The organism is Polaribacter pacificus (assembly GCF_038024035.1).
Lineage (GTDB): Bacteria > Bacteroidota > Bacteroidia > Flavobacteriales > Flavobacteriaceae > Polaribacter > Polaribacter pacificus.
Genome location: NZ_CP150664.1, coordinates 346,028 through 403,698, shown reverse-complemented (window position 1 = coordinate 403,698; position 57,671 = coordinate 346,028). Strand labels below are relative to the sequence as shown.

52 protein-coding genes and 2 tRNA genes (2 of these 54 running past the window's edge) are annotated in these 57,671 nt (G+C 34.3%); 31 read left to right on the top strand and 23 right to left on the bottom strand.

The genetic code is table 11. The features are described 5' to 3' along the window. The 14 genes from WHC90_RS01760 to WHC90_RS01695 form a co-directional block, all read left to right on the top strand. On the top strand, positions 1–4 hold the end of the coding sequence (locus WHC90_RS01760; RefSeq protein WP_188598719.1) for an HD domain-containing protein. It extends 1,241 nt beyond the left edge of the window; only the last 4 of its 1,245 coding nucleotides appear in the window; its start codon lies off the left edge, out of view; it ends in the stop codon at positions 2–4. Between the two features lie 24 nt (positions 5–28). Then, positions 29–1,060: a UDP-3-O-(3-hydroxymyristoyl)glucosamine N-acyltransferase gene (gene lpxD, locus WHC90_RS01755; protein WP_188598720.1), complete on the top strand. Its 1,032-nt coding sequence runs from the start codon at positions 29–31 to the stop codon at positions 1,058–1,060. A 1-nt stretch (position 1,061) separates the two neighbouring features. Further along, complete coding sequence (locus tag WHC90_RS01750) at positions 1,062–2,453, top strand: bifunctional UDP-3-O-[3-hydroxymyristoyl] N-acetylglucosamine deacetylase/3-hydroxyacyl-ACP dehydratase (protein ID WP_188598721.1); 1,392 nt, start codon at positions 1,062–1,064, stop codon at positions 2,451–2,453. 3 nt (positions 2,454–2,456) lie between these two features. Then, the gene (gene lpxA, locus WHC90_RS01745) at positions 2,457–3,239 is read left to right on the top strand and encodes an acyl-ACP--UDP-N-acetylglucosamine O-acyltransferase (protein ID WP_188598722.1); all 783 of its coding nucleotides are present in this window, start codon (positions 2,457–2,459) and stop codon (positions 3,237–3,239) included. 43 nt (positions 3,240–3,282) lie between these two features. Then, the gene (gene efp, locus WHC90_RS01740; RefSeq protein WP_188598723.1) at positions 3,283–3,849 is read left to right on the top strand and encodes an elongation factor P; all 567 of its coding nucleotides are present in this window, start codon (positions 3,283–3,285) and stop codon (positions 3,847–3,849) included. A 2-nt stretch (positions 3,850–3,851) separates the two neighbouring features. Then, a complete protein-coding gene (locus WHC90_RS01735) occupies positions 3,852–4,772 on the top strand; it encodes a UDP-3-O-(3-hydroxymyristoyl)glucosamine N-acyltransferase (protein ID WP_188598724.1) in 921 nt (306 codons plus the stop codon). 101 nt (positions 4,773–4,873) lie between these two features. Beyond that, entirely contained in the window at positions 4,874–5,749 is an 876-nt protein-coding gene (gene sucD, locus WHC90_RS01730; RefSeq protein ID WP_188598725.1) for a succinate--CoA ligase subunit alpha, read from the top strand. Positions 5,750–5,906: 157 nt separating this feature from the next. Further along, positions 5,907–6,653 (top strand): 3-oxoacyl-[acyl-carrier-protein] reductase, encoded by a 747-nt coding sequence (gene fabG, locus WHC90_RS01725; RefSeq protein WP_188598726.1) that lies wholly within the window; start codon positions 5,907–5,909, stop codon positions 6,651–6,653. A 121-nt stretch (positions 6,654–6,774) separates the two neighbouring features. Beyond that, positions 6,775–8,760 (top strand): M1 family metallopeptidase, encoded by a 1,986-nt coding sequence (locus tag WHC90_RS01720; RefSeq protein ID WP_188598727.1) that lies wholly within the window; start codon positions 6,775–6,777, stop codon positions 8,758–8,760. Between the two features lie 129 nt (positions 8,761–8,889). Then, positions 8,890–10,923 carry a VWA domain-containing protein gene (locus WHC90_RS01715; RefSeq protein ID WP_188598728.1) on the top strand — a complete coding sequence of 678 codons (2,034 nt, stop codon included), beginning with the start codon at positions 8,890–8,892 and terminating at the stop codon, positions 10,921–10,923. 76 nt (positions 10,924–10,999) lie between these two features. Continuing rightward, positions 11,000–11,389, top strand: coding sequence for an acyl-CoA thioesterase (locus WHC90_RS01710; RefSeq protein ID WP_188598729.1), 390 nt, complete (start codon positions 11,000–11,002; stop codon positions 11,387–11,389). Between the two features lie 94 nt (positions 11,390–11,483). Beyond that, a complete protein-coding gene (locus WHC90_RS01705) occupies positions 11,484–13,640 on the top strand; it encodes a TonB-dependent receptor (protein ID WP_188598730.1) in 2,157 nt (718 codons plus the stop codon). A gap of 16 nt (positions 13,641–13,656) precedes the next feature. After that, entirely contained in the window at positions 13,657–14,550 is an 894-nt protein-coding gene (locus WHC90_RS01700; RefSeq protein ID WP_188598731.1) for a cation diffusion facilitator family transporter, read from the top strand. Positions 14,551–14,596: 46 nt separating this feature from the next. Continuing rightward, positions 14,597–15,427: a prohibitin family protein gene (locus WHC90_RS01695; RefSeq protein WP_188598732.1), complete on the top strand. Its 831-nt coding sequence runs from the start codon at positions 14,597–14,599 to the stop codon at positions 15,425–15,427. A 415-nt stretch (positions 15,428–15,842) separates the two neighbouring features. Here the strand turns inward: WHC90_RS01695 and WHC90_RS01690 are convergent, their stop codons facing one another. The 3 genes from WHC90_RS01690 to WHC90_RS01680 form a co-directional block, all read right to left on the bottom strand. Continuing rightward, positions 15,843–16,604 carry a carboxypeptidase-like regulatory domain-containing protein gene (locus tag WHC90_RS01690; protein WP_340820047.1) on the bottom strand — a complete coding sequence of 254 codons (762 nt, stop codon included), beginning with the start codon at positions 16,602–16,604 and terminating at the stop codon, positions 15,843–15,845. A 109-nt stretch (positions 16,605–16,713) separates the two neighbouring features. After that, a tRNA-Leu gene (locus tag WHC90_RS01685) sits at positions 16,714–16,797 on the bottom strand. Positions 16,798–16,986: 189 nt separating this feature from the next. Beyond that, positions 16,987–17,059, bottom strand: a tRNA-Lys gene (locus tag WHC90_RS01680). Positions 17,060–17,163: 104 nt separating this feature from the next. Between WHC90_RS01680 and WHC90_RS01675 the strand changes: the two genes are divergently transcribed. Continuing rightward, on the top strand, positions 17,164–17,676 hold the full coding sequence (locus tag WHC90_RS01675) for a shikimate kinase (RefSeq protein ID WP_188598734.1): 513 nt from the start codon (positions 17,164–17,166) through the stop codon (positions 17,674–17,676). Here WHC90_RS01675 and WHC90_RS01670 read toward each other — a convergent pair. Next, positions 17,671–18,174, bottom strand: a complete 504-nt coding sequence (locus WHC90_RS01670; protein ID WP_188598735.1) for a phosphoribosyltransferase family protein — start codon at positions 18,172–18,174, stop codon at positions 17,671–17,673. The two genes, WHC90_RS01675 and WHC90_RS01670, sit on opposite strands and share 6 nt — an antisense overlap. Before the next feature lie 35 nt (positions 18,175–18,209). Then, positions 18,210–18,590 carry an RNA-binding S4 domain-containing protein gene (locus WHC90_RS01665; RefSeq protein WP_188598736.1) on the bottom strand — a complete coding sequence of 127 codons (381 nt, stop codon included), beginning with the start codon at positions 18,588–18,590 and terminating at the stop codon, positions 18,210–18,212. Positions 18,591–18,670: 80 nt separating this feature from the next. Here WHC90_RS01665 and WHC90_RS01660 point away from each other — a divergent pair, with 80 nt between their 5' ends. Continuing rightward, positions 18,671–19,537 carry an FKBP-type peptidyl-prolyl cis-trans isomerase gene (locus WHC90_RS01660; protein ID WP_188598737.1) on the top strand — a complete coding sequence of 289 codons (867 nt, stop codon included), beginning with the start codon at positions 18,671–18,673 and terminating at the stop codon, positions 19,535–19,537. A 65-nt stretch (positions 19,538–19,602) separates the two neighbouring features. Here WHC90_RS01660 and WHC90_RS01655 read toward each other — a convergent pair whose 3' ends face one another. From WHC90_RS01655 to smpB, 5 genes are read right to left on the bottom strand one after another with little or no spacing between them, the layout of a single operon-like run. Next, complete coding sequence (locus tag WHC90_RS01655) at positions 19,603–20,205, bottom strand: outer membrane beta-barrel protein (protein WP_188598738.1); 603 nt, start codon at positions 20,203–20,205, stop codon at positions 19,603–19,605. Between the two features lie 26 nt (positions 20,206–20,231). After that, positions 20,232–21,194, bottom strand: coding sequence for a transketolase family protein (locus WHC90_RS01650; RefSeq protein ID WP_188598739.1), 963 nt, complete (start codon positions 21,192–21,194; stop codon positions 20,232–20,234). A gap of 54 nt (positions 21,195–21,248) precedes the next feature. Then, the gene (locus WHC90_RS01645; protein WP_188598740.1) at positions 21,249–21,830 is read right to left on the bottom strand and encodes a Maf-like protein; all 582 of its coding nucleotides are present in this window, start codon (positions 21,828–21,830) and stop codon (positions 21,249–21,251) included. Between the two features lie 6 nt (positions 21,831–21,836). Then, complete coding sequence (locus tag WHC90_RS01640) at positions 21,837–22,766, bottom strand: geranylgeranylglycerol-phosphate geranylgeranyltransferase (protein ID WP_188598741.1); 930 nt, start codon at positions 22,764–22,766, stop codon at positions 21,837–21,839. Then, complete coding sequence (smpB, locus tag WHC90_RS01635; protein ID WP_188598742.1) at positions 22,766–23,221, bottom strand: SsrA-binding protein SmpB; 456 nt, start codon at positions 23,219–23,221, stop codon at positions 22,766–22,768. Before smpB ends, WHC90_RS01640 begins: the two co-directional genes overlap by 1 nt. A gap of 125 nt (positions 23,222–23,346) precedes the next feature. Here smpB and WHC90_RS01630 point away from each other — a divergent pair, with 125 nt between their 5' ends. Then, the gene (locus WHC90_RS01630; protein ID WP_188598743.1) at positions 23,347–24,087 is read left to right on the top strand and encodes a DUF6503 family protein; all 741 of its coding nucleotides are present in this window, start codon (positions 23,347–23,349) and stop codon (positions 24,085–24,087) included. On the opposite strand, the gene WHC90_RS01625 is transcribed toward WHC90_RS01630, so the two are convergent. After that, positions 24,077–24,577 carry a SixA phosphatase family protein gene (locus WHC90_RS01625; protein ID WP_188598744.1) on the bottom strand — a complete coding sequence of 167 codons (501 nt, stop codon included), beginning with the start codon at positions 24,575–24,577 and terminating at the stop codon, positions 24,077–24,079. The two genes, WHC90_RS01630 and WHC90_RS01625, sit on opposite strands and share 11 nt — an antisense overlap. 86 nt (positions 24,578–24,663) lie before the next feature. Continuing rightward, positions 24,664–27,270 carry an ATP-dependent chaperone ClpB gene (gene clpB / locus WHC90_RS01620; RefSeq protein ID WP_188598745.1) on the bottom strand — a complete coding sequence of 869 codons (2,607 nt, stop codon included), beginning with the start codon at positions 27,268–27,270 and terminating at the stop codon, positions 24,664–24,666. 158 nt (positions 27,271–27,428) lie between these two features. On the opposite strand from clpB, the gene ytxJ reads away from it, so the two are divergent. Further along, the gene (gene ytxJ, locus WHC90_RS01615; protein ID WP_188598746.1) at positions 27,429–27,824 is read left to right on the top strand and encodes a bacillithiol system redox-active protein YtxJ; all 396 of its coding nucleotides are present in this window, start codon (positions 27,429–27,431) and stop codon (positions 27,822–27,824) included. Between the two features lie 39 nt (positions 27,825–27,863). Continuing rightward, positions 27,864–28,772 carry a hypothetical protein gene (locus WHC90_RS01610; RefSeq protein ID WP_188598747.1) on the top strand — a complete coding sequence of 303 codons (909 nt, stop codon included), beginning with the start codon at positions 27,864–27,866 and terminating at the stop codon, positions 28,770–28,772. A gap of 246 nt (positions 28,773–29,018) precedes the next feature. On the opposite strand, the gene fahA is transcribed toward WHC90_RS01610, so the two are convergent. Beyond that, positions 29,019–30,308, bottom strand: coding sequence for a fumarylacetoacetase (gene fahA, locus WHC90_RS01605; RefSeq protein ID WP_188598748.1), 1,290 nt, complete (start codon positions 30,306–30,308; stop codon positions 29,019–29,021). Between the two features lie 106 nt (positions 30,309–30,414). On the opposite strand from fahA, the gene glyA reads away from it, so the two are divergent. Next, positions 30,415–31,689: a serine hydroxymethyltransferase gene (gene glyA / locus WHC90_RS01600; protein WP_188598749.1), complete on the top strand. Its 1,275-nt coding sequence runs from the start codon at positions 30,415–30,417 to the stop codon at positions 31,687–31,689. Between the two features lie 65 nt (positions 31,690–31,754). Here glyA and WHC90_RS01595 read toward each other — a convergent pair whose 3' ends face one another. The 3 genes from WHC90_RS01595 to WHC90_RS01585 are packed head-to-tail and all read right to left on the bottom strand — an operon-like array spanning position 31,755 to position 34,184. Beyond that, the gene (locus tag WHC90_RS01595; RefSeq protein ID WP_188598750.1) at positions 31,755–32,915 is read right to left on the bottom strand and encodes an iron-containing alcohol dehydrogenase; all 1,161 of its coding nucleotides are present in this window, start codon (positions 32,913–32,915) and stop codon (positions 31,755–31,757) included. A 26-nt stretch (positions 32,916–32,941) separates the two neighbouring features. Then, positions 32,942–33,574, bottom strand: a complete 633-nt coding sequence (locus WHC90_RS01590) for an NAD(P)H-dependent oxidoreductase (RefSeq protein WP_188598751.1) — start codon at positions 33,572–33,574, stop codon at positions 32,942–32,944. Positions 33,575–33,602: 28 nt separating this feature from the next. After that, positions 33,603–34,184: a TetR/AcrR family transcriptional regulator gene (locus WHC90_RS01585; RefSeq protein WP_188598752.1), complete on the bottom strand. Its 582-nt coding sequence runs from the start codon at positions 34,182–34,184 to the stop codon at positions 33,603–33,605. Positions 34,185–34,427: 243 nt separating this feature from the next. On the opposite strand from WHC90_RS01585, the gene WHC90_RS01580 reads away from it, so the two are divergent. The 5 genes from WHC90_RS01580 to WHC90_RS01560 all read left to right on the top strand — a co-directional run bounded on the left by WHC90_RS01580 (position 34,428) and on the right by WHC90_RS01560 (position 39,471). Further along, entirely contained in the window at positions 34,428–35,726 is a 1,299-nt protein-coding gene (locus WHC90_RS01580; protein WP_188598753.1) for a phosphoribosylamine--glycine ligase, read from the top strand. Between the two features lies 1 nt (position 35,727). Then, on the top strand, positions 35,728–36,177 hold the full coding sequence (locus tag WHC90_RS01575) for a GNAT family N-acetyltransferase (protein WP_188598754.1): 450 nt from the start codon (positions 35,728–35,730) through the stop codon (positions 36,175–36,177). 121 nt (positions 36,178–36,298) lie between these two features. Beyond that, complete coding sequence (locus WHC90_RS01570) at positions 36,299–36,988, top strand: hypothetical protein (protein ID WP_188598755.1); 690 nt, start codon at positions 36,299–36,301, stop codon at positions 36,986–36,988. A 22-nt stretch (positions 36,989–37,010) separates the two neighbouring features. Next, the gene (locus WHC90_RS01565) at positions 37,011–38,057 is read left to right on the top strand and encodes a c-type cytochrome (RefSeq protein ID WP_229664925.1); all 1,047 of its coding nucleotides are present in this window, start codon (positions 37,011–37,013) and stop codon (positions 38,055–38,057) included. A 97-nt stretch (positions 38,058–38,154) separates the two neighbouring features. Beyond that, positions 38,155–39,471, top strand: coding sequence for a DEAD/DEAH box helicase (locus WHC90_RS01560; RefSeq protein WP_188598756.1), 1,317 nt, complete (start codon positions 38,155–38,157; stop codon positions 39,469–39,471). 673 nt (positions 39,472–40,144) lie between these two features. On the opposite strand, the gene WHC90_RS01555 is transcribed toward WHC90_RS01560, so the two are convergent. From WHC90_RS01555 to WHC90_RS01525, 7 genes are all read right to left on the bottom strand, one after another. After that, positions 40,145–41,743, bottom strand: coding sequence for a hypothetical protein (locus tag WHC90_RS01555; RefSeq protein ID WP_188598757.1), 1,599 nt, complete (start codon positions 41,741–41,743; stop codon positions 40,145–40,147). Beyond that, complete coding sequence (locus WHC90_RS01550) at positions 41,730–43,637, bottom strand: P-loop NTPase fold protein (RefSeq protein WP_188598758.1); 1,908 nt, start codon at positions 43,635–43,637, stop codon at positions 41,730–41,732. The genes WHC90_RS01555 and WHC90_RS01550 overlap by 14 nt, the downstream gene beginning before the upstream one ends. Before the next feature lie 2,151 nt (positions 43,638–45,788). Next, positions 45,789–47,351, bottom strand: coding sequence for an SDR family NAD(P)-dependent oxidoreductase (locus WHC90_RS01545; protein ID WP_188599267.1), 1,563 nt, complete (start codon positions 47,349–47,351; stop codon positions 45,789–45,791). 119 nt (positions 47,352–47,470) lie between these two features. Beyond that, a complete protein-coding gene (locus WHC90_RS01540; RefSeq protein ID WP_188598759.1) occupies positions 47,471–48,094 on the bottom strand; it encodes a MarC family protein in 624 nt (207 codons plus the stop codon). A 306-nt stretch (positions 48,095–48,400) separates the two neighbouring features. Further along, positions 48,401–49,726, bottom strand: coding sequence for a DEAD/DEAH box helicase (locus tag WHC90_RS01535; protein ID WP_188598760.1), 1,326 nt, complete (start codon positions 49,724–49,726; stop codon positions 48,401–48,403). 95 nt (positions 49,727–49,821) lie between these two features. Beyond that, entirely contained in the window at positions 49,822–52,320 is a 2,499-nt protein-coding gene (locus tag WHC90_RS01530; protein WP_188599268.1) for an ABC transporter permease, read from the bottom strand. Positions 52,321–52,364: 44 nt separating this feature from the next. Continuing rightward, the gene (locus WHC90_RS01525) at positions 52,365–53,054 is read right to left on the bottom strand and encodes an ABC transporter ATP-binding protein (protein ID WP_188598761.1); all 690 of its coding nucleotides are present in this window, start codon (positions 53,052–53,054) and stop codon (positions 52,365–52,367) included. A gap of 30 nt (positions 53,055–53,084) precedes the next feature. On the opposite strand from WHC90_RS01525, the gene WHC90_RS01520 reads away from it, so the two are divergent. The 6 genes from WHC90_RS01520 to WHC90_RS01495 form a co-directional block, all read left to right on the top strand. Beyond that, on the top strand, positions 53,085–53,819 hold the full coding sequence (locus WHC90_RS01520) for an arylesterase (protein WP_188598762.1): 735 nt from the start codon (positions 53,085–53,087) through the stop codon (positions 53,817–53,819). Positions 53,820–53,937: 118 nt separating this feature from the next. After that, on the top strand, positions 53,938–54,552 hold the full coding sequence (locus WHC90_RS01515) for a TetR/AcrR family transcriptional regulator (protein WP_188598763.1): 615 nt from the start codon (positions 53,938–53,940) through the stop codon (positions 54,550–54,552). A gap of 1 nt (position 54,553) precedes the next feature. Beyond that, positions 54,554–55,804: a TolC family protein gene (locus WHC90_RS01510; RefSeq protein ID WP_188598764.1), complete on the top strand. Its 1,251-nt coding sequence runs from the start codon at positions 54,554–54,556 to the stop codon at positions 55,802–55,804. 10 nt (positions 55,805–55,814) lie between these two features. Continuing rightward, positions 55,815–56,714, top strand: coding sequence for an HlyD family secretion protein (locus WHC90_RS01505; protein WP_188598765.1), 900 nt, complete (start codon positions 55,815–55,817; stop codon positions 56,712–56,714). Between the two features lie 7 nt (positions 56,715–56,721). Continuing rightward, on the top strand, positions 56,722–57,624 hold the full coding sequence (locus WHC90_RS01500; RefSeq protein ID WP_188598766.1) for an ABC transporter ATP-binding protein: 903 nt from the start codon (positions 56,722–56,724) through the stop codon (positions 57,622–57,624). A gap of 37 nt (positions 57,625–57,661) precedes the next feature. Next, positions 57,662–57,671: the start of an ABC transporter ATP-binding protein gene (locus WHC90_RS01495; RefSeq protein WP_188598767.1), read on the top strand. It continues 719 nt past the right edge of the window; only the first 10 of its 729 coding nucleotides appear in the window; it begins with the start codon at positions 57,662–57,664; its stop codon lies beyond the right edge, outside the window.

The window sequence follows — 57,671 nt, the reverse complement described above, 5'->3', positions numbered from 1 at the left end:
ATAAGTTTTTTTTATACTTTTGCAGTTAATGAAATTTACAGCACAACAAATAGCGGATCTTATAGAAGGTGATATCGTTGGGAATCCTGACGAAGAAGTTTCAACCCTCTCAAAAATTGAAGAAGGTATCAAAGGAAGTCTAACTTTTTTATCCAATCCCAAATACAATTCATTTTTATACACCACAAATGCCTCTATTACTATCGTAAATAGATCTTTTGTGCCTGAGAAAGAAATCACAACCACATTAATACAAGTAGAAGATGCCTACAATGCATTTTCCAAATTGTTGGGTTTTTACAATGAAGTAAAGAATACTAAAACAGGAAGAGAAGAACCTTATTATTTTTCTAAAACTGCACAGATAGGCTCAGATGAGTATATCGGTGCTTTTTCGCATGTTGGTGAAAATGTTATCATTGGAAATCATGTAAAGATACATCCCAATGTAACTATTGGAGATAATGTTGTTATTGGTGATTATTGTACCTTGTACCCAGGTGTTAAAATTTACTCTGAAACCCAAATAGGCAATTACTGTGTGTTCCATGCAGGAGTGATTATAGGTTCAGATGGTTTTGGTTTTGCACCAAACAACTCTGGTTCTTTTGATAAAATTCCTCAAATAGGGAATGTGATCATTGAAGATCATGTAGATGTTGGAGCAGGTACTACTATAGATAGAGCTACCATGGGATCAACCATCATTAGAAAAGGAGTTAAACTAGACAATCAAATACAGATTGCACATAATGTAGAGATAGGAAACAATACTGTGATTGCTGCGCAAACAGGTGTTGCAGGCTCAACAAAGATTGGAAGCAATTGTATGATAGGAGGTCAAGTAGGTGTGGTAGGTCATATCACCATCGGAAATAATGTAAAGGTTCAAGCGCAGTCTGGAATTACAAAAAGTGTTCCTGATAATGAAGTGATTCAAGGAACTCCAGCCTTTAGCTATAATGATTTTAATAAATCATATATATACTTTAGAAAATTGCCGCAGTTGGTAACTAAAGTCAATAATTTAGAGAAAGAGTTAAAAACTCAAAAAAAATAATATGAGTACGAAACAAAAAACAATTCTTAGCGAGGTAAGTCTATCCGGTGTTGGTCTTCATACAGGAAATACGGTTAATATGACATTTAAACCTGCTCCCGAGAACTATGGTTATGCCTTTATTAGAGTAGATTTAGAAGGTCATCCAGTAATTGCAGCAAGTGCAGAGTACGTTGTCAATACGCAAAGAGGAACTAATTTAGAGAAAAATGGTGTTCAAATTCAAACTTCTGAGCATGTATTAGCTGCTGCAGTTGGTTTGGGAATTGACAACTTAATTATAGAAATAGATGCATCAGAGCCTCCAATTATGGATGGTTCATCGAAGTTTTTTGTAGAAGCATTAGAGAGTGCGGGTTTACAAGAACAATCCGCAGAAGTAGAAGAGTATGTGGTTAAAGAGATTATTTCTTATCGAGATGAAAGCACAGGAAGTGAGATTATTTTGATGCCTTCTGATAAGTATGAAGTTACCACTATGGTAGATTTTGGTACAAAAATATTAGGAACTCAAAATGCAACCTTACATCATATTTCTGATTTTAAAGAAGAAATAGCTGCTGCAAGAACATTTAGCTTCTTACACGAAATAGAGATGCTACTTGAAAATGATTTGATTAAGGGTGGTGATTTAAACAATGCCATTGTTTATGTAGATAAGGAATTGTCAGAGGCAACGATGAGTAAACTTAAGAGCGCCTTTAAGAAAGATAATATTGCAGTAAAACCGAATGGTATTTTAGATAATTTAACCTTACATTGGGCCAATGAAGCAGCCAGACACAAATTATTAGATGTGATAGGTGATTTGGCATTGGCAGGAATTCGCATCCGTGGAAAGGTCATCGCTAACAAACCTGGACATCTTGTAAATACACAATTTGCTAAAAAATTGGCGAAGATCATCAAAATGGAAAAACGAAACAATGTACCTCAGTATGATTTAAACCAGCCACCATTGATGGACATCCATCAAATTATGAACATCTTACCACACAGGCCTCCATTTTTATTAGTGGATCGGATTCTAGAGCTTTCAGATAACCATGTGGTAGGTATGAAGAACGTAACAATGAATGAGAACTTCTTTGTTGGACATTTTCCAGGAGCTCCAGTAATGCCAGGTGTATTACAAGTAGAAGCGATGGCACAATGTGGAGGAATCCTTGTTCTTAGTACCGTTCCAGATCCAGAAAATTACTTGACCTATTTTATGAAAATGGACAATGTAAAATTTAAACAAAAAGTATTACCTGGAGATACATTAATTTTTAAATGTGAATTAATTTCACCGATGCGAAGAGGGATTTGTCATATGCAGGCTTATGGCTATGCAAATGGGAAATTAGTCGTAGAGGCAGAATTAATGGCTCAAATAGCAAAAAAACAATAGCTTATGAATCAACCCTTAGCCTATGTACATCCTCAAGCTAAAGTAGCTAGAAATGTAGTAATAGAGCCTTTTGCAACCATCAACAACGATGTGGAAATTGGTTCAGGAACATGGATAGGATCTAATGTAACCATTATGGAAGGAGCTAGAATCGGAAAAAACTGCCGCATATTTCCTGGGGCTGTAATTTCTGCTATTCCTCAGGATTTAAAATTCGAAGGAGAAGATTCACTTACAATTATTGGTGATAATACAACCATTAGAGAATGTGTAACCATTAACAGAGGAACCAATGATAGAGGTAAAACTGTTATAGGCGAAAATTGTTTGATTATGGCTGCATCTCATATTGCTCATGACTGTATCGTTGGAGATAATGCAATCATCGTTAATGGTGTTTTGTTGGGAGGTCATGTTGTAGTTGGTAAATACGCTATTATTGGTGGGTTAGCCGCAGTACATCAATTTATTCATGTTGGAGATCACGCTATGATTTCTGGAGGTTCTTTAGTTCGTAAGGACGTACCGCCATTTACCAAAGCAGGAAAAGAGCCCTTATCTTATGTAGGGATTAATTCTATTGGACTTCGTAGAAGAGGGTTTTCTTCTGAAAAAATCAAAGAGATTCAAGATATCTACAGAATTTTATACCAAAAGAATTACAACAACACTCAAGCCCTAGAAATTATAGAAGCCGAAATGGAAGCGACACCAGAACGTGATGAAATTACACTTTTCATTAGAAATTCGAAGCGTGGAATTATGAAAGGCTATTTAGGAAGCTAAATAAAATAAAACGTAAATTAGTAATTAAGAAAATAAAGCATACATGGCAACAACATCAGATATAAGAAACGGATTGTGTATTAGATACAATAATGACATTTACAAAGTTGTAGAGTTTTTACACGTTAAACCAGGTAAAGGACCTGCTTTTGTTCGTACAAAATTAAAGAGTGTAACCAACGGAAAAGTTATAGACAACACCTTTCCTGCAGGTAGAAAACTAGATGATGTTCGTGTAGAAACTCATAAATTTCAATACTTATACAGAGAAGGAGATGTGTATCACTTTATGAATGAACAAGATTACACACAAATTCAACTTCAAAAGAGTGCCTTAGATGTGCCAGAATTAATGAAAGAAGGAGAAATTGTTACCATCATTATTAACTCTGAAGATGGAATGCCTTTATCTGTAGACATGCCTGCAAGTGTTATTTTAGAAGTAACCCACACTGAGCCTGGATTAAAAGGAAATACAGCAACCAATGCAACCAAACCTGCGACGGTAGAAACTGGTGCAGAAGTTAATGTTCCTCTTTTTATCAATGAAGGTGATAAAATTAAAATTGAGACTTCAAAAGGAGCATACCAAGAACGTATCAAAGAGTAATTTTGAAATTTTCTCAACCACAAACACTACAACAAATTGCTACTTTATTAAAGGTAGAATTTGTTGGTTCTGCTGATTATGCAGTTACCGGTATAAATGAAATTCACGTTGTTGAAAAAGGTGATATTGTTTTTGTAGATCATCCAAAATATTATGACCAGGCATTAAACTCTGCTGCAACCACTATTTTAATTAATAAGAAGGTAGCCTGTCCAGAAGGAAAGTCATTGTTAATATCTGATGATCCTTTTAGAGATTTTAATACCATAACGAAGCATTTCAATCCTTTTATCGCTGCTAAAGCTAGTATTGCCGATTCAGCTACAATAGGAGAAAACACTGTTATTCAGCCTAATGTATTTATTGGTAATAATGTAAGAATTGGGAAAAACTGCCGTATTCACGCCAATGTGAGTATTTATGATAATTGTCGCATAGGTGATGATGTAACTATTCATGCAAATACCGTCATCGGTTCTGATGCTTTTTATTACAAAAACAGACCTAGTGGTTATGATCAACTAATTTCTGGAGGTAGTGTTTTAATAGAAGATGAAGTGCACTTAGGTGCTAGTTGTACTATTGACAGAGGAGTTTCTGGTAATACACATATTAAAAAGGGAACAAAAATTGACAACCAGGTACATATTGGGCATGACACCGTAATTGGTAAAAAATGTTTAATCGCTGCTCAAACCGGTATTGCTGGTTGTAATATCATTGAAGATGAAGTAACAATTTGGGGACAGGTAGGAATGACAAGTGGAATTTCTATAGAAAAAGGCACCATAGTGATGGCGCAATCTGGTGTTACTAAAAGTCTTAGCAAGGGTATTTACTACGGAACCCCTGCTATACAACACAAACAAAAATTACGAGAAGTAATCTATCTTAAAAATATCGTTGGCAATCAAAAAAAGTGAAACGAAATTGGTTGGATACCATTGTAAAAAAAGTTATTTTTGTGCAGTAAAAAATATTCAGTTCAATAGAACGTATAATCTAGAGTAAAACAAAAAATCAAATGAGCGTTTTAGTAAATAAAGATTCAAAAGTTATAGTACAAGGTTTTACAGGAAGTGAAGGTACCTTTCACGCTGGTCAAATGATTGATTATGGCACCAATGTAGTTGGTGGTGTGACACCGGGAAAAGGTGGTCAAGAGCATTTAGGAAAGCCTGTATTTAATACAGTTGCCGATGCTGTTTCTAAAGCAGGAGCAGATACTTCAATTATTTTTGTACCACCAGCTTTTGCTGCTGATGCAATTATGGAAGCTGCTGATGCAGGAATCAAAGTAATTATTTGTATCACAGAAGGAATTCCTACTGCTGATATGGTAAAAGTAAAAGCTTATATTGATGCTAAGGATTGTATTTTAGTTGGTCCAAACTGTCCAGGTGTTATTACTCCAGACGAGGCAAAAGTTGGTATTATGCCAGGTTTTATCTTTAAGAAAGGGCGTGTTGGAATCGTTTCTAAATCAGGAACTCTTACTTATGAAGCTGCTGATCAAGTTGTAAAACAAGGTTACGGAATCACTACTGCAATTGGTATTGGTGGAGATCCAATTATTGGAACTACAACAAAAGAAGCTGTTGAACTATTAATGAATGATGATGAAACTGAAGCAATCGTTATGATTGGTGAAATTGGTGGTCAATTAGAAGCTGATGCTGCAAAGTGGATCAAAGCTGATGGAAACAGAAAGCCAGTTGTTGGGTTTATCGCTGGTCAGACTGCGCCTGCAGGACGTACAATGGGTCATGCTGGAGCAATTGTTGGTGGAGCTGATGATACTGCACAAGCTAAAATGGCTATTTTAAGAGCAAATGGAATTCACGTAGTAGATTCTCCAGCTAAAATTGGAGAAATGATCGCTACTGTCTTAAAAAAATAAATACAAATCGTTTTAGTTTAAAACGAAACACAAATAAAATTCCCGACTTCGTTGAATTCATCCTCAGCTTTTCGGGAATTTCTTTTTATTGGGAAATTCCCATCAATAAAAGATTAGTATATTTGAAAAACTCATAAAGAAATCAAACAACTTACTTATGAAATTATTAGATAATAAAACGGCACTTATTACAGGAGCCTCTAGAGGGATTGGTCGAGGAATTGCTCTGATGTTTGCCAAACAAGGTGCTCATGTTGCTTTTACCTATAGCTCATCTGTTGATGCTGCAAACGAACTAGAAAAAGAATTACAAGCATTTGGTGTAAAAGCGAAGGGCTACCAATCAAACGCTGCAAATTTTGATGCGGCTCAAGAATTAGCAGCAGAAGTACTAAAAGAATTTGGTGCTATTGATGTTTTAATAAACAATGCTGGAATCACAAAAGACAATTTGCTAATGCGAATTTCTGAAGATGATTTTGATAAGGTGATAGAAGTTAATTTAAAATCTGTATTTAACTTAACCAAAGCTGTAATCAGACCTATGATGAAACAACGTTCAGGATCTATAATTAATATGAGTTCTGTTGTTGGATTAAAAGGAAATGCTGGTCAAGCCAATTACGCAGCTTCAAAAGCTGGAATTATCGGGTTTTCTAAATCAGTAGCTTTAGAATTAGGTTCTCGTAATATTCGAAGCAATGTGATTGCTCCTGGTTTTATAGAAACAGAAATGACTGCCAAGCTCGATGAAAAAGTTGTAGAAGGATGGCGTAATGAAATTCCTTTAAAAAGAGGAGGGACTCCAGAAGATATCGCTAATGCCTGTGTGTTTTTAGCATCAGACATGAGTGGGTATATTACCGGTCAAACCCTTTCTGTTGATGGAGGAATGAACACCTAATAAACACGACATAAACTATATATTAAGCCTATACCTTTTTGGTATGGGCTTTTTTAACATCTAAGGTTTTGTAAATATGCTGCTTAGTATGTATCTTCGGGCATAAACTTAAGCAACAACCATGAAAATACTACTAAAAGGACTGTCCCTTGTTTTCTTATTACAAGGGTATTTAGGTGCTGCACAGCAAAAAAGCCTAACATCAACAAAGCGAACAATTCGCCATGAAATTCCATTGACTAACTCGATTCAAAAAGCTATAAAGGCTGGAACTAGAGATTTTACGGGTACACCTGGAAAAAACTATTGGCAATTAGAGGCTGATTACGATATTAACGTAAGCCTAAACCCAAGGACACAAGTTCTTTCTGGTACAGAAACAATTTTAATGCACAACAATAGTACTGATGATTTAAACAGTATTGTATTAAGGTTGGATCACAATATTTTTAGAGCGGATGTCCCAAGAGGGAGTTCAGTTCCTGCAGAAACTACAGAAGGAATGGTAATCACTCGATTAGTTGTAGATGGTGTAGAGGTTGATTTACACGCAAGACCAGCTGGTTTTAGAAGAGGACAAAAAAGTACTCCAAAAATTTCTGTGAGTGGCTTGCAACAAACAGTAGCGGTAATCAATCTTGCGACTCCAATTAAAGCAAAATCAAAAGCAACCGTAGAAATTTCTTGGAATACAAAATTACCTGGAGGAGAAAACGGAAGAGGACATAGAATGACCCAACGATGGGGTAGTCGTGTGTTTCAACCAACTCAATGGTTTCCTAGACTTGCAAAATATGATGATTTAAGAGGTTGGCAAAGAGATGTTTATTTAGGTCCTGCAGAATTTTTTAACAATTTCGGAACCTTTGATGTAAAGATCAATGTACCAGATGGTTGGATAGTGAGTTCAACAGGAGTTTTACAAAATGCCAACGAAATCTTAACCCAAGAAACCAACAATCGATTGGCTAAGGTTTTAAAATCAAATGAGGAATTAACCATTATTGGTCAAGGTGAAAAAGGCCTAAAGCCAGCAAAGGACAATCAAATAATTTGGCATTATAAAGCTGATAAAGTAAATGATTTTGCTTGGGCAGCATCTAATGAATTTGTATGGAAAGCCACTAGAGCTGTGATTCCTAGCAAAGGACCGATCCCGATTCATATGGTGTTTTTACCAGAAAGAGCAAATAGATTTACAAGAGCAGGAGCAGTAACGCGTCATGCCTTAGAGTTCTACTCAAATTTATGGACACCTTATGCTTTTCCACAGTTAACACTTCAGGATGGTCCTAGTGCCGGAATGGAATACCCTATGGTAATCAACTCTAATCAAGGTGCTGCAGATCATGAAACTGCACATCAATGGTGGCCAATGGTCGTAGGAACAAACGAAACCAGATACGGTTGGATGGATGAAGGATTTAATACCTATATGAATATCTTATCAAATGCTGATGCAACAGGAAGACCAGCCAAACTAGATGGTTGGGGACAAAACTATGGTAGAATTAGCGGAAACGAAGAAGAACCTACCATGATGTGGATGTCTAATTACGGAGGAAACTTATATGGATTTCAGACCTATAACAAAGCACCAATGATGCTTTCTATGTTGGGAAGTATCGTAGGAGATGATGCAGTACAAGCTGCTATGAAGAAATATGCAGCGGCCTGGTCATTTAAACACCCGTCTCCTTGGGATTTTGTGTACTTTATGAGTAGTGAATTACGCATGGATCTAGGATGGTTCTGGTATTATTGGTTGTGGACTACAGAGTCTGTTGATGGTTCAATTAATAAGGTTAGTAAGTCTGGATCTACTACCACAGTAGATGTTTATCAGGCTGGAGCAATGCCATCTCCTGTAGTATTAAAGGTTGAATTTGAAGAAGGAAGATCAGCTATTAAAAAAATGAAAAACGCTAAGATGCTAGATGCTAACACTGCAATTGTTACTTGGCCGGTTTCAGTTTGGTTTAATGGAAACCGAACGTTTAAAGCCAAATTGCAATTTGGATCTAGAAAGATTAAAAAAATAACTTTTGATCCTTTTGGTAGATTCCCAGATTCTGATGTAACTGACAATGTATGGCCTAAAAAATAACAACAACTAATACATAGAAAAAGCCTATCTGTTTTAGAAAACACGATAGGCTTTTTTATGTTGATTAATATTTTTTAGCGATTGATTATCAATATATTTTTAGTTAATTTTACGTTTAAAGATATCCACTTGCAAACAACAACAATTTTATTAATCTTATTTGCAGTTCTTATCAGCCTAGGTGCTTCATGGTTTTTGTATTTTTATAAGAACCCTAAAGTCAAAAGAACTCATTTGCTGTTGTTCTCCTTACGCTTTCTTGCATTTTTTTTACTTATACTCTTATGGATTAATCCAAGTATTGAAAACGACCGTATAACAAGCAAAAAACCAAGTTTAACTATTTTGGCTGACAACAGCCTCTCTATAAAGTTTTTAAAGCAAGATAGGGGCCTGTTAAATGCATTAGAAAAACTAAGACAAAATCAAAGTCTGTCAGATAAATTTGAGCTTATGTGGTATCGTTTTGGTAATGAGCTAGCAGTAATGCCTACCGACAGTTTGTCTTTTAAAGATACTCAGACCAATATTTACAAAGCGCTTGAAAGTGTTGATAAACTAACAAAGAACAGTAGTGATCCCGTGCTGTTATTAACGGATGGTAATCAAACTTTGGGTACCTCTTATAATTACAGCGGTACAAAAAACAATATATACCCCATCATATTAGGAGATACAGTACCTAAGACTGATATCAGTATTAAGCAAATTAATGCAAACCCTTATAGTTATTTAAGCAATACCTTTCCTGTTGAAATTCGTTTTCTGTATCAAGGTGAAACTGCTGTAAATACGACGTTTTACTTAAAAGTAGGCAATCGAATGCTTTTTAAAAAAAATCTAAGTTTTAGTAAGACATCAACAAGTCAAACTATAACAACATACTTAGATGCAGATAAAATAGGAGTGCATTATTATACTGCTAGTATAGCCCCAATTAAAAATGAAGAAAATCTAAAGAACAATCTTAAAACCTTTGCGGTAGAAGTCTTTAATGAGCAGACAAACATAGCTATTATCAGTGAAACTCAACACCCAGATATTGGCGCATTAAAGCGAGCCATTGAAACAAACAAGCAACGGAAGGTGACCTTATTAAATCTAGAAAATAACCACTTAAAAAACTCTGACTTTCAATTAGTTATACTCTATCAGCCAAACCAAAACTTTCAATCTGTTTTTACAGAAATTCAGCAGCAAGAACTCAATTACTGGGTAGTAACTGGCTTACAAACTGATTGGGATTTTTTAAATGAAGCACAAAAAAATTATCAAAAGAAGAGCATCAACAGTATTGAAGAATACGGAGCGTATTACAACAAATCTTTTACTGCTTTTGCACAAGAGGATATTGGATTTACTAATTTCCCTCCCTTGCAAGATCAATTTGGAGGAATCAAAATAAATAACAAACAAGACGCTATTTTATACCAATCCATTACAGGTTTTGATACTGAAACACCTTTGCTAACAACTTTTGAAGAAGCCAATCAAAAAAGTGCTGTTTTATTAGGAGAAGGGCTCTGGAAATGGAGAGCAACTAGTTTTAGGGTAGCCAATTCTTTTCAAGATTTTGATGCTTTTATTGGAAATACCGTACAATATTTGGCCTCTAGCCAACAAAGAGAACGACTCTCTATTAAAGTAGAGAACACCTATCCTGCAAACAGCCCTATTAAAATAAGCGCATTTTATGTTGACAAAAACTACAAATTTGACCCTAGAGCAAAATTACAGTTAAAGTTAGTAAATACTACCAATAACAATCAGATAAACAGTTCATTTTATTTGGAGGACAACTCTTTTGAACTAATTGTAAACAACTTAGCACCAGGCGACTACCAATATACTGTACAGGTTGAAAACCAGACACTTAAAAAGTCTGGTTCTTTTAAAATTACAGATTTCCAAATAGAAGAACAGTTTACCATGGCCAACATTGAAGGATTAAAAAGCTTAGCCAAGCGCACAGAAGGGCAGTGGTACAGCTCAAACAACATCTTAGAAGCCATTAATGCTATTGTAAAAGATAATAGGTATCAAACAGTGCAGAAAAGCACTAAGGTGCAAGAAGAGCTTATTCATTGGCCCATACTTCTTGTAATGATTATTCTTTTATTTTCTGCAGAATGGTTTATTAGAAAATACTATGGTCATATTTAATTTTACAATTGAGATTGATTGCTTCAATTAATAAATTGACCGAAATTTACAGTACTCAATACAAAACACAAAGAACATGAAGTATCATACAAGAAAATGGATTAAACCTGAAGATTTAAACCCAAATGGAACCTTATTTGGAGGACGGTTATTACAATGGATTGATGAGGAAATTGCTTTGTATGCAATCATTCAATTAGAGATTCCAAGAACAGTAACCAAATTTATGTCAGAAATAGATTTTGTGAGTTCTGCAAAACAGGGTGATATTATAGAAATAGGGATTGAAGTCTTGGCTTTTGGAAATACATCTATTACGTTAAAATGCACTGTTCGAAATAAATTAACACACAAAACCATTATTGAAATAGACAAAGTTGTTATGGTAGCCCTTGATGATAACGGTCAACCTAAAAAGCATGGAAAGACTGCTATAGAATACGTAAAAGATCGATTAAAAGATTAAAGGTTAATTGCTGTATTTTTTTTATACTTTTTTGCATCTTTTTAATAGGTTAAGCGTCTTCTATTAAATTATCAATTGACAAACAGCAAACACAATGGTTAAAAACGTTATTACAATCCTTTTTATTGGATTACTCTCACACACTGCATTTTCACAAAATTCACTTAAAGTAACCGTAGTTTCTGCAGAAGACAAAGAAGTGTTAATGGGTGCATCGGTCTATTTAAAAGGAACTCAGCTAGGAAATACTACAAATTATGATGGGATTGCAACTTTAGCATCTATCCCTAACGGTAAACAAACCTTAGTTGTTTCATTTGTGGGTTTTGAGACACAACAGATAAAACTAAACTTCCCGATAAAGGACAATAACATAAGCATTGCATTACACGAACATGAAGGTACTTTAGAAACCGTAGTAATATCATCAACCAGAAGTAAAAGAAGTATTGCTCAAATACCTACAAGAATTGAAGTAATTGGAGCTGAGGAACTGGGAGAAAAAGCAGCTATGAATTCTGCCAACATAGCCATGTTATTAAGAGAGAGTACAGGGATACAGATGCAACAGACTTCTGCAAACTCTGCCAATCAAAGTATTCGAATTCAAGGGTTGGATGGACGTTTTACTCAGCTATTAAAAGATGGATTCCCTTTATTTGGAGGGTTTTCTAGTGGTTTAAGTATTATGCAAATTCCACCTTTAGATTTACAACAGGTAGAGATTATTAAAGGAAGTTCTTCTACCTTATATGGAGGAGGAGCCATCGCAGGATTGGTGAATTTAATTTCTAAGAAACCTGGTTTTGAAAGTGAAACTACTTTTATGCTAGATTTAACATCGCGTAAAGGAGCTACTGTAAATGCGTACTATAGCAAACGAAATGATCGTTTTGGAATGTCTTTGTTTGGTTCGACCAACTTACAGCAAGCAAGTGATGTTAATAATGATACGTTTTCTGACCTGCCTAAAGTAAGAAGCATCAGCTTTAACCCATCATTCTATTATTACCCTTCAGAAGCTAAAACTTTAAGAGTTACGTTTAATATTTCTGATGAGCGTAGAGTAGGAGGTGATATTCGATATGTTAACCAGAACACAACGCCACAACAAGGTTTTTTTGAAGAAAACAAATCAAGTAGGTACGCAATGAAGAGCTCATATGATAATGAAATTTCTGAAAGCAGCTCTTTTCACATAAAAAATAGTCTTAGCTATTTTAATAGAGACTTACTTTTACCTACCTACCAGTTTTTAGGATCTCAATTTGCTAGTTTTACCGAAGCTACTTATAATAGGTACTCAGAAAAATCTGATTGGGTTTTTGGAGCCAATATCATTACAGAAGACTTTACAGAAACACCTACAACTGCTTTAGATAGAAGCTATCAGCAATTTACCAGCGGTGCTTTTGCACAAAACAATTTGACCGTTTCAGAAAACATGAGTTTAGAAACTGGTTTGCGTATTGATTACAATAATAATTACGGTACTTTTTTATTACCAAGAGTCTCTTTATTTTACAAGTTTACTAATGCATTGACTTCTAGAATTGGTGGAGGACTAGGATATAAAATCCCAACGATCTTTACAGAAGATTCAGAACTGCGTGCTTATCAACAAGTATTACCTATAAACCCTACTAATTTTAAAGCAGAAACTTCTGCTGGGCTTAATTTAGACCTTAACTATAAAACCACAATTCTTGAGGATGCAGTCTCTGTGTCATTTAATCAATTGTTCTTTTACACGCAGTTAAACAATAGCTTAGTGTTAACACAACAAGGACAAGATTATAAATTTTTAAATGCAACAAACCCTCTAGATAGCTATGGTTTTGAAACCAATTTAAAATTTAAATACAAAGACTTTATCTTATTTACCAATTATGCATTTAACAATGTAAAGGTTTTACAACAACAGAAAGCTTTAACTCCTAAGCACAATTTTGGAGGTGTACTTATGTATGAAGTTCACGATAAATGGCGAATTGGTTATGAGGCTTACTACAAGAGTTCTCAATTTAGAACAGACCTAACTGAAACACCGAGTTATTGGACTATGGGCTTTATGGCGATGAGAACCTTTGGTAAAATAAGTGTCTATGCAAATTTTGAAAACTTTACAGATAACAAACAATCAAATTATCAATCTATGATTACAGGATCAGCTAACAACCCAGTATTCTCAGATATTTGGGCTCCTACTGATGGCTTTGTTTTTAATGGGGGGATTTTAATAAAACTATAAATCGAAAGGGTGAACCATGGGACATCATCATCACCATCATCATGAAGAAGGAGCTACTAAAAACATTAAAACAGCGTTTTTTTTAAATCTTTCTTTTACTCTGATAGAAATTATTGGCGGGATTTACACCAATAGTTTGGCTATTGTTTCTGATGCTGTACATGATCTAGGTGATAGTATTAGTTTAGGGATGTCTTGGTATTTTCAAAAAATATCAACTAAAAAAGCAAACTCAAAATACTCGTATGGTTACAAGCGTTTTTCGCTTTTAGGCGCGATAATTAATAGTATTATATTAATTATCGGAACGGTGTTTATTATTAAAGAAGCCATACCGAGAATTATAAATCCTCAAGCAGCTGATGCCCATGGGATGATGTGGCTTGCTATTTTAGGCGTGTTGGTTAACGGAGCAGCCGTTTTAAAATTAAAAAAAGGCAGCTCTATAAATGAGAGGGTTGTAAGCCTGCATTTATTAGAAGATGTTTTGGGCTGGATTGCTGTTTTGATTGCAAGCATTATCATGCAATTTTGGAATGTTCCTATATTAGACCCAATACTCTCATTGGCAATTGCCTGTTATGTGCTTTTTAATGTGTTTAAAAACCTTAAAGAATCTATTAGCATCATTCTTCAAAGGGTACCTGATCAACTATCTGTAAAGGCAATTGAAAAAAAAGTCATTGCTATGAAAGGGATAAAAAGTGTTCACGACTGCCATCTATGGACCATGGACGGAGAATATCATGTATTAAGTATGCATTTGGTGCTTAATGACCCATATCAAAAAGAAACTACAGCACTTAAAAACCAGGTTAGACACTTGTTAAAGCAAGAGTTTCACATTGAGCATTGTACTTTAGAGCTAGATCAAAACCCAGAAGATTGTGCTTATAAAGATTGCAATTAACGGGCTTTAGTTGTAAATTTGATAAATTCAAAAAAAACTAAATTTTATGGCACAGAATCAAGTAGATTTAAAGTTTCCTAAAGGGGGACTTATTTTTATCATTATAGCGGTAGTACTCATCATTTTTATTTCAAAATCAACAGTGACTATTGGTCCTGGAGAGGGTGGTGTCTTATTTGAGCGATTTGGAGACGGTATTAACACCGATGAAACGTACAATGAAGGATTTCATATTGTTGCTCCTTGGAACGAAATGATCGTGCTTAAAGTGCGTCAACAGTCTATCTCTGATGAAATGAATGTATTGTCTGTAAACGGACTGGAAGTAAAAGTAAATGGAACCATCTGGTATGAACCAGAATTAGAGAACCTAGGAAGCTTAATCAAAACGAAAGGAGCAGATTTTGTAAGAGAATTGTTAAACCCTGCTGTAAACGCTGCCGCAAGATCTGTTGTGGGTAGATATACACCAGAACAATTGTACTCTAGTAAAAGAGATGTTATTGAACAGGAAATCTTAGAAGAACTGACTAATATTTTATCAGATCAGTATTTAACAGTTAAACGAGTATTGGTTGAAGATGTTAAATTACCAACAACTATTAGAACTGCCATTGAGACCAAACTAAAACAAGAGCAAGAATCTCTTGAGTATGAGTTTCGTTTAGCAAAAGCAAAAAAAGAAGCTGAGCGTCAAAAAATTGATGCAGAAGGGAAAGCAGTAGCAAATAAGATTTTAAGTGCTTCTTTAACGGATAAAATTTTACAAGAAAAAGGAATTGACGCAACTTTAGAGCTTGCGAAGTCTCCAAACAGCAAAGTTGTTGTCATTGGGTCAGGAAAAGACGGATTGCCAATTATCTTAGGAAATCAATAGAAACCTAGTAAAAAAACAATAAAATTCAACTCTTTTTACTGTATTATTATCAGTAAAAGCATTCTATTAAAAAATTAAAAATCAGTCTTTTAAGGCTGATTTTTAATTTTCATAAAATTCTGTTAATACCTGTAAAAAATTGTAACAAACTTGAAACATATGCGTCTTATAAGTATATAACAAGAACACAAAAAATAAAATATAATAAAATGATTACAATTGATAACAACATCAAAGAAGAGAAAAAAAATAAACTGAACAACCAAGTATTTTCTAAAAGAGTTTCTTGGAATAGTAAGAGAAGGCATGACTATAAATACGTTACATCCGTATTTTAGATCATTAGTTAGTTTTTAATAGTTGATAAAAAGGCTGTAAACAATATTGTTTACAGCCTTTTTTGATTTAAACTAACTTAGTTCTTTTTATCTGGAATTGAATTCCTTTCGATTTTTCCTTTTTTAAGTGCCTTGTAATTTTCATAGCAGTCCAAAATGGCTTCAATCATTTGCAAATCACTAGCCTTGGCAATAAAGTATTCCGAATAATTACAATCGGCAAGTAGTTTACTTAATTCTTGTTTATCCATATCTAGATACTCCATCATGATCTCTCTATCAAACTTACCATTGAGCATCTTTCTTAAATCGTCTTCTTTTTTAAGTTTTTGAAGTTTCTTTAACTGCTTGGGTTTTTTTCCAAACATACTGTATAAAAAATCAATGGGCTGGAAAAGGGCTTTAAGAGGCGTATTTAAGTTTTGCCCACCGGCTTTCCCTAATTCATAAGCTTGAGGAAGACCATTAATATGAATTCTGGTATTTCGGTCTTTAGGTACTTGCTTGATATCAACCTCCAATACACCAATCAATTTTGTAGATTGAATAACCACCTCTTTAATTTCATTTGCTTTTTCATACAGGGCGATGACCAATTCATTTCCTTTTAATAAATCGTTGGTTATTTTAAGTTTGATTGATTGAAATCCAAGGTAAGAAACCATAATGGTATCATTTACTTGTGTAGGGATTTCAAAAAAACCACGATCATTTGTAATGGTACCAACAACCGAATTTAAATTGATAACATGTGCAGCACTTAAAGGTTTTTGATCTTCAGCACCTACTATCTGACCTTTTAGTTGAACAATTTTCAAACTCTCTTGAGCGAAACTCACAAAAGAAAAAGTTAGAAACAAGAAAAAAAGTATATGTTTTTGCATCTTACAATAATAATGATAAAAGAAAAGAAAGCGGTTAATTTTTAAACAAATTAACAAAATTTTGTGCGTGTAACAGGAGTCGAACCTGCACGTTCTAATGAACACAAACCCCTCAAGCTTGCGCGTCTACCAATTCCGCCACACACGCAGGTGTAGTAATAAAAAAAGTTAAGCAAAATTAACGCTTAACTTTTTTTTAAAGATTGTTTTTCTATAGGATAGAAAAAAATTGTGACCGGGCTGGGGCTTACTTCGTCTGCGCTCAGCATAAACTTTTCGCTCTAAAGCTACTAAGTTTTATAATTTGTCAATTCTCTATACTTATAGAAAAGTATTGTGACCGGGCTGGGGCTCGAACCCAGGACCCTCTCCTTAAAAGGGAGATGCTCTACCAACTGAGCTACCAGGTCATGCTTTGTTTGAAAGCGAGTGCAAATATACTACCTATTCTTTAAACTATAAAAGTTTTTACTTATAAATTTTTTAGATATTTGCACAACTTAAACAAGACGAGATGAAAATAGTATTATTGGGCTATATGGCAAGTGGAAAATCTTCTATAGGAAAGCGATTATCAGAAGTTTTGGATCTTAATTTTATTGATTTGGATACCTATATAGAATCTTGTGATAAGATGAGCATCAAAGATATTTTTAAAAACAAAGGAGAAATCTATTTTAGAAGACAAGAGTCAATATATCTTCAAGAGGTTCTAGCGCAAGCTACTGATTGTGTTCTTTCTTTAGGAGGAGGGACCCCTTGTTACGGAAACAATACACAGTTGTTAAATAGCACTGGCTATCATACAGTATATTTAAGAGCAGGAATCGCTACACTGGTTGACAGACTAACTAAAGAAAAACAATTAAGACCTCTAGTTGCTCAATTGTCTTCTGATCAGCTTACAGAATATGTTGCAAAACATTTGTTTGAAAGAGCCGCCTTTTATGAGCAAGCCAAGCAAATTATTTCTATAGATAATAAAAGTGTAGAAGAAATTTGTAAAGAAATTAAACTAGCATTATAATAAATATGCAACAGATTTATTTTTAGAAAACTCTACAATAACCTGTTCTTGTAGGGTAGTAGATAATGAAAGTCCTTTGAAATCAGCTTTAACGGGATACTTTTTATGGTTTCTATTTACCAATACAGCTGTTTTAAAACGCTTTAATGGAACCTCTAAAAAATGCTTAACCCCGTAAATTAACGTAGCTCCAGAATTAAGTACATCATCAACTAAGACTAAAGATTTATGTATATAATCTTCACTTGGTATGGAAGTGCTAATCGGTTTTAATGGCTTTTTCTTATCAATAAAAACTTCACACATGATAATACGAAGTGGAGAGATACTTGCTAAAGATTCTGCAATTGACTGAGCTAGTATGAAGCCATTTTTTGAAATTCCTGCTAACACAATCTCTTTTTCATTGCTATTGCTCTCATAAATTTGATAGGCAATTCGATGAATCTTATGTTGAATCTGAGTATTGTCTAAAATGATGTTTTTCTGCTTATTCATTTGCTGCATTGCTTAGGGTTTCAAAGATATTAAAATTAATTATCATCCGTTGGAGATTCGTAATAATCATCAATGTCTCTTCGATCTTTTTTTGTAGGCCTTCCTGTTCCTTTTTTTCGGTAGTGATCTTTGGCAAATTTTAATAAACTTGTTTTTTCGAGTTCTTCCTTTGGAGTTAGATCTTTTTTATATAAATCGGCTAATTTTGCTGAGACTCTGTTTGGAGGAATGTCTAAAACTTGGATTTTATAGTTAATTTGATTTTTTCGAACCCGTATTAACTCATTTCCATACACTTCTTTTGAAGCTTTAACATTTTTGTCATCCATCTTAATATGCCCTTTTTTACAGGCTTCAGTGGCGATGCTTCTCGTTTTATACATACGAACACACCACAAATATTTATCTATTCTCATACAAAAAGTTAAAATTTGATGTTTCTCTTTTTACAAAGGTATGAAAATCGTAAATTGCGCCCTTAAATTTGATACTTAAGATGATAAAAATTAAAAATATTGTACTTGTAGCTCTTGCTGCTATATTTATTTATGCATGTAGTAGTTCTGATCCTGTTGAAGAGTTTGACGCCGAAGCGCAAGCATTAATTGATAATGATTCATTGGTAAAATATTTAAAAAACAATTACTATGATCTTACTTTAGATTCAATTAAACCATTAGCCGCAGGTAAGACTGCTCTTTTAGACGATCCAAAGTTAAAAAGCAAAACGGTTACAGAAAGTGACATTAATTATACTTTGTATTATTATGTTTTAGATGAAGGTACCCCAGATCCAGTTAAAGGGTTTCCAACAAAGATGGACTCTGTTTTAGTAACCTACCAAGGGGCTTTCATATCTAAAACCACTCAGTTAACAATTTTTGAAACTCAAAATAATGCAACCTGGTTAACATTAGATGCTGTTGTTAGAGGATGGTCTAATGGTCTTATTCATTTTAAAGGCGGAAAGAACATTACGAGTAATGGTCCTATAACTTATGAAAATGGGGGTAAAGGTTATTTAATCATGCCTTCTGGATTAGGTTATGGTAACATAGCAAGTGCTGATATTCCTGCAAACATGCCTTTGATTTTTAAAATTAATCTATTTGACCTTGTAGAAAATACCGATCACGATCAAGATGGGCTTGCTTCTTATTTAGAGATAGAAAACGCAAGCATAGAGTCTAATCCATTACTTGTTGATACAGATGGTGATTTTCTAGCTAATTATCAAGACAATGATGATGATGGTGATGGTAAATTAACCAAGGATGAAGATGCTAATAAGGATGGTGACCCAAGAAACGATGACACTGATGGTGATGGAGTTCCTGATTACTTAGATCCAGATACCAAATAAAAAATAAGCACATAAAAAAAAGCTCCAGAGATTCTGGAGCTTTTTTTATGCAAAATAAATTGGTTTTACAACTTATAAGAAAGACCAAATATAATTTGACTGGTTCTGTTATCAACAGTAATTTTTGTGCTGTTATCAACAAATTCAGATTCTGATTTTGACAATCCTCGTTCCCAACGAACATCAACACCTAAAGGTCCAAACTCAACACCTAAACCCATTTGAATCCCAACAGAGAACTTGTTAAAATCATCTGTGCTTAAGTTTCCAAACTCAAACTCATCACCAATAATGTACTGAAAAGATGGGCCTATAAATGCATTTCCAAAACCTAGAAATTTTTTCCCGATCAATACTGGTACATCTAATTTTTTAAATTCATAATCTACAGCAGTTGTACCACTAGTGTACTCGCTTTTTACTTGGGTATACACAAGTTCAGGACGAATGTACAAACCTAGAATAGGTACCTTTCCTCTAAACCAAAGACCTGCATGGAATCCAGATTTAGATTCCGCTCCGTTGATTAAATCTGTTCCTGTGGTAGAAAAAGTGGCATCTCCATTGTTGTTGTAGTTAATACCTCCCTTTAATCCAAAATCAATCTGAGCATTTGCAGTTGTACTAACAGCAAAGGCAACAAGTACTAATAAAATTACTTTTTTCATATGTATTAATTATAGTTATTATTTGATTATTTTTTTCTTTTAATTACTTTTTGAGCAGCAGCAACTATTGCTTTGTCATTAAGTTTGTATTTTTCCATTAACTGAGCAGGGGTTCCTGACTCTCCAAAACTATCGTTCACGGCTACAAACTCTTGTGGTACTGGATTGTTTTCTCCCAAACATCTTGCTACGCTTTCTCCTAGTCCACCAAATTTATTATGCTCTTCTGCAGTAACCATACAGCCTGTTTTTGCCACTGATTTTAAAATAGCTTCTTCATCTAGAGGCTTAATGGTGTGTATGTTGATTACTTCTGCATGGATTCCTAATTCTTCTAATTGTTCTGACGCTTGAAGTGCCTCCCAAACCATATGACCTGTAGCAACAATAGTTACATCAGCACCTTCAGTAAGCTGAATTGCTTTACCAATTACAAAAGGTTCGTCTTTATAGTCTGGCATAAAGATTGGCACAGATGGACGACCAAAACGCAAATACACAGGACCTTCAAAGTCTGCAATCGCAATGGTTGCTGCTTTGGTTTGATTGTAATCACAAGGATTGATCACTGTCATACCAGGAAGCATTTTCATTAATCCGATATCTTCAAGAATTTGGTGGGTTGCACCGTCTTCACCTAAAGTTAATCCTGCGTGTGAAGCACATATTTTTACATTCTTATCAGAATAGGCAACAGATTGGCGAATTTGATCATAAACTCTTCCTGTAGAAAAGTTTGCAAATGTTCCTGTAAAAGGAATTTTACCTCCAATCGTTAAACCAGCTGCAATCCCGATCATATTTGCTTCTGCAATTCCTATCTGAAAGAAACGCTCTGGATGATTCTTAGCAAAATCATTCATTTTTAAAGAGCCAATTAAATCAGCACATAAGGCAACAACATTTGGATTCGTTTTTCCTAATTCTGTAAGGCCATCTCCAAATCCAGATCTTGTGTCTTTCTTTTCTGTAAAAGTATATTTTTTCATTAATTTCAGTTTGTTGTGTTTCGAGCAAAAATAATAATATTATCAACGCAAATCTTACAATTGCATCAATTCTTTGTATAATTTATGAACGGGTAAACCCATTACATTAAAATAACTTCCTTCTATTTTTTCTATACCGATATAGCCAATCCATTCTTGAATCCCATAACTACCTGCCTTATCATAAGGTTGGTACTTTTGAACATAGTAGTTAATCTCCTCACTTGTTAAGTCTTTAAAGTACACTTCGGTTATATCGTGGAATGTTTTTTGAAAATCCTGATGCGTGAGACTAATAGAGCTAATCACTTGGTGCTTTTTACCTGAAATCTTTTGAAGCATCTCTTTAGCATGTTCTTCATCAACAGGCTTTCCGAGTGCTTTATCATCAAGCCAAACAATGGTGTCAGAGGTAATTACTAAACGATTATCATGTAAACTGTCTTTAAATGCAGTCGCTTTGAGCTCAGCCAAATAATCTGTAATCTCAGCAGCTACTAAATGTGATGGATATACTTCTTTGACTTCTTTAAGTTGAATCTCAAAAGGAATTCCTAATTCTTTAAAGATCTGTTGTCTTCTGGGCGATTTAGATGCTAAGACAACCTTATATTGGGCTAATTTTTCTTGTAACATTAATTTTTAAAACGTAAAAAAAAGCATGGAAGCAATTCCTAAAACCATCACAAGCTTTAATAAACTACTTAAAGAATGATAATGGGCTGTACTTTTTGCGATGGCTAATTTGTATAGAAAATAGAGTAGTGGTGCAAAAACAACTAACAGTGTATAGCCTAAGAAATACGGATAGTCAACAAGCTCCATCTTCATTACGAAAATTATAAACACAAGTAAACACACTGTAAAAAAGACTGCCACGCGATTGGCTCTTTGCTTACCAATGACTAATGGCAAGGTTCTCATTTTTTGAGCATGATCTCCATTGATATCCTCTATATCCTTTACAATCTCTCTAATTAAAGTACTTAAAAAAGAGAAAATTATATAAAATAATCCCGCAGTACTAATCCCAATAGAAGTAAACAGTTGTTGAAACACCATTATAATATTATTTGGGAGCTCGTTAGGTCTTTCAAAAAGAAGTAGTGTTAGAATAATAAAACTAACACATAGCGCAACTAGAATATTACCAAATAAGGGAGTTCTTTTTAAAAACACGGCGTAGATGTAAAGACTCAATGAAATGCCTATAAACAACAGTGAATAGCTATATAATTCTTTACTTATCGACAAATATAGCCCGAGGGCAACACCGATAATTGTTAAAATGGCATATGTTTTTTTAGCAGTTTCTAGATGGATGCTTTTCCCTACAAGCTGTTTATGGGGCTTGTTAATTCCATCAGTCTGCACATCATAAACGTCATTAATAATATAACCGCCTGCAGTAATACAAAGGATGCTTATTGACAATAGCACAAAGTCAAAATCACTAAGTACACTTACCGGTAAATAAGAATATACTAATGCGTATTTAGTTAAGATTAAAGTGGCCAATACCATAAGTAAATTAGGGTATCTAACCAATTTTAAAAAGGTTGTGAAGTTCATTAAAAGCTTTTTTTAATTCTCGCTAAATCTCTTTTGTTATCACGATCTTTCATCGTTTCTCTCTTATCGTGTAGCTTTTTACCTTTGGCAAGAGCAATGTTTAATTTTGCCCAGCCTTTGTCTGTTAAAAACAGTTTTAATGGAATGATAGTGAGTCCCGTATTTTTCACTTGTTTTTCCAATTTTTTAAGCTCACGCTTGTTTAAAAGCAAACGTCGTTCACTTTTTGGGTTGTGATTGTAAAAATTACCATGTGAATATTCTTCAATAAACATATTAATGACAAACAATTCGCCACGTTCATTAAATTCACAAAAACTTTCTGTAATCCTAGCTTTACTGGCACGTATTGATTTTATCTCTGTGCCTGTTAGTTGAATTCCAGCGGTATATGTTTCTAAAAATTCGTATTCGAATCTTGCTTTCTTATTGAGTATGTTAATCTTCTTCTGCATGTTCTTTTGTACAAAATATCCTAAAGGGGTCTGCTACAAAGATACATTTTTGATTTAGATGAAGAAGTGTATTTTTGTATTGTAATTAGCCTTCGTTTTAAACGACCAAACAGAAAAAAGTAACCATGCGTATATTTTTAGCCTCATTAGTACTCTTATTTATATCTTGTAACACTTCTAAAAAATCTCAAACTGCACAAGAAATTGTCGATGCTGCCATGCTAGCCTCTGGCTCTGAAAAAGTGGCTAAAGCAACTATTTCTTTTAAATTTAGAGACATACAATACAAAGCTATTAGAAATCAAGGCCGTTTTCTTTTAGAAAGAAGCTTTAAAGAAAACAAAGATTCTATCACTGATCAACTAAGTAATGAGGGCTTTACCCGCTTACTTAACAATCAAGCGATACAATTACATGATACTCTCGCTACCGCATATAGTGGCTCTGTAAACTCTGTACATTATTTTTCTGTGCTTCCCTTTGGATTAAATGATATGGCTGTTCGAAAAAAACGCTTAGCTGATCAAGTTGTTTTTGGAAAAGACTACTATACAATCCAGATTCGTTTTTCTGAAGAAGGTGGTGGAGAAGATTTTGATGATGTTTACATCTATTGGATTAATAAAGAAACCTCTTTGATTGATTATCTAGCCTATAGTTTTCATGTAAATGGAGGAGGGGTTCGTTTTAGAGAAGCAACCAACCCACGTACTATTAAAGGAGTACGTTTTGTAGATTACAACAATTATAAAAAAGAAAATGCTTTAACCGATTTAGAAAATCTAGCTAAAGCATTTGAAAAAGGTGAACTTCAAAAACTTTCTGAAATAAATTTAGAAGCTATAAGCGTTCAAATTACCCCTTAAAAGGAACTTTTATTAGAACACTGGTTACTGTCTCTTTAGTAACAGTAACGATATAGAGGTTTGCATTATTAGAATCATCTATATTTTCATATTTTTTTTCTCCAAGTATTTTATTAACAAAAGCAGGAGTTGTATTGCTGTGACCTACAACCAAAATATTTTTACCTTTGGTATTGTTCTTAAATGCAGCATCATACATCTTACCTGGATTGTACAAAAGCAACGGGAGTTTATTTAACTCTGCTGTAGGCATAGCTGTTTGCTTAGTTCTATTGTATCCTGTGGTGTACACCATATCAAATTTTACAGCAGAAAGAACTTCGGCCCAGTTATCAGCTCTGTTTAAACCTTTTAAATTTAGATAAGGATCTTTGTTATTTGAATCCGATCTATTCTTTTCAGCATGACGAATTAAATAATAAGTAGTTGTTTCTTGAGCATAGATAGCTACACTACAAAAAAAGACGAAAAGGAAAAGTATTTTTTTCATGATTAAAATTTTAAAATGCGAATATAATCAAAAACAAAAGCGATGCATATAATGCATCGCTTTTTTTATGGTCAAATAGACTGTGATTACTCTAGAATCAAATCAGCTTGATTTCTAAAGACTAATTTATCATCAAAAGCATCTAAGAGCACAATACTATCGGTAGTTACTTTACCTGCTAAAATTTCTTTAGACAGTTGATTTAACACCTCTTTCTGTATAACTCTCTTGATTGGTCTGGCACCAAACTCAGGTTGATATCCTTTCTTAGCCAAAACCTCTATAGCTTCTTCTGTAGCATCTAGTGTAATTTCTTGTTTTGCTATCATCTTTTTTACCTGATCAATTTGCAGCCTTACAATTTCTCTAACATTTTCTTTGGTTAAAGGCGTAAACAGCACTATATCATCAATTCTGTTTAAGAATTCTGGTCTCACGGTTTGCTTTAACAAGCCGAGGACTTCTATCTTAGCAATTTCTAAAGCAGCATCAATATCATTATTTGCATTGGCAAATTTTTCTTGAATGATTTGACTTCCCATATTAGAAGTCATGATAATAATGGTGTTTTTAAAATCTGCAATACGTCCTTTATTGTCAGTCAGTCTTCCTTCATCCAATACCTGCAATAAAATATTAAAGGTATCTGGGTGCGCTTTCTCAATTTCATCGAGTAATACCACAGAATAAGGCTTTCTTCGAACCGCTTCTGTTAATTGCCCACCTTCATCATAGCCTACATATCCTGGAGGCGCTCCAATTAACCTACTTACAGAATGTCTTTCTTGGTATTCACTCATATCAATACGAGTCATGGCGTTTTCATCATCAAACAGATAACTTGCTAAAGCTTTCGCCAGCTCTGTTTTTCCAACTCCTGTGGTTCCTAAAAACAAGAACGACCCTATTGGCTTGTTTGGGTTTTGTAGACCAGCTCTTGATCTGCGAACCGCATCAGAAACTGCTTCTATAGCTTCTTCTTGTCCAACCACACGCTTGTGCAAGGCATGCTCTAATTTAAGCAATTTTTCTCTTTCTGATTGAAGCATCTTGGTTACTGGGATACCAGTCCATTTTGCTACAACTTCTGCAATGTCCTCATAGGTTACTTCTTCTTTAATCAAAGAATTTTCTGATTGATTCTCTTGCAATTTTTGCTGCATTTTTTCTAGTTCTTCTTGAGCTAGCTTAATTTTTCCATAGCGAATCTCAGCAACTTTTCCATAATCACCATCACGCTCTGCACGTTCTGCTTCTAATTTAAAGTCTTCTATGCTAAGCTTGGTTGCTTGAATCTGATCAACTACAGCCTTTTCACTTTTCCATTTGGCATTTAACTCATTTCGCTCTTCTTTGATATTGGCCAAATCTGAACGTAAGACCTTTAACTTAGACTCATCTTTCTCTCTCTTAATCGCCTCAATCTCAATTTCGAGTTGCATGATTTTTCTATCAAGCACATCGAGTTCTTCTGGTTTTGAGTTGATCTCCATTCGCAGCTTTGCAGCAGCTTCATCCATTAAATCAATTGCCTTGTCTGGCAAAAAACGGTTGGTAATATAGCGCTCAGATAATTCTACAGCACCGATAATGGCCTCGTCTTTAATTCTTACTTTATGGTGGGTTTCGTATTTTTCTTTGATTCCTCTTAAAATAGAAATCGCACTTTCTGTATCTGGCTCATTGACAATCACTTTTTGAAAACGTCGTTCTAATGCTTTGTCTTTTTCAAAGTACTTTTGATATTCATCTAGGGTAGTGGCACCAATAGCTCTTAGCTCACCACGAGCAAGCGCAGGCTTTAAAATATTTGCAGCATCCATAGCGCCTTGTCCACCACCAGCACCTACAAGTGTGTGAATCTCATCGATAAACAAAACAATGTCTCCATCGCTTTCTGTAACCTCTTTGATCACCGCTTTTAAACGCTCTTCAAACTCTCCTTTGTATTTAGCACCTGCAATTAGAGCTCCCATATCCAAAGCAAAGATTTGCTTGTCTATTAGATTCTCAGGAACATCTCCATCTATAATTCTATGCGCTAAGCCTTCTGCAATGGCTGTTTTACCAGTTCCTGGTTCTCCTACCAAAATAGGGTTGTTCTTAGTTCTACGAGATAAGATTTGTAACAATCTACGAATCTCTTCATCTCTACCAATAACCGGATCTAGTTTTCCTTCTCTAGCTAATTGATTTAAGTTTTTAGCGTATTTGTTAAGAGAATTGTAAGTCTCTTCTGCATTTTGAGAAGTTACACGATCTCCTTTACGCAGTTCTTCAATAGCGCTCTTTAAGCCTTTTTCTGTAAGCCCTTGGTCTTTTAAAACTTGAGCTATATTGCTCTTAGACTTAAAAATAGCCAATAATAGATGCTCGATAGATACATACTCATCAGTCATTTTTTTTGCGATGATACTCGCTTCATTAAGCGTAGTCGATGCTGTTCTAGAAAGCATTAATTCTGCTCCAGAAACTTTAGGTAAACTCTCTAAGTGCTTATCTACAATTTGCAGTACTAAATCTGCATTAATTTGTAGTTTTTTAAACAAAAAAGGCAACACATTTTCATCAATCTCAGCGATTGCCTTATAAATATGTTCATTTTCTATTTGTTGATGTCCATACTCTTGTGCAATTTGTTGCGCACGCTGTATGGTCTCTTGTGATTTTGTTGTATAATTGTTAAAATTCATAACGTTTCTATTTTTCTTTTTTCTTTATTTGTGTCAAATTTGATACCAATTAAAAAAGCAGAAAAGCAGCTGTCTTTTTGTCTTGATTTTACGAGAATTAACTGACTAATTGGCAATCACACCTAAAACTGGTGCTATAATCTATAAAAACACAGAACATGAGTCTATTTAAGAATCTTTTTAACGGCGATAAAGATGAAAATTTAAAAGCAGAAAGCACACTTAATTGGATACCTTTAAACAGTCTTTCTGAATTAGATCAGATTATTAGTGATTCTAATGAAGAAACCCTTGCAATATTTAAACATTCTACACGCTGTGGAATTAGCAGCATGGTAAAAAGACAGTTTGAGAAGAATTTTGAGGCTTCTTTAAAAGATTTTAAAGTATATTATCTTGATTTGCTTGCGCATAGAGATGTTTCTAACGCCATTGAAGAAAAACTTGGAGTTCGTCATCAATCTCCTCAGTTGGTCCTTATTAAAAATGGTGCTGTTATAGATCATGCTTCACATAATGGAATTTTAAACGTGGATTTTAAAAAAATCAACTAAAAAAAGAAGTTTTACCTACTATTTTAAAATTGAGCATCTATGATTTTGAAATCTAAAACAATCGTACTTATAGGATTGCTAATAAGCATCTCTTTTTTATCGTGTACAAAAAATGATCAAACTTTTGATGATTGTAATACAGAAAACACTCCACTAATTTTTAATAAAATTATTAAACAATCTGAATGGATCAGTGGAACTGATCCTGCAAAAACTACAACAGATAAGTCATTCATAACGGAATATATTTATAACGAATTAAATCTGTTAGTAAAGGAGACATTCAATCCGATTGAGAACGTAAACCTTTATAAATATTCTTGCGACAATAATCTAGAGGAATTTAATAATACTCACTACAATAGGATTAACAAATATAATTCTAAAGGAGAGTTAATTTATATGGAGGGGCATGATGGTCTTTATTCTTATAACTTAACTTATGAAGGGCAAAGTGTTTTAGTTAGAGGTACAAACCAAGGTGTAGATGTTGAAATTAAAATTGAATTAAACTCAGACAACTTAGTAAGAAAATTAACAAGAAACAATTCTTATTCTATTTTTGATTATGATTCTAATGGCAATTTAATAAAGGCTGTAGACTTTGATTTGAATGATGAAATTAAATATGAGTTTAAACTTGATTATGATCAAAATCCCAATCCGTTTTTCGGACAGTTAAAATCTGCTTACTTAAGTAAATTTATATATCTATTTCAATATAATTCCTTATATGGAATCGACGGTATTACATATTATATTGATAATTATGGTTTTCCATACTTTAAAAACAATTTATTTCAAATAAATCAAAAGATTGAAGATGAGGAGTTTGAAACTATATTGGATGTTAAATTCACCTACGACCTTCATAAGTATCCAAAGACATTTGTAACTAGTACATTTGGGGGGATATTTAAAAGATTTTATACTTTTACCTATCACTAAACAATTAAACCATAAGTTCAAAAAAAAAGAAGATTCTTAGGTAAGTGTCTTTAACCCCCAAATATGAGAGTGTATACTATTATTTCTCTAATATATTAATAGGGATACATGCGAACATTTTTATGTTGCCAAAGAAAATTTATAATATTGTATAAGAAACAGGCTTTGGAGCAGTTAAAGTTTTAAGATTAGATTAAACAAAAAAAGGACGCTATTATAGCGTCCTTTTTAAATCTATTTTTTTGATTATTCTTTAAACGGGATGGCTGGTAACACCTTACCGATACACTCACCAAAACCAATTCTAACTTCATCGTTTTCACAATGTGCACGCATAATTACTGTATCATTATCATTGATAAATTTACGAGTACTACCGTCATTTAAGGCAATTGGATTTTGTCCTCTCCAAGTTAATTCTAACATAGATCCAAAACTGTCTTTGGTAGGGCCAGAGATGGTTCCAGAACCCATCATATCTCCAGAACGAACATTACATCCGTTAACTGTATGATGTGCTAACTGTTGAGCCATCGTCCAATACATATATTTAAAGTTAGAGTTTGCAACCACGGTTTCTGTACCACCTTCTGGTTGTATTCCTACTTGTAATTTAATATCATAACTCTTTTTACCATCAACTTTTAAATAAGGCATAGGCTCATAAACTTGTTTTGGGTTGTCAACTCTAAACGGCTCTAAAGCATCCAAAGTAACAATCCAAGGAGAGATAGTTGAGGCAAAGTTTTTTCCTAAAAATGGGCCTAAAGGTTGGTATTCCCAAGCTTGAATATCTCTAGCAGACCAGTCGTTAAACAAGACCAAACCAAAAATATGTTCTTCAGTTTCTTCAATCGGAATACGCTCACCTAAATTGTTTGAATCTGTAGTAATGAAGGCCATTTCTAGTTCAAAATCTAACAATCTAGAAGGACCAAATCCTGGTGTATTTGAACCTTCTACTGGTTTTACTTGCCCATAAGGTCTTCTTACTGGAATTCCAGAAGGGATAATTGATGAACTCCTACCGTGGTATCCAATAGGGATGTGTAACCAGTTTGGCATCAATGCGTTTTTAGGATCTCTAAACAAAGTCCCTACATTGGTTGCGTGTTCTTTACTCGCGTAAAAATCAGTATAATCTCCAACACTAACTGGTAAAAGCATTTCTACTTCTTCCATGGTAAAAATAATTTTATCCTTATGTGCTGTTTGCTGCTGTAAACCGTTATTTTCTATATCAAAAATATCTGCAATTCTGTTTCGGACCAAACGCCATGTTTTACGACCATCGGCAATAAAATCATTTAGTGAATCTTGTAAGAAAATATCATCTGTTAATGGAATTCCTTCAAAATAACCAAGTTGATGTAAAGCGCCTAAATCAATGGCGAAATCACCAATTCTTGTTCCAATAGTAATAATGTCATCTTTGGTGATAAAAACACCAAAAGGGATGTTTTGAATTGGAAAATCAGAGTTTTCTGCTATCGATAACCAAGACTTTCTGTTTGGATTATTTGCTGTTATTTTCATTTATATTGTGTCTTTAGTATATTTCTTCAAATATAGGAGAAAGTTGCCATCTGCAAAACGATTTTTTGTTACTTTTGGGAATATTTTATAAAAAATTAACAAAACAATGCTACTAGACAACCAAATCTTTGATCTTATTCAAGAAGAAAAAGAAAGACAACAAAATGGCTTAGAACTCATTGCTTCTGAAAACTTTGTAAGTGATCAAGTAATGCAAGCACAAGGATCTATTTTAACCAATAAATATGCAGAAGGATATCCAAACAAACGCTATTATGGTGGTTGTGAAGTTGTAGATGTTATTGAGCAAATTGCAATTGATAGAGCCAAAGAGCTTTTTGGTGCAGAATATGTAAATGTTCAACCACACTCTGGATCACAAGCAAATACTGCAGTTTTCGCTGCTTGTTTAAATCCTGGAGATAAAATCTTAGGATTTGATTTATCTCACGGAGGACATCTAACCCACGGATCACCTGTTAATTTTTCTGGAAAACTCTATACCACTTCTTTTTATGGAGTTGAAAAAGAAACCGGAGTCTTAAACTATGATACCATCCAAGAAATTGCTTTGCGTGAGCAACCAAAGTTAATCATTGCTGGTGCTTCTGCCTATTCTAGAGATATTGATTTTAAACGCTTTAGAATTATTGCAGATAGTGTTGGTGCATTATTAATGGCTGATATTTCACATCCAGCAGGATTAATCGCCAAAGGAATTTTAAACGATCCTTTACCGCATTGTCATGTTGTAACGACTACCACTCACAAAACCCTTAGAGGGCCAAGAGGAGGGATGATCATGATCGGTAAAGATTTTGACAATCCTTTTGGAGATACTCTAAAAAACGGAAGTCTTAAAAAAATGTCTACCCTAATCAACTCAGCAGTTTTCCCAGGAAATCAAGGAGGGCCTTTAGAGCACGTTATTGCAGCAAAAGCAGTTGCTTTTGGAGAGGCTTTAACCGATGAGTTTTTAGAATATCAATTGCAGGTAAAAGAAAATGCTGCAGCCATGGCCAAAGCTTTTATGGATAAAGGATATGATATTATTTCTGGAGGAACAGACAATCATATGATGCTTATTGATATGCGCAATAAAAACATCTCAGGAAAAGATGCAGAGATCGCTTTGGGAAAAGCAGAAATTACAGTAAACAAAAACATGGTGCCTTTTGATGATAAAAGCCCATTTGTTACTTCTGGTATTCGTGTAGGTACTGCAGCTGTTACCACCCGTGGACTTAAAGCAGAAGACATGCAAGCGGTTGTTAATTTTATTGACGAAGCAATTCAAAACCACGACAACGATGCTGCTTTAACAGCTATCGGAGAACGCGTAGAAGAAATGATGAGCGCTCGCAGACTGTTTGTGATGTAATCATAACTATTAGAATAAAAAAAAAGCCATATCAAACGATATGGCTTTTTTGTTTTTACAATCTCTTAATAAGACATGCGTACTATCTTTTCTACTTTATCTGGTGTAAGCGTTTTGTGCTCTCCCAAAGCGACCCATCCACGCTCTGTAAAATTTTGAGCGATCTTTTCTGCGGTACCTTCATAGTTAGAAGTATACTCAGACAAACGAGTAGCAATGTTTAAACTGTGAAAAAAGTCTTCGGTCTTGTCTATGGCTTTCTGGGCTTTTTCTTCTAAGCTTCCTTCAGTAATATTCCAAACTCGAGTGGCATACTGTGCTAATTTTTCTTTTTTATCATCAAAATTAAAGCGATAATGACTCGGTGCAATAATTGCCAAAGTTCTCGCATGATCAATTCCGTACATAGCTGTTAACTCATGTCCGATAGCATGTACAGCCCAATCTGTAGGGACTCCTTTTTGGATTAAACCGTTAAGAGCCATGGTACAACTCCACATAAAATTTGAAGCAGCAACATAATCGGTAGGGTCTTTTAAAACCTTAGGAGCTACCTCTATTAGGGTTTGCATAATGCTTTCTGCAAAACGATCCTGAAGTGCTGCACCTATTGGATAGGTCATATATTGTTCTAAGACATGGCTAAAGGCATCCGTGATTCCGTTTGCCAATTGGCGCTCAGGAATGGATTGAATTACCTGTGGATCTAATATAGAAAACTGAGGAAATAAGCCTGGTCCGCCCATGGCCAATTTTTCTTGGGTTTCTTTACGAGTAATCACCGCACCTGAATTCATTTCTGAACCCGTAGCAGGTAAGGTAAGTACCGTACCAAAAGGCAAGCCTTTTAAGGTTCTAATATTCTTTTTAAGAATATCCCATGGTTCAGCACCCTCATACAAGGCAGCAGCTGATAAAAATTTGGTTCCGTCAATTACAGACCCACCACCAACAGCCAGTAAATAATCTATTTTCTGTGCTTTGATCAAACCTAAGGCTTGTAATAACACAGCGTATTCTGGATTGGCAGGAATCCCACCAAACTCTATAACATCTCTGCCTTTTAAAGCGGTTGTTACCTGTTGGTAAATGCCGTTCTTTTTAATATTTCCTCCACCATACAAGAGTAAAATCTTTGCATCTTCTGGAATTTGACCTGCAATTTCTTGAATGCTGTCTTTACCAAAAAATATATGGGTAGGATTTTTAAAATCAAAAGTATTCATCTTTGTATGTGTTTATTTAAGTATTATTAGTCTATTACAGTTACTAAGTCTTCAGTGCTTTTTCTAACTTTTACCAACTTAGCCAACCAATCTTTGTCTTCTTGACGGTAGCCCAATGGCAATAAAACTGCACTGCGCAATCCCTTTGCTCTTAAGCCTAAAATTTCATCAACAGCAGCAGGATCAAAACCTTCTATAGGAGTAGCATCTACGCCTTCAAAGGCGGCAGCTGTTATAGATTGTGAAAAAGCAATATAAGCCTGTTTAGCTGCGTGTTGAAAATTCTCTTCTGCATCTTTTTGAGGGTAGGAGTTTAACAACATATGTCTGTAGTTTTCCCAACCTTCATTTTCAAAACCTCTAATTTTGTTAGTCAAATCAAACATGGTGTTGATACGCTCTGCAGTATAGGTATCCCAAGCTGCAAAAACTAACAAGTGTGAGCAGTCTGCAACCACAGATTGATTCCAGGCAACCGCTTTAATTTTTTCTTTGATTTCTTGATTGGTAATAACATAAATTTCAAAAGGTTGTAAACCACTTGAAGTTGGAGCCAAACGAGCAGCCTCAATAATATTGTCTATTTTTTCTTGTGGTACCTTTTGACCGTTCATGGCTTTTGCAGCATAACGCCAATTTAATTTATCTAATAATTCCATTCTGTTTAATTTATATATTTAGGTTTGTTTATTCTGTTTTAATACTGTCCCAAGCGGCTTCGAAGGCTTCTTGGATATGTTTTTCTTCTAAAGTAAAAACACCACGTAATTGCATGGTTAATAAAAAGGACAAAGGATTGATGGTATAGGCATACAACAAATAATTGCATGCGGGTTTGATTACACCTTCAGCTTTTCCTCGTTCCCAAAGGTCGAGTAGGGGTTGTAAGTTTTTAATACCTTCTTTCCGAGAAGCTTCATCAATTACAGGAGTGCTATCACATTGCGCTAAGAACATAGCCTGTTCTAAATGGTTCAATTTAAAAGTAGCAATGCCTTTCCAAATGACTTCAAATCCTTCTTTAACCGACATCTTTGGTGAATAGTCTTTAAAAGCAAACTGCGTATAGGCCGCCTTTACTTCTAAGTAGACCTTATTGACCAAATCTTGTTTGTTTTCAAAATACAAATAGATGGTTGCAGGTGAAACTCCTGCCATTTTTGCAATTTTAGACATGGGTGTTGCGTGAAAACCATTGTTATTTACAAGACACTGCGTAGCCTTGACTAAGGCCTGTCTTTTGATCTCACTTTTAGAAATTGGTTTCATACTTTACTCCTTTAGGGCACAAAGATACAAAAAAAGAATGAACGTTCATTTTTTAAAGATCATTTTAATACTTGTCTAAAAAACACATTCAACTATTTTTGTTAATCATATTGGCTGAATGGGCTTATTTTATTGATAATCAGAATAAAAAAGCAGTGAATATAATTGTTGATATTATTAAATATACAGCGATTTAAACCTCTAATTTATGATGTTATTTTGCATAAAAATTAACGCGTACGTATGCAAAAAAAGTCAATGGCTTTTCATAAAAAAATTCTTCTTGTTTCTAAATATGGAGAAACCTTAGACATTGCCAACACTATGCAACAAGAGGGTTGCCAACTAAAGATGTATATAGAAGATAAAGGCTGTAAAGAAATCGGTTTTGGTTTTGTGCCCAAGGTGACCCAATGGGAAAAACATGTGGCTTGGGCTGATCTTATTATTTTTGATTATACAGGCTATGGTGCCATCTGCGAGCAATTGCGCAACCAAGGAAAAAGGGTAGTAGGGGGTTCTGTATACACCGATCTGCTAGAGATTGATCGTAATTTTGGTCAAGAAGAACTAAAAAAGCACAAAATAAAGGTATTGCCTTTTGTGGAGTTTACAAACTTTAAAGACGCTATTGATTATGTACTAAAGCATCCGGATGCCTATGTGATTAAGCCCTGTGGAGAGACTCAAGAACTAAAACAATTGCTGTTTGTTGGGAGTGATGATGAAGGCTTGGATGTGGTTAGAGTCTTAAAAGCCTACGAAAAATCTTGGGGAAACAATTTTGGGAATTTTCAACTGCAAAAAAAGGTAAAAGGGGTCGAGATATCTGCCTCTGCCTTTTTTAATGGCAAAGAGTTTTTACGCCCGATCAATATTACCTTTGAACACAAGAAATTGTTCCCAAAAGAGTTGGGGGTTTCTACTGGAGAAATGGGGTCTAGTATGTTTTGGACTCAGGATTCGCCTATTTTTGATGCCACACTAAAAAAACTAGAGCCAACCTTGGCTAAGACCAATTATATTGGACATATTGATGTTAATTGCATCGTAAATGGCAATGGTATTTATCCCTTAGAGTTTACTTCTCGTTTTGGTTATCCACAAATAATGATTCAACGCGCTGGAATTACTCAGGCAATGGGCCAATTCTTTTGGAAGCTAGCTTGCGGAGAACAGTTTAAAATCGCTGTAAAGAAAGGTTTTCAAGTGGGTGTTTTTATGGTGGTTCCACCGTTTCCGTACAATGATAAAAAGACTTTTGAACTGTTTTCTAAAGATGCAGTGGTGATCTTTAAAAAAGACATGAAAGAAGGTGTACATCCGATGCATCTAAAAAAAGTGAATGATGAGTGGTTGATTACTGGTGACACCGGTATTGCCTTGCTCATTACTGGGACAGGGATTACCATGCGAGATGCACAACGCAGTATGTACAATAGAATACAGGGGATTATCGTAAACAACTCATATTATAGAACTGATATTGGTGATCGATGGTTAGAAGACTCTGATAAACTTTGGTCTTGGGGACTCTTGTAAAATGAAACTACAAAACGGCACTCAACAAGCTTCATTATTTTTTAAGCTTCTGCCTTTGGATTGGCAAGAAAGTCTTGTTCCAAACTGGGATTTTTATAAAAACAAAGGTGCACAGATTTGGTTGTTAAGCAACAAAGATGACATCTGTGCTGGAGGCATCCTTTTTAAAGCTGCAGCTCCAGAAATGGACATATTTAAGAGTACGGCACAGCATTGGTTTGATTTGGGTTATTTGTATATAGCTTATGTTTGGGTTCCTGTTAGGCATCGTGACAAAGGCTATGGATCTCAATGGATTCAGGCTGTATTGCAGCAGTTTCCCAAACAGGGATTTTGGCTAACGACAGAAGAAAAAGGTTTGCGAAACTTTTATGAAAAGAATCATTTTAAGTATCTAGAAAGCTTACAAGCAGCAGAAATAGAGGAGGAGCTCTTTGTCTATCAACCTTAAAAAAGCTTCTTTTTTTATTGAAACGTTTTTTTCTAACACCTACAAACACAACAATCCCTTAAGTCAACAAAGAAAATGTTGTATCTTTCTTTGCGAAAAAATAACCATTCAAATACCCAATATGAAAGTTAACAATACAAACTCAAGAAGAAGTTTTATAACAAAACTTGGTGCAGGATTTTTAGCAGGCGGACTGGCTTTGTTTCCAGAATCGCTTAAAGCAAGTGTTAAAAATGAATCTTTAAAAACAGGAAAAGAACCTTCATTAGATTTAGTTATTAAACAAGTAGGAAAAAAGGAGCACCCTGTTGCTTTTGATACTTCTCAGGCCATTCCTTATGGGTTTATTTGGTCAAATGTGTATTTTAAAACCAATAAGGATACAGGTACTCCAGAAAACAAATTAGGCGTATTAGTTGTGCTTAGACACGGAGGAATTATTTTTGCATTGAATGATGAAACTATTAAAAAGTTTAGGCTAGGAGAGAGAACCAAATTGAAAGATCCAAAAACTAAAAAAGTCATTACAAACAATCCTTATTACGATATACCAGATAATTTTATAGGAAGAAAAGGTTTTACTGGCATTAAAGGACTGCAAGAAAAAGGCGCTGTCTTTTGTGTTTGTGATATGGCCTTGCAATCAACATCAGCCTATGTGGCTAAAAAAATGAACTTGGATGCTGATGACGTTTACAAGGAAATTGTTGCGGGAATCTTACCAGGGATTTATCCAGCACCATCAGGTGTTTGGGCCTTAGGACGTCTCGCAGAAAACAACATTAGCTATATTGATGCAAGTGTTGCCTAAACAATGATCTTTTTGATGTAAAATGGAAGAAAAAGCAAAGCAAATACAACTATTAACAAGGAGGCTCTATGTCTTTATTGGGGTACTCGTTATTTTTACCCTTGTTAATTGGATGATTTTATCTGCTTATAACAATACCAAGGCTCCATTGCCCATTGAAAGTACAGAATCAACCATTGCTACTTCTTGGAGTTTAAAATCGCTTGCAGAAATCCCTAAAGACCAAGCAGGAGCTAAGATTAGGTATGGCTATGAGCTCATTATCAATACAGCAGAACTTATCGGCCCCAGGGCTAAAGATGCCTCGCTGAGATATGCAGGCAATAATCTAGCATGCAACAACTGTCACTTAGATGCTGGGCGTAAAATTGGATCGGGCTCTTTTGTGGGAGTATCCAATCGCTTTCCACAGTTTCGAGGTAGGGAAAACAAAATAGGCAACTTAGAAGAGCGAATAAATGGATGTTTAGAGCGCAGTATGAATGGACGCACCATGTCTGAAGACGCTAAAGAAATGCAAGCCATGATAGCCTATATGGATTGGCTAAGCCAAGATGTTCCAGAAGATATCGAGAAAAAATACAAGGGCTATGTTTCTATAAAGCTCCCTAACGAAGCAGCAGATCCAAGCATAGGAAAACAACTTTACACCAAAAAATGTACGGTTTGTCACCAAACAAACGGAGAGGGAATTCCAAAAGGTGAGGGGCTAGCAGGCTATTTATATCCACCACTGGGAGGTCATGACACCTATAATGATGGTGCCGGAATGCATCGGGTAATTACAGCAGCAGAATTTTTAAAAGCAAATATGCCTTTTGGCGCTACTTATGATGCTCCGCAGTTAAGCGATACTGAGGCCTATCATCTTGCAGCTTATATCAACACCTTTACAAGACCAGAAAAAAGCAATAAAACTGCTGATTTTCCTGACAAGAAATTAAAACCCGTTTCAACGCCTTACGGTCCTTGGGTAGATTCTTTTAGTCAGAAACAACATCAATTTGGTCCGTTTCAGCCAATTATGGATTTTTATCAAAAGGAATATCAATTGGTAAAAAAGAAATAAGCAGCGCTGTACAACCTTAATATTTAGTACCTTTGCAGTCAGTCCTCATTGCCTTAGGTTTAACTGGGTTTTATAGGATTTTAATAGACATCCTACCATGGCAAATACGATTAAAAATCAACAAGATATACTTGAAAAATTAAATATTTTTGCATTAAATGCAATGCAAGAACAGGCAATAGCCACCATTGCAAAGCACCCAAACACCATTTTATTATCACCAACAGGAACAGGGAAAACCTTGGCCTTTGTGTTGCCATTATTAGAAACACTGGATGAAAATAACGATGAAATTCAAGCGCTTATTTTGGTGCCTTCTAGAGAATTGGCTATCCAAATAGAGCAGGTGATTAGAAGTATGGGAACTGGCTTTAAGGTCAATGCAGTGTACGGAGGTAGACCTATGTCTAAGGACAAAATAGAATTGAAACATTTGCCGTCTATTTTAATTGGAACTCCAGGAAGAATCGCTGATCACTTTAGCAACGATCGCTTTGCTAAAAACCATATTAAGACTTTAATCTTGGACGAGTTTGACAAATCATTAGAGGTGGGCTTTGAATATGAAATGAGAGCCATCCTTAATCAGTTACCAGCATTAAAGAAACGCGTTTTAACATCAGCCACTCAAGGCGTGGAGATTCCTAGTTTTGTAAACATGCAGGAGCCTAAAATAATCAATTATTTAAGTGCTAAGAAGAACGCCAACCTAAGTATAAAAACGGTGATTTCTCCTACAAAAAACAAAAACGAAACCTTATTACAACTGGTGCAACATATTGGAAATCAACCCGGTATTGTGTTTTGTAATTTAAAGGACAGCATACAGCAAATCAGTACTTTTTTAACCAAGAACAACATTAAACACTCTTGTTTTAATGGAGGTATGGAGCAGCATGATCGCGAGCGTTCTCTAATAAAATTTAGAAACGGAACCAGTCAATTGCTGATCGCTACAGACTTGGCTTCTAGAGGGATCGATATTCCTGAGATTCAGTTTATTATCCATTATGAATTGCCACAAGCTGTAGAAGATTTTACCCACAGAAATGGGCGTACTGCACGAGTTCATGAAACTGGTACAGCCTATATTTTACAATGGGAAAAAGAACATTTACCAGACTTTATCAAACAAAATCCGAAAGAAAAAGTTGGCAAAAAAGCCAAGACAATCGCTCCGTATTGGGAAACACTGTTTGTTTCTGGAGGTCGTAAAGACAAAATCTCTAAGGGAGATCTAGCAGGATTGTTTTGTAAACAAGGCGGTTTGAAAAAAGAAGAACTCGGAATCATAGAACTTAAACAAGATTGTGCCTTTGTAGCCGTTCCAATTAGCAGAGCAGATGATTTGGTGAACACGCTAAACAACAGCCGATTGAAAAAGAAGAAAGTTCGAATTAGCTTGGTAGACTAAAATTCTTGTAATAGAAATAAACACAATTTTTTAATTTCCTTCAACTGACTTATTTGTTTGGAGAGTAGTTGTAGCTACTCAAACAACCAACCCACATCATCCATTCTAAAAAACTCTATTTTACATAATGTAAATTATAGGGCGTTATTATAAACGCAGCAAAATAGCGTATACAAGCGCAAAGCGCTGTATTTACACATAATAACAGATATAATAAACGCGTGAGCGTTTGAATTATATCGTTCGTTATTATGTTAAAGCTATTTTACGGTTAAGTTTGAAAACGAAAACATTCTACAATTAAAAAACGAACTCATAAATAATGCGAAGCATTAGATTTCCTTTAGGAATTGATCTGGATTCAATTTGAAACAGAATGTCAAAAAAATCTTAGAAATAACTAATACATATATATTGCGCCAGCATTAGATTTCCTTTAGGATTTTTATCTAAACACTAATTTAGAGTCAGTATTCAAAAAAACAACTATTTAGCAAGATTTCACTAGCTGCATTTCTTTGCAGTATTTGAACCATAACCCATAAAAAAATGAAATACGCGATTCTCAGGGATTTGGATTTTTATGTTATTATTTAAAATAGGCTATTGTTTTACTAAAGTTTTATGAGGTTATGTAAAATATTGAGATTCTGTTTTACATAATAATATGAAATTAATCACTTAATATATCTTCAATATCTACAATTATTTGATCCTTCTCTTGATTTAAATTTAGATTATAACTTTCAACCAAATTTATAAATTCTAATTCTAAATCTTTAAAATATTTAGATAGTTGCATTATTAATATACTTTTATAATTATTTATTAACCCTTTATTATTCCTCAATTGGGTAGCTGCATTATTTAAAAACTGTTTAGATATTAATAAATAATTAGTTTTAAATAAGTTAGGCTTGAGAACAGAAAAGAATGTATTACTTCCAGCTGTCATTAGATAATTAACAATGATATTTCTAATATTTGGATTGTCTCTAATGGTATCGTTTAATACTTTTTTCATACCTATACCAATATTTAACAAGTTTGCAATTTGCTGATGATATTGAGTAACATTTGGTAAAAAATTAGTTATTAATGCTTTTTCACAATTTGTTTTTAAATCAAATTCAATAATTCGATTTCTATTAACTTCTAATTGCTTCATACCTAAATTATGATAATCAATATTTGTTGAACAGATATTTGTAATAATTTGTTGAGAATAAGTTGAGTAATCAAATTCTTTAGATAAATTTATTTTGAAAAATAAATTATACAGTTTTTCCTTTTCTGCCAATAAATTTGATCTCCCAGTACTATTTAGTAATTTGATTGCTAATTTTTTTGGTTCTGGTACTTTAAACTTAATATTTTCGAGAATATCTTCAAATATTTTAAAATCTTTACTACCATTAAGAGGTACCCATTGCTCAATTAATTCTTGTTGTTTTTGTTTATCAAAATCCAAGTAAAATTCTTTTGCAAAATCATGTTGAGTTTTTGCTCGATTAAAAATAACATCTCGATAAGTCAAATTTTCTAATAGTAGTTTAACACTAGTAAATGTTGATATTGTTTTCTTAATGTTATCAGGAGTTTGACTACTATTTAAATATTGGGATATGGAGTTTATTATATCATTAAAATTAATGATATTGTTTTTTAAATTATTTGAAAATAAATAATAGTATCTAAAATAGGTTAATGCATTTTTATAATTCTGTTCAACAAATGCAGCTTTTATTTCATTATATAATTGTTGAAAAGTAGCTTGATTGCTTGAGTTTATTTTTATTTCTTCTATGATAACTTTATAAAATTTATAAAGAATAGGAAATAATTCTTCATATAATTTACTTCCCTCCTTGCCTGTTATTTGATTATATTTTGGTTTTATCTTTTTTATTAATTCCAAAATAAACTTTAAAGAAGTGCCATAAATAATATTATTAAAAAAGTTAACTTCAAATTGGTTAATAACTTTTAGTTTGTCAATTAAATTAACTAAATCAATTTCCTCATTATCACTCTGAATTAGATCTTCAATTAAATTAAAAATTAATTTTGATGATCCAAATTTTGTTCTAAATGATTCATTATTTGAAATTTTCACAAGAACTTGTTGATTATTATAGTAAGAATCAGCCATTACTGTTTTTACTCCAACTAGATCTTTTTCATTGAATAAACTAGACTTGTTCTCGTCTAAGAGAATATTCAAAATATCATCAATAAAGGAATCCATTAAAGGGTTTTTATTCTTCTTCATTATTTTCACTTTTATGATAATTAGTAAAATCACTAATCCATTGTTTTTTAGCCATAGATAAAAAATTATTTTTTAGTTTTTCATCCTCAATTTTATCAATACATTCACTAAGTATGTTATTCAAATCTATTCTATATAATTCTTCCTTAAAATTTGATTTTCTTAGCCTGTTATATATTTCTCGATAAGCATCATCATTTAATTCTATTTTATAGTGTTTAGTTAATTCTAAAAGACCATTAATAAATTGCGTAACAATTAAAGGATAATTGTTATTCATTATCTTTTGCTTGACAATATTGCTTAATTCTCTGGTTTTTTCCTTTATACCTAAAGAATCTAAATACTCTTTTTCGTTTTTTTCTTTTTCAGATGTACTTGTAAAGATGTCACCAATCCTATTAGATTGTAAGAGCCCAATTAATCTAGTACTATTCTCAAAAGCAGCCTCAAATTCAGTAAGCCTAAATTTGAAAAACAAATCTAGAGATTCAATATGCCATTGGCTAGTTAAATCTCTAAACTCATTAAAGTCATCAAATAAATCATTATCAATTTTATAGTTTTTATTATTTATTATTTCACTAACATCTTCTTCTAAATCATAAATCATTTCTTTCTTGAATATTTCCATGACACTTGGAAATTTTTGAATCAATAATAAATATTTCGCTAGTTGCGTAACATTTTTTTCTAATTGAAAACCTGAAATATTTCTTTCATTGAGCAATAAATAATTTGCAAGCAAAATGTTAATGAATTGAATAATTTGTCTAGGGTTTTGGTCAAAAACTAAAATAATTAATGCCGCAAGATTTAAATTGTTTAAATCTTTTATATTGGTTTCTTTTAATTTATAATGTGCAAGTTTTTGCAACTCTGTATCATAAAATTGGGGAATCCAAATAATAGTGTTAAAAAACTTTCTTAAAAATTCGTCAGCATATTGAGTGTCTTTAACTGTAAAAACATTTGCTAAATGTTTTTTAATTGCGACTGCATCGCAAGGGATAATAAAAACAACGTCTTTCTTATTTTCTTTATCTACAGGCTCTAAGAATGTTTTAATTGTTGAAATAATTTCAACAGCTTTTGATCCACTTACTCTATCCAAATTATCGAAAACTACTACAATTTTTTCTACTTTATCCGAGAGATTGTCTAATATTCTATTGAATGATTTTTCAAATTCAATAGGATCCTTAATTTTTGACTTTCTTATTACTGTTTTCTTTTCTACAATAAAAGAATTAGAATACTTAAACCAAAAAACTACTGGGATTGTTAATCCTCCAATAATTTTAACCAGTTTATCAAATAGGCTATCAAAAGAAAAATCTTCAATTTCAAGCAAATTACCAATTCCTAAAAATCCACTAAATACAAGAATCAAAGGAATTATCACGAATAATACTATTACAAGCATATTCTTTAAAAACTTCTTTCCTTTGAATTCATAGCCATCTTTAGTTTCTACATTAATTTCATACTCTAAGTTTTTCTCTAATTCAAATCCTTTTTTATAATAGTTCTTACCGAAATAATCACTAGATAATTTTTTATCAATATCCTTTAAAAAAGTTCTTCTTAATGCATCTCCTTCATGTTTCCATACATCAAAAATTATTAATGGGATATTTTTTGTTTTTAATTTGCTCTGCAAGGTTTCAGCAATGGAACTTTTTCCCGAACCCCAATCTCCATAGAGACCAATTGTAAAAGATTCTGGACTTTTTAAAACAACTTTTTCTAAAGTGCTAACAATTTCTTCGTGTCCAAATAAGAGTTTACCATCCTTTGGTTTTTCAGAAATAAATTGAAAATCTATGGAATCATTATTTTTCGATTTACTCATATCTTTCAAATATTTCTTAAACTTTTCTTTTAACTCCATAGAATAATATTACGCATACAAAGTTTGTTCAACAGACTTACTATTAATAATTTGCAATTAAGGAGAGTTTAAATATAGTGAATTTTGTAGGAATATATTTGAGGTAAAACCGTAATTGTAAGAATGTTATTTAATTTATAATCACTCCCCTCCTCCTTCATCACATAAAAACTATTTACTCGCTCCAACCCTATTTGATACATAGTTGCTCATGAATCTCAAGAACTTGATTTTATTAAGATTGTGGTTTGGGTTTTAGAGTTTAAGTAAAGGAAATGTGTACGGTTTTAAACTTGAGTAGTGCTTCTCGACTCCGCTCGAAGACCTTATCGTTCAGTATCCCTTACTATCATTCGTAACCGTGTTCGAGCGGAGTCGTGAACAAAAGATAATCTAGATAGCTCTTTTATTTGTTCTTTTTTTCATCGCTAAAACCTGCCTGCCATGCCTCCGGCAGGAAATCGGCAGGCAGGAAAGAACCAAAAAAATCTAGTCTTGAATCTTCAACGGTCTTTCTAGTTCTCAATCACTAAATGAAATAAATTGTTAGTAGTTTTCTATTTCCTTTAATTGGAACTCACGAATCTTCGATTTCGCTTCCTATCGGTCACTCAGACAGCATTTCATTTTACGTGATTTTCAAACAGAAGACGCTCGCCTGCAGATTCTATGACGGGAACTGGCGTGGGATTGAGTTTTTAGTTAAAGTAATTATACACGTTTTTAAACTTGAGTAGCGCTTCTCGACTCCGCTCGAAGACCCTATCATTCAGTATCTCTTACTATTATTCTTAACGGTGTTCGAACGGAGTCGAGAACAAAAGATAATCTAGATAGCTCTTTTATTTGTTCTTATTTTCATTGCTAAAAACTGTCTACAGTAAGAAGGATGATACTGCACCGTTTAGAAAAACATTATGTAAGTTAAAGTTTCTGCTTTCAAAATTGATTTGTTCCTTTTTTTCATTGATAAAAAAAGGAACCAAAAAAATCTAGTCTTGAATCTTCAACGGTCAATTGTACTCTCACTCACTAAAAGAAAAAAATTGTTCGTAGTTTTCTATTTCCTTTAATTTGAACTCACGAATCTTCTATTTCACTTCTCTACGTTCAGTGTCAAACAGCTTTTCTTTTTACGCTCGTTTCAAGTCATTGACGCTCGCCTCCAGATTCTATGACGATTACTGACGTGAGCTTAAGTTTTTAGTTGGAGTAATTGTGTATGGTTTTAAACTTGAGCAGTGCTTCTCGACTCCGCTCGAAGACCATTGCTAAAGAGTTTCCTGCAACATTCTTAACGGTGTACGAGCGGAGTCGAGAACAAAAGATAAACTCGATAGCTCTTTTATTTGTTCTTTTTTTCATTGCTAAAAAAAGAACCAAAAAAATCTAGTCTTGAATCTTCAACGGTCAATTGTACTCTCACTCACTAAAAGAAAAAAATTGTTCGTAGTTTTCTATTTCCTTTAATTGGAACTCACGAATCTTCGATTTCGCTCCCTATCGGTCGCTCAAACAGCTTTTCTTTTTACGCTCGTTTCAAGTCATTGACGCTCGCCTGCAGATTCTATGACAATTACTGACGTGAGCTTAAGTTTTTAGTTGGAGGAAATGTTTACGGTTTTAAACTAGAGCAGCGCTTCTCGACTCCGCTCGAAGACCCTAACATTCAGTATCTCTTACTATCATTCGTAACGGTGTTCTAGCGGAGTCGAGAACAAAAGATAATCTAGATAGCTCTTTTATTTGTTCTTTTTTTCATTTCTAAAAAAAGAACCAAAAAAATCTAGTCTTGAATCTTCAACGGTCTTTCTAGTTCTCAATCACTAAATGAAATAAATTGTTCGTAGTTATCTATTTCCTTTAATTGGAATTCACGAATCTTCGATTTCGCTCCCTAACAGTCACTCAGACAGTATTTCATTTTACGTGGTTTTCAAACAGAAGACACTCGCCTCCAGATTCTATGACGAAGGCTGACGTGAGTTTTAGAGTTTAGGTAAAGGAATTGTGTACGTTTTTAAACTTGAGTAGTGCTTCTCGACTCCGCTTGAAGACCTTATCATTCAGTATCTCTTACTATCATTCTTAACGGTGTTCGAGCGGAGTCGAGAACAGGATATTATTAAGGGTTTAGAAGTTTAACAACTACTACCAATCAATTGGAAAATAATCTTTTAAGAACTTTCCAGACCAGTGTTTACCGGTATTGATTCCATCAATTAATGGGTCCATAACTCTAGCGGCACCGTCTACAATGTCTAGTGGTGGTTGAAAATCGTGAATCTCAACTTTTTTCTTAGACAGTTCTGCTGGATCTTCATCAGTTACCCAACCTGTATCTACCGCATTCATATAGATCCCAGACTTTGCAAAGGTTGCTGCAGAAGTATGTGTAAGCATGTTTAAGGCGGCTTTTGCCATATTTGTATGCGGATGTCGGTCTGCTTTTTTAAAGCGATGAAACTTACCTTCCATTGCAGATACGTTAATGATGTGTTTTTTACCCGTATTTTCTTTCATCATTAAATTAGACAAGCGATTACACAGCACAAAAGGAGCTACGGCATTTACCAATTGAACTTCCACCATCTCTGTGGTTTCAATTTCGCCTAATTTTAAACGCCAACTGTTGGTTTTACGCAGATCTACCTGCTGTAAATCAACATCTAATTTGCCTTCTGGAAATACTTCGGCAGTTTGTAATGAATTGTCAAAGCTATACGGAATCTGAGAAAGTGCTGCAGAGTTTCGCAACCCGATTCCTGGTTCAGGTCCATGCCAAGTTACTGGTAATACATTGTTTTTATTGGTTTTCTGAGTACTGCTGCTTAGCTCTGAAAGCTCTTGCAAACAGTGGTGATGGTCTTTTAATAAGGTCTGCGCCAAAACAGGAAGCTCACTCATCGGTTTTTTCTCATTCTCCATTAAATGGGCATAAAAACCTGAAGGTCTTCGTACGGTCTGGGCTGCATTGTTAATTAGAATATCTAGACGATCGTACTTTTGCTCAATATAATTACAGAAAATTTCTACACTAGGAATGTGTCGCAAATCCAATCCGTGGATGTGCAGACGATGAGACCACTCTTTATAATCGTCTTCTTTTGCAAAACGAATGGCAGAATCTGCAGGGAAACGCGTTGTAGCAACTACGGTTGCTCCAGAACGCAATAACATTAAGGTACTGTGATAGCCAATTTTTAATCGAGAACCGGTAATTACCGCAACCTGCCCTTTTAAATCAGTAGTTTGAAAACGTTTTGCATAGTTTAGATCGCCACATGAGCTACACATGGTATCGTAAAAATGATGCAATTTTGTAAATACCGCTTTACACACATAACAGTTTCTTGGAGATTCTAAAACCAAGGTGTCTTTGGTGGTTTCTGCAGGTGCCAATAATTTTGGGGCAACAAACAAGGCTGATTCACGTGCAGACCTGATCCCGGTTGATTTTCTTGCGTGTGTATCTTTGGCAATCATTTTACGTTTTGCCGCTTTTTTAGCATCCTTTCTTCTTCGTTGAAATTCATCGCGATTAGGCCTAGATAAGGCTCCTGCAACTTTTAAGATAGCTACACGCTGTGCTTCTGGAAGTTCAAATAATTGATTGGTATCAGTTACAAATTGTTCTAATACAGAAATACATGCATCTATTTCTTCTGATGAAATTACTCGAGAGTGTTCCAGCTTCTTAGGTTCTTCTGGCATAGGATAAGCGATAACGCTGTAAATAATTGATGGAAAAATTAATTTTGGTAAAGATACTGATACCCCAACAAGAATTGACAAACTACTTGGTCTAATATTGTCTTGAGCTGTTGATACAATTAACTGGCGATCAAATCAAAAGAGATTTTAATCCCCTGGATAATCATCCCTGTACCGATAATTGCGATTATCAATCCCATAATTTTACCGATTACAGAAATTACATTACGCCCTACAATTCTTACAATATGGTCACTTAGTTTAAAAGTAAAAAAGGTTATCAAACTCATGGTCCCAAAAATAGCAATAACCATAAAGATTTGTATGGTCTCTACGTTAGCCACAAAGTTCATTGCTGTTACTATGGTTCCAGGACCAGCTAAAATAGGAATCGCCAAAGGAGAAACGGCAATGTCTTCATCTACATGCACATGATCCAGTGTTTTTACATTAGATTGTTTGGATTGAAGCATATCAAAACCGATAAAAAAGATTAAGATTCCACCAGTAATTTTAAATGCGGGAATACTAATATTAAACAGTTCAAAAATATACTTACCCAAAAGAATAAAAACAGTCACGATGATAAACGCGATAAAATTGGATTTTTTATTAATGGCATTCTTCGTTATTTTATCTGCACCCTGTGTTAAAGACACAAAAACAGTCATGTTTGAGATGGGGTTGGTAATGGCGAAGAACCCAGTAAAAACTGTAATTGCAAAGGTTAGTAAGTTATCCATTTATAGTCAATTTTTTGAATCGGCAAAGAACTGTAATTCTTGTAGTTATACCAAATCAAATGTGTTTTATTTTCGGCCAAATATACGCAGTCTTTTTGACTTAAATAATCCACTCAGAACTTGTCTTTTTCACAACAAAGAAGTGCCTTATTTTTAATATTTAACTGCACTAATATACAAAATCAATTTTTGCAACTGAATAAAAAAAAAAGACAGACATAAAAGCGTAGCAATATTGATAATGCAGAGTACCCTTTGGAAAACTGTATAAAATAAATGTAAATGGTTTGTTAGGCTAACACCTTCTTATTTTTTAGAATCGGTAGGCTTTGAAATCTCTTTGGTTTGCTCTAAATAATTAGCCAATATTTTATCTACCAATTCTTCTTTGGTTAAATGGTGAAAGATGGTTTTTATCTTGGCTTTAAAGTCTTCAGAAACCTCTCTATTTGGTTTGGTTTTAAAGATTTTTTTCGCCCATAAAAGACCGTTATTTTCTGCAATACTTTGCGCATCTGCTTTTTTATATTTCTTAAAAACAATGCCTAATTCTTTTTCAAAATCAGCAATATCAACTACTTCCTCTTCTTGTAAAATAGTTAAAGAAAGTCCCTTGGCTCCTGCCCTTGCGGTTCTTCCACTTCTGTGCACATAGGCGTCATACGTGTCTGGTAAATGGTAATTTACTACATAAGAAACTTCTTTGACATCAATTCCACGAGCTGCTAAATCAGTGGCGACAAGTATATCAATATATCCAGCTCTAAACTGCTCCATAATTCTGTCTCTAATGCCTTGAGTTAAGCTTCCGTGGATAGCACCAGAAGAAAATTTATTGATGGCTAGATTTTTAGCCAATTTATTGACTGCTGCTTTGGTTTTACAAAAGATGATACCTCGTTCTCCGATTTTACTGTTTAAAAAATGAAGCAACACTTCTAGTTTTTCAATCGGCTCAACCACCACATATTGATGATCTATTCCTTGGTGCCCCATAGTACCCATGTCTGCTTCTATTTGCAACACATGTTTTGACATATAATTCTGAATCAATTGCTTAATCGCTCCAGGCATCGTCGCTGTAAACAATAAGGTTCTCCTCTTTTTTGGAATTTCTTTGATAATAAGATCTACTTCTTCTTTTAAAGCACTCACCATTTCATCAGCTTCATCCAACACCAAATACGACAAGTCTTTTAAATTAATAGCTTCTCTTTTTATCAGATCGACCAAACGGCCTGGTGTTGCTACCACAATATGAGTACTGCTTTTTAAGGCTTCAATCTGCGGTTTTATAGGAGTTCCACCACATAAAGAGGCAATGGATATTTCTGGGCTATTGGTAGCAAAAGAAAGTAAATTTTTATAAATCTGCTGACCTAGCTCTCTGGTTGGCGCTAAAATTAAAGCTTGTACACTGGTGTTTTCTACAGCAATCAACTGAAGCAATGGCAAACCAAAAGCGGCTGTTTTACCCGAGCCTGTTTTTGCCAAAACAACAAGGTCTTCTTTTTGATTTAGAACAACAGGAATGGCCTTTCTTTGAATTTCTGTAGGTGTAGAAATTTGTAAATCGGCTAAACTTTGTTGAAATTGCTCTTGAATTCCTAAATCTGAAAACTGCTGTGACATAAACTATTTTTTTTTGCAAAGATAACCACAGTTTTACAAGGAATCCCACTTAAATCAAATTCTTGTTTGACGATGGTTCATTTTTTACTGAAAATTTAAACTTCCTTTCGTAAAACCTCTAAAGGCGGGCTTTTTAGCACCGTTCTAATATTGCTTAAACCGATGAGCAATACCAAGAGTGTTATTCCTGGTAAAAAGATTAAAAACGGTACCGCTGATGGAACAAAAGGCTCTTTAAATAAGAACACTGCCAACAATTGACTACTGATCAAAGAGAGCAGAATTCCAACCAGACTACCCAACACCCCCAAATACACATACTCAAGAGCCGTGATTGTTAAAATTTGTTTGCTGGTAGCTCCTAAAGTTCTTAGCAATACACTTTCTTTTATACGTTGGTATTTGCTGTTTCTTACTGAACCGATAAGCACAATAATACCTGTTAGGATACTAAAAAAGGCCATAAAATTGATGATCCAGGCTATCTTATCTAAAATATCTTCGACCACCGTATAGATCTGTCTTAAATCAATGATAGAAATATTTGGAAACTTTTTAACCAGGTCTCGTTGCAAATCAGCAGAGCTAGACACATCGGGTACATAGGTAGTTAATACGTTAAATTGTGGTGCATTTTCTAGCACTCCAACGGGGAATACAACAGAAAAATTAAGTTGCATTCGCCCCCAGTCTACTTTTCTAATACTTCCAACTTTGGTTTCCATCAAAACGCCCTGTACATTAAAGACCACTTCATCACCAATCGTTAAATTGGCGTCTCTGGCGATATTATCTGCGATAGAAATTAAAATAGGATCTCCTTCTTCTACTTTTGTGGTCCAAGCTCCTTCTAAAAGTTCTTCTGAAGGTGTTAATGCTGCTCTATAGGTTACTCTAAATTCATGGTTTAAAATCCAACGATTTCTTCTTCTAGAAGTGCTGTCATTACGAAGATCATTCACCAAATCACCTTTAATACGATGCATGCGCATGGTAACAATAGGAATATTATCGATCAAGTCTAAGCCTTTTGGCACCACGGTATTGATGACCCCTTCTTTTTGATCAGATTGCACATCCATAAGGATGATATTGGCCGTATCGGAGCTGTTCTCCAAAGAGGTTTTAGCCAATAAGATGTCTTTGGTAAAATACAAGGTACTGATTAAAAAAGTCCCCAAACCAATGGCTAAGATTAGGACCATGGTTTGATTGTTTGGACGGTATAAGTTTAATAAGCTTTGTCTAGTGGTAAATCCCCAATGACTGGGAAAGTACTTTTTAATGGCTTTCATAAAAAGGCTAGAAACCAATGCCATGATAGCAAAAGTCACTAGAATTCCTAAGGTAAAAACAAAGCCATTTGTAGCATCTTTTAACAGCCAAAAAGAAAACAAAAATACAAAGAGCAAAATGCTTGCAAAGACAACAACTCTTGCCTTCCTCGGTTTTACTAAATTTTCATCGGTACCTCTTAAAACTTCTAGAGGAGAGACATACCAAGTACCCAACAAAGGCAACAAGGCAAACAAAACAGACATTAAAAGCCCTAGGCTAACCCCAATAATCAAAGGCATTACTGTAATGCTAATTTGAACATCAAATGGCAAAAACCCTTGTAAAATGTATGGGAAAGCATATTGTAGTCCAACCCCAATGGACGAACCTAAAATACCTCCAAGTAAGCCAATTCCTAAAATCTGAATGAGATAGATAAAAAAGCTTTGTCTTCTGGTAGCGCCCAAACATTTTAAAACGGCTACGTTCTTTAATTTTTCTTTGATATAGATGTGCACAGAACTCGCAATCCCTACACAACCCAATAACAATGCAATAAAGGCTGCTAAGTTTAAAAAGCGACTCACATTGTCATAACTTCTACCCAAACGCGCACTGGTACTTGTATGCGTATCTATATCTGCGTTTTCTGTATCTAAAATAGGATCTAATTTTTTGTCTAAAAGTTCTAAATCCATACTGGCAGGTGCTCTAAAAAAGTACTGGTACTCTTTTCTACTTCCTACTTGTAAGAGTGCTGTCTCTGCAATAAAACGATAGGGAATCAACACCAATGGTGATACAGAAGTAGCAATGGCTGAACTTCCTGGGATCGATTTTAAAGAGCCAACGATAGGGAACGTGAGCTTTCCTAATTTGACAGAATCTCCTGGTTGTAAATCAAATTGCAACATTAAAGTGGCATCCACCAGAGCACCTCCTGATTGCTGATATGTTGAGGCTGCAGCTACTGGCTCTGTATCTAAGGTTCCATAAAAAGGAAAGTTTCCTTCTATGGCTCTTACTTTAACTAGCTTGGTATTAGCTGTCTTAGGAAAGGCCGCCATAGACACAAAATTTACCTCAGAAGCTTCTGCGCCTAGCGAATCTATAATCCCTTGAATTTTTTCTGATGGAAGCTGTTTGCTATCGATGATATAATCGGCACCCATCAGGGCTTTGGATTGATTTTTAATATTTTGTTTTAGGTTGTCACTAAACAATTGGATAGAAACTACCGCTGCGATCCCTAGAATAATAGAAGCCATAAAAAGCAGCAGTCTGGAAAAGCTTGCTTTACCGTCTCGCCAGGCCATTTTAAACAACCAAGAGGTAGCGGTTTTTGAAGAAAATTGCCCCATTAAACTAAACTGGTTTTTTGGTTAGACATGATCTTCCCTCCTTTTAATCGCAGTATTTGCTGCGTTCTATTTGCCAATTCTAAATCATGGGTAATAATAACCAAGGTGGTACCCGCTTCTTTGTTTAATTGAAAGAGTAGTTGAATAACTTTTTCTCCGGTTTCTTCATCCAAATTACCTGTTGGCTCATCAGCAAATAAGATAGACGGTTTGTTAGAAAAAGCTCTAGCCAAAGCTACTCGTTGTTGTTCTCCACCAGATAACTGGGAAGGATAGTGATGAAAACGATCTGCTAAACCAACTTTTTCTAGCAGTTCCATACCTGCCTTGGCTGCATTTTTCTCGCCTTGCAACTCTAAGGGAACAATGACATTCTCTAAAGCAGTAAGCGTAGGCAGCAATTGGAAGTTTTGAAAAATAAACCCCACTTCTTTATTGCGCAATTGCGCACGTTGATCTTCGTCTAAATCTTCCAAACGACTACCGCACAAATCAATGCTTCCAGAAGATGGATGATCCAATCCGGCACAAAGTCCCAGCAAGGTGGTTTTACCACTTCCAGAAGGACCGACGATAGAAAAAATACTTCCTTTTTCTATCTCGAAAGAAATATCGCTTAGTACTGTTAAATTTTTTGAACCACTGGTGTATGTTTTCTCTAGTTGATGTATCTTTAATATCTTTGTCATGCTACTCATTATAATATATACTTCTTAGAAATGCTAAAAATGAAATATAAACAATTGTTGGTAAACTACAGGAATAGTGCAAGAAAGATTTTTACAAACTTTTGTTATTTTTTAGGAGTACTTCTCTTACTTTCTTGTGGGTCAGACAGTTCTAAAAAAGAAACGATAACAGAAAAAACAGTAGTCAAAACCGAAACTACAGTTAGTAGCAGCACTAAGAAAATAGTGTTTTTTGGCGACAGCTTAACTGCTGGTTATGGTCTAGATGATATTAATGACGCCTTCCCTGCCCTTATTCAAGCCACCATAGATTCTTTAGCCTTAAACTACACCGTGATTAATTCTGGAGTTAGTGGAGAAACTACCTCTGGTGGAAAAAACAGAATTAACTGGGTACTTAACCAAAAAGTAGATGTTTTTATCTTAGAATTGGGCGCAAATGATGGTCTTCGTGGCGTTCCTTTAAAAGAAACTAGAGAAAATTTACAGGCAATTATAGATGCAGTGCGTAAAAAAAATCCCCAAACAAAAATTGTGCTTGTGGGTATGCAGCTCCCTCCTAATATGGGGCAAGATTACACCAATGAGTTTAAAACCATCTTTCCTCAATTGGCTAGCAAGAACAAACTTTCTTTGGTTCCTTTTTTATTAAAAGATGTTGGAGGCATTCCTAGTTTAAACCAATCAGATGGGATTCACCCAACTGTAGAAGGCCAAAAAATATTGGCAAAAAACGTATGGGAGATTTTAGGGCCTATCCTTTAGTCTTAAATAGAAAACTTTAACTTTTTATATTTTAATCAGTATTATTTTCACAATTAACAACCTGATATTAAAATATTTAATATCTTTGTTAACCAAATGGTTAAACTAAGTAGTTAAAATGAAAAAGTCTAGAGACGAAAACACAGAAGAACAAATTTTAGAAGCCGCTAAAAACGTATTTCAATCAAAAGGGATGGTTGGTGCACGGATGCAGGAAATAGCAGATAATGCAGGGATAAACAAAGCCATGCTACATTATTACTACAGAAGCAAACAACTGCTTTTTGAGGCTGTTTTTAAAAATGCATTTTCTTTACTAGCCCCTCAATTAAACACGGTTTTAAATGATGATTCTAGCATAGAAGACAAAATAAAAAACTTTACAGCCAACTATATTCCCTTTATAATTAAGCACCCCTACTTGCCTAGTTTTATCATTCAAGAACTAAATAGAAATGAAGATTTTATTTTAAAACTAAAAAAGAATACAGGATTTCCAAATTTAGAGAAATTTAAAAAACAGGTTGATGTTGAAGTAAGCAACGGTTTAATCAAACCTATTAGTGCAGAACAACTGTTTATTAATATCATGGCTTTAAACATTTTTCCTTTTGTTGCTAAACCTCTCATTAAAGCATTTACAAATGTTGATGAATCTGCTTACAAACAACTCATGGAAGATCGAAAAACAGAAGTTGCCAATTTTATTATCAATGCCATTAAAAATAGCTAACATGAAACGTATATTCTTATTTTTTTTCGTCTTATTAGCCCTTCCAAGCACTGCTCAACAAAGCATCACAATAGAAGCTTGTTATAATTTGGCTGCTAAGAATTATCCATTGTCCAAACAAAGCCATTTACTCGCATCCCAAAATAAATTAGATACAGAAATCATTAGCAAGACTAAATTGCCTCAGTTTAGTGTAAATGCTCAAGCTACTTATCAATCTGATGTTGTTGAAATTCCTATACCTAATGTGGGTGTTACGCCTCTTAACAAAGACCAGTACCGTGCAACGCTCTCTGTAAATCAACTCATCTATAACGGAAAAATTGCAGAGGCATCTACGCTGGTAAAATTAGCTCAGCTTAAAACAAAGCAAAAACAAGTTGAAATTAACCTGTATCAATTAAAACAGCAAATTAATCAGTTGTATTTCTCTATACTCTTAACTCAGGAATCCAAACTACTGATAGCTGCAAAGCAAGTACAGCTAAGAGCAAAGCTTAAAGAAGTAAAATCAGGAATTTCTCAAGGGATTATCTTGCCTTCGTCAGATAAAATCTTAGAGGCCGAGCTCTTACAGTCAAACCAGCAACTAACCAGTTTAGAAGCTACTAAAATGACTTTAATAAAAACCCTTTCTAGCCTTCTAGGAATTGCGCTTGAGCCAGATACGCTCTTTCAAAAACCTCAGGTATCACTTGCCTTACATAAGGAGCTAAACAGACCAGAATTAGATTTGTTTCAGTTAAAAAAAGAAGAAATTGAAAGCAATGAAACTTTAATCTCTAAACAAAACGCACCAAAATTATTCGGTTTTGCAACAGGTGGATACGGAAACCCCGGGCTCAACATGCTCGATAATTCATTTCAAGCATTTTACACGGTAGGCCTCACACTTAAATGGAATCTTTTTGATTGGGATACCACTAAAAAACAACGTGAGTCTTTAGCCATCAACAAAGATTTCGTAGAAAATGAAGCTGAAATTTTTAAATTAAACACAAGTGTTGAACTGTATAAGCAACAAAAAGAAATTGATAAGATTGAGTCTTTTATTGCTTCGGATTTAGAAATTATCAAACTTAGAAAAGCTGTGTTAAAAACCGCTAGCTCACAGCTGAGCAATGGTGTAATCACCTCTTCTGCATACACTACAGAACTCACAAATTTGTACGAAAACGAAAACACCTTACTAAGACATAAAATTCTATTACAACTCGCTAAAGCTAATTATAATGTTATCAAAGGTCACTAATTATAAAGTCATGAAAAAAATTAATTACATACTAGGTCTAAGCCTAATTACAAGCCTATTTTCTTGTACCAACTCAAATGAAAAGGCAGATGGTTATGGCAATTTTGAAGCCACAGAGATTACCATTTCTGCAGAAAGCAACGGAAAAATCATGCAGTTTGATCTTGAAGAAGGAGATCTGTTAGACAAAGGTGCTTTTATAGGCTATATTGATACCATTCAGCTGGTGTATAATCAATATGTCTTAGAGGTCTCTAAATCGCTAGCAAGCTCAAAATCTAAAGGAGTATTATCACAAATTAATGTACTTAAAGCCAAGCTAAAAACTGCAAACATCAACAAGACAAGAGTTGAAAATCTTATAGAGGATAATGCAGCTACTCAAAAGCAGTTGGATGATTTGCAAGGCGAAATTAATGTCCTAGAACAACAAATTAAAAGTATTGAAGTTCAAAATACTCCTGTAATTAATGAGTTAAAAAGTCTAGACATTCAGTTAAAGAAAAACTTAGATCAGATTCAAAAAAGCAAAATAATAAACCCAGTACAAGGAACTGTCTTAACCAAATATGCTGAAGCAAATGAGGTTACTTCTTTTGGGAAACCACTCTATAAAATTGCCGATTTAAAGAGCATGCAATTGCGTGTTTATGTGAGTGAAACTCAATTAGCAAATATAAAAATTGGCCAAGAGGTTAGCGTAAAGATTGATCAAGCAGAGAACATGAAAACGTTTAAAGGTACCATCCGTTGGATCGCTTCAGAAGCAGAGTTTACTCCTAAGATTATCCAAACCAAAGAAGAACGGGTTGCGTTGGTATATGGGGTTAAAATTGCAGTACAAAACGATGGAAGCTTAAAAATTGGTATGCCTGCAGAAATGTGGATCAACAACAATTCTAATGACTAAATAAACCATGAGTATTTCTGTAACTAACATCTCAAAATCTTATAAAAAGGTAAACGCTTTACAGCAGATTAGCTTTGATGTAAAAAAAGGAGAGCTTTTTGGGCTTATCGGGCCTGATGGGGCTGGTAAAACAACTCTTTTTAGGGTGTTAACAACCCTCCTGTTTGCTGATGAAGGAACAGCAACTGTTGCTGGTTACGATGTGGTTAAGGACTATAAAAGCATACGAAATAACGTTGGCTATATGCCTGGTAGGTTTTCTTTGTACCAAGACTTAACAATTGAAGAAAATTTAAATTTCTTTGCCACTATTTTTGGGACGACCCTAGAAGAAAATTATGAAATTATAAAAGAAATTTATATTCAGATAGCCCCTTTTAAAGATCGAAGAGCAGGGAAATTATCTGGAGGAATGAAACAGAAATTAGCGCTTTGCTGTGCTTTGATTCACAAACCCAAAGTCTTGTTTTTAGATGAGCCCACCACTGGTGTTGACCCTGTTTCTAGAAAAGAGTTTTGGGAGATGCTCAAACGATTACAGCAGAGAGGCATTACCATTTTAGTTTCTACACCCTATATGGATGAAGCAGAACTCTGTGATCGAATTGCGTTGATTCAAAATGGAAAAATTTTAGAGATTGATACTCCAAAAGCAATCGTAAAACACTATCCTAAGCCTATTTACAATGTAAAATCGAAGAACACCTATCAATTAATCAACAGTTTAAAAGCCTATGCATCTACGCATAGCGTCTACCCTTTTGGCGAGTTTGTACATTATACAGACACTCGTTTGGATTTTAATCCAGAAGATTTAATCCAATATCTAGAATCACAAAAGCTTAAAGAAATAAGTATACAAGAAACAACACCAACTATAGAAGATACTTTTATGGAATTAGCAAAATAAGAACAGCAAAGAAGTCAACGAGACCTATAAAAATAGTATGAGCACAA

Excerpts from the sequence above, each read along its gene's own strand:
- lpxD (WP_188598720.1), top strand. The coding sequence starts at position 29 with ATGAAATTTACAGCACAACAAATAGCGGATCTTATAGAAGGTGATATC.
- WHC90_RS01750 (WP_188598721.1), top strand. The coding sequence starts at position 1,062 with ATGAGTACGAAACAAAAAACAATTCTTAGCGAGGTAAGTCTATCCGGT.
- lpxA (WP_188598722.1), top strand. The coding sequence starts at position 2,457 with ATGAATCAACCCTTAGCCTATGTACATCCTCAAGCTAAAGTAGCTAGA.
- efp (WP_188598723.1), top strand. The coding sequence starts at position 3,283 with ATGGCAACAACATCAGATATAAGAAACGGATTGTGTATTAGATACAAT.
- sucD (WP_188598725.1), top strand. The coding sequence starts at position 4,874 with ATGAGCGTTTTAGTAAATAAAGATTCAAAAGTTATAGTACAAGGTTTT.
- fabG (WP_188598726.1), top strand. The coding sequence starts at position 5,907 with ATGAAATTATTAGATAATAAAACGGCACTTATTACAGGAGCCTCTAGA.
- WHC90_RS01720 (WP_188598727.1), top strand. The coding sequence starts at position 6,775 with ATGAAAATACTACTAAAAGGACTGTCCCTTGTTTTCTTATTACAAGGG.
- WHC90_RS01710 (WP_188598729.1), top strand. The coding sequence starts at position 11,000 with ATGAAGTATCATACAAGAAAATGGATTAAACCTGAAGATTTAAACCCA.
- WHC90_RS01705 (WP_188598730.1), top strand. The coding sequence starts at position 11,484 with ATGGTTAAAAACGTTATTACAATCCTTTTTATTGGATTACTCTCACAC.
- WHC90_RS01700 (WP_188598731.1), top strand. The coding sequence starts at position 13,657 with ATGGGACATCATCATCACCATCATCATGAAGAAGGAGCTACTAAAAAC.
- WHC90_RS01695 (WP_188598732.1), top strand. The coding sequence starts at position 14,597 with ATGGCACAGAATCAAGTAGATTTAAAGTTTCCTAAAGGGGGACTTATT.
- WHC90_RS01675 (WP_188598734.1), top strand. The coding sequence starts at position 17,164 with ATGAAAATAGTATTATTGGGCTATATGGCAAGTGGAAAATCTTCTATA.
- WHC90_RS01670 (WP_188598735.1), bottom strand. The coding sequence starts at position 18,174 with ATGAATAAGCAGAAAAACATCATTTTAGACAATACTCAGATTCAACAT.
- WHC90_RS01665 (WP_188598736.1), bottom strand. The coding sequence starts at position 18,590 with ATGAGAATAGATAAATATTTGTGGTGTGTTCGTATGTATAAAACGAGA.
- WHC90_RS01660 (WP_188598737.1), top strand. The coding sequence starts at position 18,671 with ATGATAAAAATTAAAAATATTGTACTTGTAGCTCTTGCTGCTATATTT.
- WHC90_RS01655 (WP_188598738.1), bottom strand. The coding sequence starts at position 20,205 with ATGAAAAAAGTAATTTTATTAGTACTTGTTGCCTTTGCTGTTAGTACA.
- WHC90_RS01650 (WP_188598739.1), bottom strand. The coding sequence starts at position 21,194 with ATGAAAAAATATACTTTTACAGAAAAGAAAGACACAAGATCTGGATTT.
- WHC90_RS01645 (WP_188598740.1), bottom strand. The coding sequence starts at position 21,830 with ATGTTACAAGAAAAATTAGCCCAATATAAGGTTGTCTTAGCATCTAAA.
- WHC90_RS01640 (WP_188598741.1), bottom strand. The coding sequence starts at position 22,766 with ATGAACTTCACAACCTTTTTAAAATTGGTTAGATACCCTAATTTACTT.
- smpB (WP_188598742.1), bottom strand. The coding sequence starts at position 23,221 with ATGCAGAAGAAGATTAACATACTCAATAAGAAAGCAAGATTCGAATAC.
- WHC90_RS01630 (WP_188598743.1), top strand. The coding sequence starts at position 23,347 with ATGCGTATATTTTTAGCCTCATTAGTACTCTTATTTATATCTTGTAAC.
- WHC90_RS01625 (WP_188598744.1), bottom strand. The coding sequence starts at position 24,577 with ATGAAAAAAATACTTTTCCTTTTCGTCTTTTTTTGTAGTGTAGCTATC.
- clpB (WP_188598745.1), bottom strand. The coding sequence starts at position 27,270 with ATGAATTTTAACAATTATACAACAAAATCACAAGAGACCATACAGCGT.
- ytxJ (WP_188598746.1), top strand. The coding sequence starts at position 27,429 with ATGAGTCTATTTAAGAATCTTTTTAACGGCGATAAAGATGAAAATTTA.
- WHC90_RS01610 (WP_188598747.1), top strand. The coding sequence starts at position 27,864 with ATGATTTTGAAATCTAAAACAATCGTACTTATAGGATTGCTAATAAGC.
- fahA (WP_188598748.1), bottom strand. The coding sequence starts at position 30,308 with ATGAAAATAACAGCAAATAATCCAAACAGAAAGTCTTGGTTATCGATA.
- glyA (WP_188598749.1), top strand. The coding sequence starts at position 30,415 with ATGCTACTAGACAACCAAATCTTTGATCTTATTCAAGAAGAAAAAGAA.
- WHC90_RS01595 (WP_188598750.1), bottom strand. The coding sequence starts at position 32,915 with ATGAATACTTTTGATTTTAAAAATCCTACCCATATATTTTTTGGTAAA.
- WHC90_RS01590 (WP_188598751.1), bottom strand. The coding sequence starts at position 33,574 with ATGGAATTATTAGATAAATTAAATTGGCGTTATGCTGCAAAAGCCATG.
- WHC90_RS01585 (WP_188598752.1), bottom strand. The coding sequence starts at position 34,184 with ATGAAACCAATTTCTAAAAGTGAGATCAAAAGACAGGCCTTAGTCAAG.
- WHC90_RS01580 (WP_188598753.1), top strand. The coding sequence starts at position 34,428 with ATGCAAAAAAAGTCAATGGCTTTTCATAAAAAAATTCTTCTTGTTTCT.
- WHC90_RS01575 (WP_188598754.1), top strand. The coding sequence starts at position 35,728 with ATGAAACTACAAAACGGCACTCAACAAGCTTCATTATTTTTTAAGCTT.
- WHC90_RS01570 (WP_188598755.1), top strand. The coding sequence starts at position 36,299 with ATGAAAGTTAACAATACAAACTCAAGAAGAAGTTTTATAACAAAACTT.
- WHC90_RS01565 (WP_229664925.1), top strand. The coding sequence starts at position 37,011 with ATGGAAGAAAAAGCAAAGCAAATACAACTATTAACAAGGAGGCTCTAT.
- WHC90_RS01560 (WP_188598756.1), top strand. The coding sequence starts at position 38,155 with ATGGCAAATACGATTAAAAATCAACAAGATATACTTGAAAAATTAAAT.
- WHC90_RS01555 (WP_188598757.1), bottom strand. The coding sequence starts at position 41,743 with ATGAAGAAGAATAAAAACCCTTTAATGGATTCCTTTATTGATGATATT.
- WHC90_RS01550 (WP_188598758.1), bottom strand. The coding sequence starts at position 43,637 with ATGGAGTTAAAAGAAAAGTTTAAGAAATATTTGAAAGATATGAGTAAA.
- WHC90_RS01545 (WP_188599267.1), bottom strand. The coding sequence starts at position 47,351 with ATGCCAGAAGAACCTAAGAAGCTGGAACACTCTCGAGTAATTTCATCA.
- WHC90_RS01540 (WP_188598759.1), bottom strand. The coding sequence starts at position 48,094 with ATGGATAACTTACTAACCTTTGCAATTACAGTTTTTACTGGGTTCTTC.
- WHC90_RS01535 (WP_188598760.1), bottom strand. The coding sequence starts at position 49,726 with ATGTCACAGCAGTTTTCAGATTTAGGAATTCAAGAGCAATTTCAACAA.
- WHC90_RS01530 (WP_188599268.1), bottom strand. The coding sequence starts at position 52,320 with ATGGCCTGGCGAGACGGTAAAGCAAGCTTTTCCAGACTGCTGCTTTTT.
- WHC90_RS01525 (WP_188598761.1), bottom strand. The coding sequence starts at position 53,054 with ATGACAAAGATATTAAAGATACATCAACTAGAGAAAACATACACCAGT.
- WHC90_RS01520 (WP_188598762.1), top strand. The coding sequence starts at position 53,085 with ATGCTAAAAATGAAATATAAACAATTGTTGGTAAACTACAGGAATAGT.
- WHC90_RS01515 (WP_188598763.1), top strand. The coding sequence starts at position 53,938 with ATGAAAAAGTCTAGAGACGAAAACACAGAAGAACAAATTTTAGAAGCC.
- WHC90_RS01510 (WP_188598764.1), top strand. The coding sequence starts at position 54,554 with ATGAAACGTATATTCTTATTTTTTTTCGTCTTATTAGCCCTTCCAAGC.
- WHC90_RS01505 (WP_188598765.1), top strand. The coding sequence starts at position 55,815 with ATGAAAAAAATTAATTACATACTAGGTCTAAGCCTAATTACAAGCCTA.
- WHC90_RS01500 (WP_188598766.1), top strand. The coding sequence starts at position 56,722 with ATGAGTATTTCTGTAACTAACATCTCAAAATCTTATAAAAAGGTAAAC.